We start from the raw sequence: 57,671 nt of genomic DNA, 5'->3' as shown, positions 1-57,671 counted from the left end.
CTAAAACTCATCATATAAAAATACCAAAAAACCCTTTTGTGACAAGGGTTTTACCTTTTTACCTATTTTTCAGAAAAAATAAAAAGCACTTTTGACTCCAACTGACGGAGGAGGGAAAAAGTGCTTTTTTATTCAATTTATTTCCTTATTTAAGATAACTTACTTGTGAGCATTCCTCACATTCATTACCGTAACACTCGTGCTGTTCCATTAAATCATTTCCACATTTTGTGCATTTCTTTGAGGGCAAATTTCTAAAAAACTCTGTGATTTTTCCTAGCATTTGTCATCCTCCAATACGTTTTGTTGCTATCATTGTATTATAACAGATTAATATTTGTCAATCTGTTTTGTAACAATAGGCAAGAAGAATGCTTTTTCCATGAAAAATGGGTATATTGTAAGAAGGGGATTTTTAGAAAAGGAGGGAAAATGACGATGAAATTAACCGTAATTGGATGCTATGGAGGGTTTCCGGCAGCAGGTGAAGCGACATCAGGCTACCTTTTTGAATCAAATGGCTTTCGTCTTCTTGTAGACTGCGGAAGCGGTGTTCTTTCAAAGCTTCAGCAATACATTGATATAGAAGAACTAGATGCTGTTCTCCTTTCTCATTATCACCACGATCATATTGCAGATATCGGACCACTCCAATATGCGAAGCTAGTGGGATATCATTTAGGAAAAAGCAGCGGCCCGCTTCCGATCTATGGACATACTGGTGATCAAGAAGCGTTTAGACGGCTTTCTGATGATGTACATACAAAGGCAAAGCCTTATCAGCCAGAAGAAGGGATTCAGCTTGGACCATTTCAAATTGATTTTTTGAAAACGGTTCATCCGGCAGAATGCTATGCTATGAGAATTCAGGCAGAGGATGCTGTGGTCGTGTATACAGCAGACTCAAGCTATCAGGAGGCATTTATTCCTTTTAGCAAGGGAGCAGATCTGCTCATAGCCGAAAGCAATTTTTACGCTGGACAGGATGGATCAGGTGCTGGACATATGAACAGTACAGAGGTAGGGAAGATTGCAAAGGAAGCAAATGTTGGGGAACTCATCATCACCCATCTGCCCCATTTTGGTCGTCATAAAGACCTAGTCAATGAAGCACAGGCGTTATATACTGGCAATATACAGCTTGCCCATTCAGGGCTTAGATGGAACAAGGAAGGAAGATAGAGATGCTGTTTATCGATAACGAACAACATTATGATCCAATGATTAATTTGGCAATTGAAGAATATTGCTTAAAATATTTAGATCCAGAAGAAACGTATTTGCTGTTTTACATCAATCAGCCGTCAATCATTATTGGAAAGAACCAAAATACAATAGAAGAAATCAACACGAAGTATGTGGAAGACAACGGAATCAAAGTCGTGCGCCGCTTATCTGGCGGTGGTGCAGTTTACCATGACAAAGGAAACTTAAACTTCAGCTTTATCACAAAAGATGATGGGGACAGCTTCCATAACTTTAAAAAGTTCACAGAGCCGGTCATCAAAGCGCTTGAAAAGCTAGGTGTTAAAGCTGAATTGAGCGGCAGAAATGACATCATGGCAGATGGACGTAAAATTTCTGGAAATGCCCAGTTTGCAACAAGAGGACGTATTTTCAGCCATGGCACGCTGCTATTTGATTCAGAAATTGAACATGTCGTTTCGGCTCTAAATGTGAAAAAAGAAAAGATAGAATCAAAAGGCATCAAATCGATTAGAAGCAGGGTTGCCAATATCAGTGAATTAATGGATCAAAAAATGACAACAGAAGAGTTTAGAAAAATTCTTTTAAGCTACATTTTTGATACAAATGGGGACGTGCCTCAATATCGCCTGACCGAAAAGGATTGGGAAAAGATTCACGAGATTTCCAGAGATCGCTATCAAAAATGGGAATGGAACTATGGCCGTTCACCGAAATTTAATTTACAGCATTCTAAGAGATTCTCTGCAGGCTCCATTGATTTGCGATTAGAAGTGAAAAAAGGGATGATCCAGGATTGCAAAATCTTTGGTGATTTCTTTGGCGTAGGGGATATTGCCGATATTGAGAAGCGGCTCATTGGACAGCAATATGATCGTAAAACGATCAGTGACGTCTTAGAAGATATGGATATGCGCCACTATTTCGGCAACGTATCAAAAGAGGATTTTCTTGATTTGATTTATTAATCGCGTGAAAGCACGGCTAGAGATAGCGGTGCTTTTTTGATTGAAGGAAATGAAAGCGATTTACATTTGATCTTGTGGATTTTTTCGATTGTCTATTATAATAGAAAGGAGGAATGTTCGGCCATAAAATGAATGGTCATTCATTCATTCATTGATGACATGTAAGGGGTGGGAGAATGGATTTGATCAAAAATCTTCAGCAGACGGCGATGACGAAGGGAGAAAATATCGCACTGATCTTTGAAGGAAAGAAGTGGACCTATCGAGAGCTGATGACAAGTATCGAGCGTTTTGCAGATGGATTAGTCAACGAAGGGTTTCAAGCTGGGGATCATATCGCGCTTATTTTAGGAAATTCACCGCATTTTGTCATTTCTTTTTTTGGCGCATTAAAGGCAGGGCTTGTCGTAGTACCTATTAACCCAACATATACACCTAGTGAAATTGGGTATATGCTCATCACAGGCGATGTAAAAGGTATTGTGGCGCCTGAACAGCTTCTGCCAGTGTACGAGCAGGTGTATGAGCAGCTTCCGTCCATTGAAAGAGTCATCATTTGTGCAGAAAATGAATCGGCGTGCAGATCAAGCTTCAAGGAAGTATCTGATCGACTTGTTTTCTTTGGAAAGCTTGTGTCAGGTGTTGCGAATGAGAATGTACATCCTTCCATTCAGCCAGATGATACCGCTGTTATTTTATTTACATCTGGCACGACAGGAAAACCAAAAGGTGCAATGCTGACTCATTTCAACCTTTATTCAAATGCTAGAGATGTCGCTGAGTATTTATCGATTGATAAAAAGGACAAGGTCATTGCCGCTTTGCCAATGTTCCATGTTTTTTGTTTAACAGTCTGCATGAATGCACCGTTGATTCATGGTGCGACGATTTATGTCTTGCCGCATTTCAGCCCTTCAGAGCTTTTGCGCATGATGGAAAAAGAGAAGCCAACGCTATTTGTTGGTGTGCCCACCATGTATAACTATTTGTACCGCCAGGAGGGGCATGATAAAGCGATGGCATCTGTGAGGATCTGTATATCAGGCGGTGCCTCCATGCCTGTTGCCTTACTCCATGGCTTTGAGAAAAAGTTCGGTGTTACGGTGCTTGAGGGTTATGGATTATCAGAGGCATCACCAGTGACTGCATTTAATCCTCTTGACGGAAAAAGAAAACCAGGTTCTGTCGGGACTGACATTATGAATGTGAAGAATAAAATAGTGAATGAACTAGGAGAAGAAGTCGGTCCAAATGAAGTCGGAGAGCTGATAGCAAAAGGGCCGAACATCATGAAAGGCTATTACCAAATGCCAGAAGATACGGAAGCTGCACTAAGAGACGGCTGGCTGTATACTGGCGATTTGGCGAGAAGAGACGAAGAAGGATATATTTATATTGTCGACCGGAAAAAGGATATGATTCTTGTTGGCGGTTATAATGTGTATCCAAGAGAAGTAGAAGAGGTACTTTATCAACATGAAGCTGTAGCAGAAGCCGTTGTCATCGGTGTGCCAGACCCAAACACAGGAGAGGCAGTCGTCTGTTATATTTCCCCTAAGAAACATGCTCACATCAATCAAGAAGACATCATTACACATTGTTCACGCTATTTAGCGAAATATAAGCAGCCCCAAACGATCCATTTCATAGATGATATTCCTAAAAACACAACAGGTAAAATTTTAAGAAGAGCGCTAAAGGAAAAGTATCAAGCAGAAGAAAGTAAATAAAAAAAGGGAGTCTCTGATGAGGAGGCTCCCTTAGCATGTAGACAAATCCTCCCATCTCACGCCGAAAGAAGACAAAGGGCTAAAAAGATCATTTTAGCTCTTTTGAATGGCTTCTTTTAACTGTTTCTGAAAAGATTTCGACTGTTTTTGATTCAGTTCATAAAATGTTCCATCAACTAAAAAAACGACTTGTGATCGGTCGGTCCAAAGCTGAAAGGTGGTGCCGTTTGTTCGTCCGAACATCACTTTGGCGATATAATCGGGCTTTTTTAAATTTTTCTTGAGATGATTGCTTGTTTGTCTGCCTTTATTTAATTCTTCAATTAGATCTTCTGCTGTGTCCTTATCATCTATTTCATACGAGATGGATTCATTCGCTGGCGAGAGCAGCAATTTTTCTGCTCGATTTTCATCAAAGATTTCGCTCGTCCGGCTGAACACATAAAAGAAGGTGATGAATAAAAGTCCCAAAATCACAACTCCTGCAAGGATTTTCTTCATTTTGATCCTCCAACTCACTGTTATACATGTAGCTTCTCCGATTTTTAAGTCGCATAATCATTTTTTTCGCGAAAGCTTTTTCAGATGGGGCATGCTATGATGGAGCCACATGAGACAGGTTCTAAACGAAAAAAAGAGTGATTAGAATAGAGAGAGGAATGGAAAGGAGGCTGACCTGTGCGAGTACGTAAATGGATAGCTCTTGCAACGGTAGCATACATATTGTACGGTCTTTTTATTTATTCATATTTGTTTCTAATGGGGGATTCATCGGTACCTGAAAGTGTAAAAGGGACAAGTGCAGATCCACATACTTTTATGACAAGTCATGAGCTTGCGATCAGCGAGAATTTCTCGAACATACGGAACCTGCTGTATTTCATAACCATCCCATTAGATTGGTATGTCTTTTTCCTTTTGCTCATTTCAGGGTTTTCACGGAAAATAGCAGACTGGAGCCTGTCAGCAGCTCGTTTCACGTTTTTAAGCAAACTTGTGTACGTGTTTGTGCTGTCGCTTCTAACAATGCTCATTTCATTCCCAATGAAGTGGATTGGCTATCAGCTGTCTTTGCACTACGGAGTATCTGCACAAAGTACGGCAAGTTGGTTGAAAGATCAAACACTGGATTTTTGGATTCAATATCCGCTCCTTGCCCTTTGTGCAATTGTGTTTTTTTGGCTGATTCAAAAGAGAAGAAAACGCTGGTGGCTGTATGCGTGGTGTTTGACAGTCCCAGTTACGCTGTTTCTCTTCTTTATACAGCCGGTCGTCATTGATCCGTTATATAACAATTTTTATCCACTAAAGGATCAAGCGCTTGAGAAGAAGATATTAACGCTTGCAGACAAAGCGCATATTCCGGCAGATCATGTGTATGAGGTCAATATGTCTGAGAAAACGAACACGATGAACGCTTATGTCACAGGAATTGGTGAAAATAAGCGTATTGTCTTATGGGACACAACACTGCAAAAGCTGAAAGACCGCGAAATTTTATTTATCATGGCGCATGAAATGGGACATTACGTCATGAAACATGTTTATATTGGATTAGCAGGATATTTAGTGCTGTCATTGGCCGGATTATTTGCGATCGATCGTCTTTATTTTTATCTTTATCAAAAAGGGGCAGCCACATTTCGTCTGAAGGTGTCACACGACATTGCTGCTCTTCCGCTTCTTTTAATCATCGTATCGATGCTGTCATTTGCAGCTTCACCTTTTACAAATGCAGTGTCAAGGCATCAAGAACGGGCAGCCGATGAATATGCGGTGAACATGACAAAAGACGGGGAGGCGGGCGTAACGTCTTTTCAAAAACTTGCAAAATCAGGATTGTCCCAGGTGAATCCACCGTTTCTAGTGAAGATTTTCCGTTATGGACACCCAACCATGATGGAGAGAATCATGGATATGGAAAAAGCGGCGGAAAAAGAGAAGCCGCCTAAAAAGCAGTAATAAATAAAATCCGGCTGGATCAGCCGGATTTTTTTTATCACACTTGGTTAGTTAGAAGCCGCTTGAACGTTGATTAACCCTTTTCCATAATAGAATGAGTCACCAAGCGGTGTCGCTGTATTTTCTAAGCGCTGGCGAACCTGTGAATTTGTTAGGTTCGGGTTTTTAGAAAGAATAAGCGCTGCTGCTCCTGCTACATGAGGAGACGCCATAGATGTTCCAGTATAAGAAGTGTATCCACTGCTTGGCACTGTACTTAAAATAGAAGTACCAGGTGCAGAAACATCTAATTCAGGACCTGCGCTAGAAGATGAGTTTCTGACATTGTTACTGTTTACATTGGCAACAGCAATTGTAGAATCGTATTTTGCTGGATAGCCAACTGTACTGCTAGAGCCGCTAGAGCCAGAATTACCTGCGGCTGCCACAACAACGACTCCACGGTTATTCGCTGTATCGACGGCATTTTTAAGCGCAGTTGAACCGCTTGGTCCGCCTAAGCTCATATTGATGACATCCATATTATTGGCTACAGCCCATTCAATACCGCTAATAATCCAGCTGTATTGTCCGTCGCCATAACGGTCTAATACTTTTACAGCATATAGGGAAGCGCTTGGAGCGACCCCGAGTACACCAATTGTGTTATCAAGGGCAGCAATGGTTCCAGCTACGTGAGTTCCATGTGATTGAAAGTCTTGGGTGGCATTTGGCTCTGAAGGGACGAAGCTCGCACCGCCTGCAACATTTAAATCAGGGTGTGCAGCGTGGATTCCAGTATCAAGGACAGCTACTTTGACATTAGCACCTTTATAACCTTGAGCGTGTACAGCTGGAGCTTTGATTTGAGGGATTCCATAAGGGACGGTTTGTGCATATGCTTCTGCTTTATGGTCTTCTTCTACGTAAGCAATGCTAGGGTCATGTTCAAGTTTTTTGGCGGCTTGTTCGGACATTTTCACTTGTGCAGCATTAATGAGGCGGTATTGTTTTTCTAGTTTTCCACCATTTTGAATGACAGCTTGTTTTTTAGAGCTGTTTGTGGTGGCAGAGGCTTTAAAACCAACAATATAGCTTTTTTCACTATCTGTTTTGGAGACCGTCTCGGCATTTGCCATGGAGCCTCCAAACCCTGCTGAAAACAGAAGAGGGACAGCCAATAAAACACTTGTCATCACATTTTTCTTTTTCACGCACATTCCACATCCCTTTTTTCTTATTTCAGAATAATCATCCGTAGTCTAATAGAATGATCCGTTTGACTATTCTGTATATTCAGTTTAAGGGAAGTAGGCAAATAAGAGTAGACCTGAATTTTTGTGAAAGTCCTAGCGAAAATTGGGGAATTAAGTCACTTGGAACTGGTGGTAAAATATGTTTATTCTATCATTTCAGCGATGATCTATTAAAAAGGGAGTGTGCTTTTTTTCTCATGATCCATTTCCGGTTAAATATTCGATACCCGAAAAGCCATAAAATAGGTAGAATCGTCTAGCATCTATTTCGAATTTCGATATAAAAAAATATTATTTTATCATTGTTTTTGTCATAAAAAAGAACCTGCTAAGATAACAGGCTCTTTAAGAAGGGGTGGATTGAGTTAAATGGCTGACCACATTGTAATCACGAACCTTCCATTTACCATCTGACCATTCCACATAATTTAAGCAAGCATTGACAAGTCTCGTGTTCTGTAGACCCATATGTTCATCAGCCAAAGTGGTGAGTAAAGCATGGATAGCAGCGCCGTGAGCTACGATCAAGACATGTTGATCTGGATAGGCGGCTCTGACTTTCTCAATACCTTCTAACATTCGGTTTTGAATCGTCTCAAGTGGTTCCATATTTGGATACTGTTTATCTGGAAACAGCTTTTGACGTTCCTCAAACGACATGCCTTCAGCGTCACCGTAATCTCGTTCAATGAAATCATCCATGATGACAAGTGGGGCATGGACATGATTTAAAATCAAGTGTGCCGTTTCTTTTGCCCTTGTTAGTGGACTGGAAATGACAACATCCCAATGGACATCCTTTAAGTAAAGTCCAGTTTGTTCAGCCTGCCATTTACCTTTGTCGTTTAAAGGGATATCTGTTCGTCCTTGAATTCGTTTCGCTGCATTCCAATCTGTTTCCCCGTGTCTGACTAGGCAAATTGTTGTCAATCAAATCCCGCCTTTTCTATCTTTTCTTCTATTATACTAAAGCAGAAGAAAAAAGGCTGTATTAGCGATTTGTCAGGCTAGTTAAGGATTCGACGGAGCTTGCGACTTGAGACACCGTTTGTTTGACTTCCTTCAATTCGTTAAGGAAGGTCTGAAGGTCAATTTCAATTTTTCCGTTTTGGTTTTTGCTTAAGTTCATGCTGCTGACGATATCATCAAAGAGTGAATTGATTTGAGTCATTTTTTCTTTACTGTCTGTCACAAGTAAGTTCACGTCCGCAATATGCTGGGACACAATGGCGATTTGTGAATTGGTATTGTTAACGAGTTCAGATACAGTTGAAACCGTTTTCTTTGTGTCCTCTGATAATTTGCGCACCTCGTTTGCAACGACAGCAAAGCCTTTTCCGTGTTCACCTGCTCGTGCAGATTCGATTGAGGCATTTAAAGATAACAAGTTCGTCTGCTCTGCAATACCTGTAACGATCCCAAAGATTTGTTCAATTTGTTTAGCGATTTCTTCAAGGCGCTTAATTTCTGTTTCAATTTTTGTCATGCTGCCGTCAATTTGATTCATTTGTGTTTGCTGAATTTCTAATTCTTTTTTACCGCCGATTGATTTTTCTTCAACCTGTGCTGAAATTTGTGTTCCAGCTTGTGACATGTCCGCCATCTCATCCGATTTTGAGACAAGCTTGTCAACTGCACTTGTTGTGTTTGAGAAGAGAGAAGCAAGCGAATTTGAAGTTTCCGTGATTTTTGTATGAAGCTCCTGCTGCTGCTCTTCTGCTTCATCACGAATTTTAGAATATTCATTTTGGAATGTATCTAGGACAAGCTGCTGCTCTAAATTTAAAATTTTCGTTGTCGCTTTGACTGCTGTCTGATATTCTTTGAAATCTTGGATATGGTTTGCAAATAAATCCATAATTGATAGCAGAAGGTCTTGGAATGCGGCCATGTACCATTTAGGCTGGAGGCCAATCCGTAAATGAACTTGAGCAATTTTAATGCGTTTTGCCACATAGTTTTCGTCAATCACACCTGCAAACATTTCGCTAATATGAATGCGGAGTGTTTTTTTCAAACGATCGACAGAACTATTGTCTTGAATGATATGCATCAAGGAAGACTCGACTTCTAAATTTTTATAAAATTTATCAACGATATGTGCAATATCATCCTGAACAATTGAATTGAGCTGCTTTAATATCAATAGGTCATGCTGCGTCAGGTCGATCATTTTGATTTGTTTAGCGATGTCCGTATTGTTCGAGAAATTGATTCGTTTTATCCCATCATCCTGCTCTGTGAAAAAAGCAGTGTTTTTTCTTTTCGGTTCTTTTTTAAATAACAATGTGTTTGTCCCCCCATAATCATCACAAATATCAGACTTTATGTTTTTTATCGGATAATATTGGATTTTTTAAAGGGGAAGAGTGAAATTTTACTGTTCTTTATACGACCTTTTTAGTGGTTTTTTAGCAGGGCCTTCTACTACTTCTCCAGTAATAGAAAAACGTGAACCGTGACACGGGCAATCCCAAGTGCGGTCACTATTATTCCAAGCGACTTCGCAGCCTAGGTGAGTACACGTGGTATCGACAAGAAAAACATTCCCATCCTCTGATTTATAGGCGCCGCACTTTTTATGTTCATACGAGATAATGCCGCCCTCGCCTGGTTGTAAATCATCGATTGTTTGATCAGTTCGTTTGAATTTACCACTGATCAGCTTGGCAGCGACATTGGTATTTTCTTTTACGAAATCTTTGACGAAAGAGTCAGTAACAGGTCTTGATGGCGTAAAAATTGATTCGTATTTATTCGATTTTCCTTCAATTAAATCACCGATAAGAGTAGCAGCTACGTGGCTTGTGGTCATGCCCCATTTTCTAAAGCCGGTCGCTACAAAGATATTCTGGTGGTTTTTGGTCAGGCGGCCAATGTAAGGGATTTGATCCATTGTGACCATATCGTGTGTCGACCAGCGATACAGTACTTCTTCAATTCCAAGGGTGGCTTCTCCAAACGTTTCTAGTCCTTCATAGTGAGCGGATTCATCTCCGCCTTGTCCTGTTTTATGACCTTCTCCTCCGATGAGAACGACTTCCTCGCCGTGCCATTCTGCCGTTCTTAATGAGTGAGCAGACTGATCAATCCCGAGGTACATCCCGTCTGGGAGAGGTTTTGTCGTTTTGGCTGCTACGACATAGGATTGTTCTGGATGAATTCGGGTGAAGTAAAGTCCTTTCCCATCATAAAAAGGAAAGTGTGAGCATGAAATGATGTAGCGCCCTGTCAGATGATGTCCGTTTTTTGTGACGACAGCAGGCCGGTTCCCTTCTTTTACATCAACAGCGGTTGTTTGTTCAAAGATACGTACACCTCGCTCGAGGAGCTTGTCAATTAGCGCATTGAGATAATGAAGGGGATGAAACTGTGCCTGATTCGTCATCGCAAGGGCTGCTTTGATGTCAGCGTCAAAAGGAAGCTCTGTTTTCCATTCCCGGTCAATACCAAGCTGTTTGTAGGCATCTAATTCCTTCTTTAACTTTTTTACACCGCTTTCTTCCTTTGTATAAAGGTACGCATCTTTTATCTCTAGCTGACAATCGATGTCGTGCTCTTTGATACGAGCTTGAATGAGGTCTTTTGCTTTTTCGTTTGCTTCTACATACAAACGTGCTTTTGGCATGCCAATTTGTTGAATCAGCTCATAATAGTACACATCATGCTGTGAGGTGATTTTAGCCGTTGTGTGTCCGGTCGTGCCTTGCAGCAATTGTTCGGCATCAATGATGATCACATCTAATCCTCGCTCTGTCATTTCAAACGCCGCAGCGATACCGGTAATACCGCCGCCGACAATGATCACATCTGCTGTGAGATCTTCATTGACAGAAGGAAAAGAATGCTTCCGGCTGTCCGACAGCCATAACGATTTTGCCTCTTCCATTCCTTTATGTTCTTGTTCCATGTTGTCGCCTCCACTTAACTTGTTGTGTATAATTTTTCCACAATGATGAAAATCATACATCTGTAAGGAAACAAGGGCGTCATACATAAAAAAGGAGTCACCACATAAAAATAAACAAGATAAAAGGAAGGAGTGGACTAACGTGTCAACAAAGCAGCCGAAGAAAACATTGCCGCCTCAGCACCAAAATGAACGTCCTGGTCTTGAATATAAAATGAACCCTAGACCTGTCTTTGATCGTGAGGTGCAGGACAAAAAGTTAGCAGGAAAAACAGCCATTGTGACAGGTGGAGACAGCGGGATTGGAAGAGCAGTCTCTGTCTTATTTGCGAAGGAAGGTGCCAATGTCGCCATTGTGTACTTAAGTGAACATCGCGATGCCGAAGAGACGAAGGACTATATTGAGAAAGCGGGAGGCCGTGTCATCTTAATTGCAGGTGATTTAGGGGATGAGGCTTTTTCAAATGAGGTCGTCAAAAAAACAAAAGATGCGTTTGGTTCCATTGATATTTTGGTGAATAACGCCGGGGAACAGCATCCGCAAAAAAGCATTGAGCAAATTACCTCGCATCAGCTTCTTCGGACGTTTCAAACGAATATTTTTGCCATGTTTTATTTAACAAAGGCTGTTCTTCCTCATTTAAAAAAAGGAAGCAGTATTATTAATACAGCATCTGTCACCGCCTATAAAGGGCATGAAACATTGATCGATTATTCATCTACAAAAGGGGCGGTCGTCACATTTACGAGATCATTATCCTTATCGCTCATTAAACAAGGGATTAGAGTGAATGGGGTAGCACCGGGTCCCATTTGGACACCGCTGATTCCATCAACCTTTACGGAAAAAGAAGTCTCTGAATTTGGCGGAGATGTCCCAATGGAGCGTCCTGGTGAGCCAGTAGAGCTTGCACCGAGTTATTTATTTTTAGCAAGTGAAGACTCATCTTATATGAATGGACAAATGCTCCATGTGAATGGTGGAACCATTTTAAATGGATAAACAAAAAACTTGCGGTAAAGAGACAAGTTGCTGTCTCTCTGCCGCAAGTAAAATCATCATGATTGATGTAAGCAGTGTTCTGCATATTGAGCTGACAAGTCATTGAATCGCTTTTCATCACGCTGATCCAGAGCCTTATCAATCTCTTCTCTTAGGAAGGTTAAGCGCTGTTTATAAAGCGCCTCATCTAAAACCATTTGAATATAGATGTCTAAAATGGTGACGCCGTTTTCTTCGGTTTTTTGGGTGTTGCGGGACTTCATGAGCTCAGCATACGTTTTTTTCTCTTTCATAAAGAATCCCCCCGATGCCTTTTTTATAGTATATGGATTGGCGGAGAAAAAATCAACAAGAATTTATAATTTTTAGACAATTTATTTTTGAGCAGAATCGACATCACTTGTCCAATCGACAGAATGTGATATATCTTTAAAAAAAGCTTTTCGATAGATCGAATGGACTAAAAAATATGATAAAAAGATGAATTTTAATAAATTTTGAAAAAATCCTGTCGTTTCTTATATGTTGGTGATAGATTAATAGTATCTTAAATAACCAAATATTAACACAGGAGGAAATGAAGTGTCAGGAATTAGTGAAACACCTTTAGATTCATACGTCATTAATCAAACAACAATGGCGGTCCTTTCAGTTGAAGAAGGAAAAAGAGTATATTCAAAAGTCATCGAAAGAGAGACAAGCTTTTATGTTGAATTAAAGCCCCTGCAAATTATTGAACGCAGCTGCAGATTCTTCGGCTCAAGCTATGCAGGCAGAAAGGCGGGAACATACGAAGTAACAGGAATTTCTCACAAACCCCCAATTGTGATTGACTCATCCAACCATCTGTATTTCTTCCCAACCTATTCATCCAACCGTCCTCAGTGCGGCTGGATCTCCCACAAATACATTCATACCTTCCAGGAATCATCCCTCGGAGACACGGTGGTCACCTTTACAAATGAGCAAACCATCAAACTTGATGTCTCATATAAATCATTTGAGAGTCAGGTGCACCGAACAGCATATCTCCGAACGAAATTTCAAGATCGTCTTGATGGAGGTCTTCCTAAGAAACAAGAATTTATGCTGTATCCAAAGGAACAGCAGCTCAATCTCGTATACGATTTTATATTAAGGGAGCTTCGTAACAGATATTAATCAAAAGCCAGCGGCAGAGCAGCCGCTGGACCTCTTATCTCATATGGACTTCATGCAATGTAAAAAGGGGGACATACATCATAAAGATGAATTCATTGAAACCAAATACGTATGTCTCGTCGTCTATTGGTTGTATTGGGAAATGACAGGGAAATGTGAATCCTTAGACGTATTTTCATCTATTTATTCATAAATCACAGAAGTGACACGAGCTTGTCTGTTACAATAAAAGAAATCAATTCTTGCGAAGTATTTTTATGTAGTAAAGGATGCTTATATTTGACCGATATGAACGAGTGGGATGAAGAAATGGAGGCTCTGTATGAAAAAACAATCACATTTGGTGCTGCTATTTATCCTAACAGTGACATTACTAGCAGCCTGTCAGCAAGCAGGTCAATCGCCTTCAAAACAAGACGCAAAAGAAGCTGCTTATGAACAATGGGTTCAATCTTATATGGATGAGTTAAATGAATCATATGAAAAGATGACCGATCAGTTTATCTCAGATGGACATGGAAAAATTCAAACAAATAAAAAATTGACAGAAGCGACGAAAGCATTTGATCGTGTGATTCAAAAAGGGCTTGATCATCAAGAAGTTCCAGCCGCTTATCAAAAGGCCGATCAACAATTAAAGACAGGCCTGGCTTCATTTGAAAAAGGGGTTAGTAAGGTGGAGAAGCTCTTGAAGCATCCCGATCAAGAAAAGCTGTTTATATCCGCTACCCATCATTTTCAGGATGGCTTGCAGCAGACAGCCGCATTTATTGAAGAAGTAGGTCAGATTCAGCAATCATCCTAAAAAAGCTTGGAAGGTTTACTTCCAGGCTTTTTTAGATGTGCAGTATTTTCTTTAAACGGCGAACGCCCTCTTGAATCATGCTATCGTCCGTACAGGCGAATCCTAGCAGTAATCCCTTTCGATTGCTTTCAAAACAATAAGGACTTAAGGGATAAATGCCAACGCCAGCTGCCTTTGCTGCTTCAATGCTTCCTTTTTCATCAAAGTCTGGTGTTCCTTCTAAAAAGACATGAAGGCCCGTATCGGTTCCATAGATACGGAAGTGTTTGTCAAATTGATGTGCCAAAAGGGCTTCCATCATGGCCGCCTGTCTTTTTTTATACAGCTGTCTCATTCGCCTGACATATCGGGTGAATTCTCCTTCTTTGAAAAAAGAAGCAAGTGTGATTTGTTCCATAATGGGCAGCTGTCTTTGAACGAGTGATTGCAGTGCGGCAATTTCTTTCATGACTGCTTTGGTGCCGATAATGGCAGCAAGGCGGATCCCAGGCGCCAGCACCTTTGAGAAGCTTAAGATGTAAATCACATGCTCGGGTGCTTCTGAAAATAGGGAAGGGAGCGGCCCGCCATGGTAACGATAATCTCCATCAAAATCATCCTCTAATATATAAGACTGATGGCTGACAGCAAACTTTAGCAGCTGCTGCCTTCTGTTTACACTCATACATACTCCAGTTGGACGCTGATGGGAGGGCGTCACAGCAATCAGTTTTGTTCGCTGGGGCAATGTATTCACCATCATTCCTTCTTCATCAACTGGTGCGGGGTGAATGTTCATTTCGCGATGCATAAACGACAGCCTTGCCCCAGGAAAACCTGGATCTTCAACAGCTACTGTATCCCCTTTTTTAAGCAATACCTGTGAAATCAAATCAATGGCTTGCTGGGTGCCACCTGTTAACACCATCTGATCTTCTTCTACTTCAATCCCGCGCTCAACAGATAAATATTGGCGTATTTCTGAACGCACTTCCCATAATCCATGCGGGGAGGAATAGCCCCAATTCTTCATATCTAATCGCTGTAATGCTTTCATGAGCGAGCGTTTCCATATGTTTTGAAAGTGTTCATCGATCGCCGGTTCCTGATGACGAAAATCAATATCGAGCTTCTCATGAAAATGATTGGCTGACAGCCAATGGTCCATTTGTTTTTCGGCTTCTTCAAAGTGAGGTCTTATCGGAGGTGGGAAAGGCGGTTCACTTTGATGGAGAGGGGAAGCTGTATATTGATCACTTGAAATGACCTTTGTACCGCCTCTTCTAGATGTGCTGACGTAGCCTCTTGCCAGCAGCTCATCGTAGGCAAGCTGAACGGTTGATCTTGATACATTAAGCTCCTGTGCGAGCACTCTTGTCGGTGTTAACTGATCGTCGGGATGCAGTTTTTGTGAATGAATTTTTTGAATGATCTCATTTACGATTTGCTGCCAGAGCGGGGTAGCGCTTGAACGGTCTAAATGAATATACATCGTGCACCTTCTCTCGTTTTCACATCATAAGATGATGATGGCACGGAATTATGGACTGGTCAATAGTGCCGTTTTTGGATGTAGGAAGTAAGCCAAATGGTGTGTACACTGTTCTCATATGTAATGATATAGAGGAGAGAGTCAAATGATCCCAGCATCCAAAGAAGAAACGGCACACTTATCCATCATCCCGTTTATTTTCGTTTTACTTGGTCTTTTTATGATTACGATTGCTGTGAATCTGCAAGTGCCCCTTTATACGGCGTATGCAGAACAAGCAGGGTACGGTAAGGCGGCAACAGCACTTGTATTTGCCGCGTATGTCTTCGGTCTCATTCCAGTTTTGCTTTTTCTTGGCGGTATTTCTGACCGGGCTGGACGCAAACCGATTTTATTGGTTGCGCTTAGCTTTTCGTTATGTGCCACTTTGTTGATGATTGTACATCCTTCCATACAGATGCTTTTTGCTGCACGGCTGCTGCAAGGTGTCGGTCTTGGTCTTAGTGTTGGAACATGCACCGCATATTTGATTGCTTTATATCCTGAGAAATCAAGCTGGATTCCAACTTTTATTGCATTATGCAGTTCGGTTGGATTTGGGGGCGGTGCTCTTTTTACGGCACTTCTTTCTTTTCAGCGTGTGTCTCTCACGCCGCTTAGCTATTGGATTGTGCTGGCCTTTTTGTTCTTAACTATTGTGGGTGTCTTCTTTTTCGTGCCGCCTGTCCAAGGAGATTCAGGTAAACCGATGATGAACATGCCAAGATTTCCAAAAGGAACAATGCCGGCGAATGCAGCCATTGCTATCGCGTGGTCGGTGTGCGGCCTTGTCATTTCAATTTTGCCAGCACAGCTTAAATTAAATGGTTATGAATTGTGGGTAGGACCGGCGCTCTTTTTGATTAATATGGCAGGTGTCCTGATGCAGCCCTTTGTGCGCAAGATGAATAGCAGCACAGCGCTTCTTTTGGGGTTTATCTGTCTTCCATGCGGATATGGCCTCTTGCTATACGGTGCAAACAGCGGATCTATCTTCCTTGTGCTTGCCGGAACGATGCTGGCGGGTACTGCCTGCTATGGATTTACTTATTTAGGTGGACTTCAGCTCATTGTTGAGCGGGGGAAAAAAGAGGCGGCTAGAGCCGTTGCAGGGTATTACTTGTTTGCTTATTTAGGTCTTGGTATTCCAAGTGTGTTTGTTGGCCTCTTCGCTGATATTTACGGTACTCAGCTCGTATTAATCCTCTTTTTCTTGCTCGTTTTGGCTGCCTGCCTCATTCTATTCATCTCAGGTGTCAGACAGAAACAAAAGTAAGATGTCCATCTTTCTCTTTCTCCTCCAATTCGTTTAAAATATAGAGAGGAGAGGGGAAGATGAACATGAAAAAAGTGCAGCTGGACGGCGCAGTGTGCAGGTCGCAAGAAGAGCTTCATGATCAGCTAAAAACCGTTTTACACCTTCCTGATTATTACGGGAAAAACCTTGATGCTCTTTGGGACTGTTTAACAGGAGAGGTGAATCTTCCAGTAGAACTGACATGGGTGAATTTTCAAACGAGCAAAGACGCTCTTGGCGATTATGCTGAGAGCTTGCGTCAGTTATTTCAAGAAGCAGAAGAAGAACTGAAGGGACAATTTCAATTTGATATTCAATCATGATGGAAAAAGCAGCCGCTGCCGCAGGCTGTTTTTTGATTTAAATTTGTAAATAGGTGAGCTGTCTGAGGTTTAAGATTGTGGATTCATAAAAATATGTTGTATGAAGGAAACTTTCATCAAAATATGTTATAGTGGGACCTACATTGATAGACTAAGATAGAGTGAGGGTTCGGAAAGGATGAAGGAAAAAACAAGATCAAAAAGAAGACTAAGGCCTTGGGTAAAAGCCGTGCTGTTTATCATGGCATTTGTCATGGTGATGGCAGTGTCCGTGACTGGATACGCATATTATAAAATTTCAAAAGCGTCGAATAAGGCGCAAGTATCATTAGAAAGAGGAGACACCTCGCAAAAGCGTGTGAAAGCTTTTGATCCAGGAAAAGACAGCTTTTCGGTGCTGCTGCTTGGAATTGACAGCCGTCCAGGTGAAACGGTAGACGAAGCAAGAAGTGATGCGGTCTTACTGGCGGCGGTGAACCGAACAGACAAAACCATTAAGCTTCTCAGTATTCCTCGTGATTCTTATGTGGATATACCGGGAAGAGGATATGATAAAATTGCTCACGCCCATGCGTTTGGGAGTGCAGATTTGTCAGTCAAAACGGTCGAAAACTTGTTGAACATTCCTGTAGACTATGTGATTTCAGGGAACTTTAAAGCATTTCAAGACATTGTGGATGAGCTAAACGGAATTGATGTAACGATTGAAGATGAAAGCATCGTAAAACAGATGGAAAAGGATTCAAAAGGAAAAGTTCAAGTGCAGACAGGCACTCATAGACTGAATGGCGAAGAAGCTTTAGCCTTTGTGAGAACGAGAAAAGCAGACAGTGATCTCATGCGCGGAAAGCGCCAAATGGAAGCACTTCAAGCCATCTTTGAAAAATCTAAATCGATTTCTTCGATCCCGTCATACGACAACATCATTGATACGCTTGGTGATAATGTCTCAACCAATCTTTCCATGAAACAGTTCATCGGTCTTTTTCCATTACTGAGCTCATTGAAATCAGTAGATACCATTCAGCTAAAGGGTCATGATTATCAGCCTGGGAATGTGTATTATTTTGAGTTAGATGGACCAGGATTAAACGAAGTGAGAACAGAGCTGAGAAAACAGCTTGAATTATCATAAATAATTAGGAGCCTGCCGCCGCGGCAGGCTTTTTTTGCATGTGTAACGCGCAACATTTCAGCCTATAGTTCATTTGTTTGTTGGAGAAAATATCGAGTCAGCAGTTCCTCTACCCGGTGACGTATACGCGGATTAAAGTATTTATGCTTTTCTTCATAGCCATTTATGATAAATAGATACGTTGTAAATCCCTCATCGTGTTCAATTTGCTGTACTTTCATACTTTCTTTACGTAAATGCTGCTTCAGTTCATAAAGTGCTTTCTGTGCTTCCTTTAACACAGAGGTCACAAGCTGAATGTATGGTTCATTTAATTTAAATGTTTGATGTTGTTTTAAGTGTGTCAGATCACGATTGAGGATGGAGATGACCATAGGAAGAAAGATGGCCTGTTCCATCATTTGAAGCTGTACTCTTGATAGTCTCGTCATGTCTAAGCCTGCTTTCTTTATAAATAGAACAAGTGTTCTTGTTTATTATATCGAATGAGTCAAACAATCTCAAGGGGGGGCGAGTGGGATTTATTTGTATATTTTTATGTTTTCCATGTAAAATGAAATGTAGACAAACCTTGAAGGAGTCAAACAAGTTGACATCATTTCTTTCTCTATTTACTCATGAAAATATCACATCATTTTTTGAAAGCTACAAGGCCTTTGGACCAATTGTCGCTATATTGCTTCCTCTGATTGAAGCATTTCTTCCTTTTTTACCACTCGTGGCATTTGCGGTGGCAAATGCAAATGCATTCGGCCTTTGGGAAGGCTTTTTATTAACCTGGATCGGTGCAAGTGCAGGTTCTATTCTTGTCTTTTTACTGATCAGAAAATTTGGACAGATGAGAATGCTGAACTTTATTAGCAGACACCCTTCCATTAAGAAATTAATGCTTTGGGTAGAGAAACGGGGATTTGGTCCGTTATTTATTTTACTCTGCTTTCCTTTTACACCTTCTGCTGCCGTCAATGTGGTCGCGGGCTTATCAAGAATTAGCATGTGGCAATTTTCATTAGCTGCTTTAGCTGGTAAGTGTGTTATGCTCTTTATCATTAGTTTTATTGGTTATGACCTTTCTGCCTTAGTAAAGAATCCGTTAAGAAGTGTTTTTGCGGTTCTAGTTATCGTTTTATTATGGTATGTTGGAAAGAGAGTAGAAAATAGGTTGAACATTCGAATGAGCAAGCGTGAGGACAAAGGAGGCTCTTAATGAAAAAGAAGCCATTGTTATGGTTGATGATTATTACATGCATCGTCTTATTGTTCCAGGTAAAGAATTTCATGTTTGTGAAGTATAAAGTAGAAGGGGTTAGTATGGACCCCACATTTACAGATGGAACAGAATTATTAATCAACAAGTTCTCGCCAAAACTCACGAAAATTAGCCGGTTTGATTATGTGTTATTTCACGGACCAAAAAATCAAATTTTGATCAAACGGGTCATTGGGCTCCCGGGAGAATCGATCAAGTATGTCGATGATCAGTTATTTGTGGATGGGGCAAAATGGAAAGAACCCTATTTAAAAGAGCAGAAAAAACATAAAATGGGGAATGTCCTGACAGGGGATTTTCAGCTGAAAGCCATCACAGGACATGATAAAATCAAAAAAAACCATTACTTCGTGATCGGAGATAACCGAATACATAGCTTTGACAGCCGGCATTTTGGAACGATTTCAAAAGATCAAGTAGTTGGTGTCAAAAGAAATCAGGATAAATAAAAAAGAGGCGCTCTGCACATGCAAAGCGTCTCTCTTTTTTATTTAGCGGCTTTATAATCAGGATGTCTTTTTGCCCAGACATGATGTAAGAATCGAAAAAACGGTGGCAGCATAGCTATGACAAGAATGATTCTAACGACTTGTACAGCTACTACAAAGGTTGAGTCCTCATGGAGTGTAACTGCTGTTGTTGCCATTTCTGCAATACCGCCAGGCGAAAAGGCAAGAATGGCTGTAATGACAGAAATGCCAGTGACCTCAGCAATGGCAATTGAACTGAGAACCGTTGCAGCAATCAATCCAGCTGAGCTGACGACGGCTACAATTAACGTGTTTTTTAGTCCGACAAACATCTGTTTATTCATTTTTGAACCGATGGTTGCACCTAGAAATACCTGTGATGCGATATTCGCTTGTGCTGGCCAATAAGGAATCAAATCATGACCTATGAGCGCACCTGCACCTACTTGAAGAGCAGCAACTCCTAACATGCTGCCAATCAACCAAGGGGCAGGGAAATGAAAACGAACCGCCAGGCGTGACATAAGCCAGGCACCTAAAATAAGTGCAGCAGTCCACGAGATATTTGACAGGGTGAAAACACCGGATGAAAAGGCGCTCCCTTGAACGCCTGCAGCTGCATCCGCTGGATTTTTTGTATTTAAATAGAACACCGTAAATGGGATGGTGAGTACCACCATTAATACACGTGTTGTTTGTACGAGACTGACAACGGCTGTATTTGCTCCAACCTCTTGGGCAATCCCTGGCATAGCAGATAAACCGCCTGGTGCTGTGCCGACAAAGCTGGTCAGCATATCTGTTTTACTCAGCTTCCATAAAGCAAAGCCAGAGAGCATCGCCAGTAGAATAGAAAAAACGAGCATGAAACTCACAGGGAGCCAATGTTCAGCGAAAATATGAAGAACTTTCATGTTCATTTTTTGTCCGAGTTCGATTCCGAGAATAAATTGACCAAGGAGTAGCCATCTGCTGTGAATACGCAAGGTGTTGTTTCCTTTACGCTGAAACAGGGTTGGACGTCGCATGGCAATAAATGCAGCTGTGATTAATGTACCGATCATCCAGCCAATAGACATTCCTGTTAAAGACAAAAGAAAACCACCTAAACCGCTTATTGCGATCAAAATGAGATCGGTTCGAAGGCTGTTTCCTTGTTTCATCACATGTAAACCTTCTTCCTATAATTTTGTTCAGTAAGTGAAATGTTGTTATCTTCACTATAATACAAAAGTCTCTATAAATAAAATACGAATTTTTTTACCATTTTCATAAGATTATCTTATCAAGAACCCGACAGCTTCTTAATAAAAGTGAAGATATAATTTTTACCAAAAACAAAAACAAATATACAACGATTTTCCCCTATTTTTGTTATCAGTTGACTATCATTTTCAATTACACTACAATCCTTAGTGTGAGGTGATAACATGAAAATTCCTTCTTTTAAATATAATGAAAAGGGATTGAATCGTTTTTTCGGTCCTTTAGAGGGAAGAATTATGGAGATCCTTTATCAAGGTGAGGATATGCCGATTAAAGAAGTGCAGCAGAAGCTGTCAGATGAAAAGCCGATTAATTTCAACACGGTGATGACTGTGCTGAACCGCTTAACCGAAAAGGGAATTGTGGAGAAGAAAACAAAAGGGCGTTCATCTATTTATAATCCGATTTTAACAAAAGAAGAATTTCTAAATGAGCAGACAAAATGGATTACGCAAGGACTGATGGACGATTTTGGTCCACTGGCAGTGAATCATATGGTGGATGCAATTGAAAGTGCTGACCCTGAATTACTCAAAGTGCTTGAAGCAAGGCTGGCATCCAAAAAAGAGGAGCAGCAAAATGAATAAAATGAAATCGAGCCTGCTATTTTTAGGCGGTATATTGATTGGTTTAACGATTTTTTATCAGATGGGGTATTACGTGCTTTCAAGCTTTTTTGGCTGGAATCAAGCATATAATCTCATTCATGTATGCCAATCTGTTCTCGAATTCTATGGATTCACTCCTTTGAAATATTTTCTAGATGCTTTAGTGCTCTATACACTGGGATTTGCGATTTTCTATATGACGAAGCAAATCAAAACGTACATTCAATTCAAGCAAAATCTCATGCTTGCAGTCAATCACGAGTCGACCGAATCTTTATCTGAGAAATATGCAAACGACATCGTTGTGTTTCATTGTCATGAACCGCTTGCTTTTGCCATGGGGATGCTTCACCCAAAGGTTTACTTATCAACGTCTCTCATGGACATGCTGGATGAAGAGGAGATTGACGCTGTTGTTCATCATGAATTGCACCACAAATACAGCTATGATCCTTTAAAGGCCTTCACATTCTCAATGCTCACAAAAGTTATTTGGTACATTCCAGTGTTAAAGCATATGAGACAAAGCTATTCCGTTTTTCGTGAAGTGATCGCAGATGACTATGCGATTCGGCAGACAGGCACTGAGCTTGGAGTAGGGCAAGCCCTTTTGAAACTCATTAAAAAGAGAACTCAGTTTCAAAAACAAACGAAGTTTGCGGTATCCTTTGGAGATCGGGCATTGAATTTAAGAATACAAAAGATCTTAAATCCAACATACAATATTCCTTTCAATGTACCCATCATTCCCATTGTCACATCAACCATTCTCATGGTGGTCTTAATGATTATGCTTAATCTAAATTACTAATTTTTTTTACTTATTAACATTACATTATGTAGTGTAAAAACAGGAGGAAATCACTATATGAAAACGAATCAAGAAATAGGAACACTTTTCGTGCGTGTTATTTTAGGTTTGATCTTCTTTCTACACGGACTTCAGGCATATCAAGGAGGTCTGGGAGGAACAGCGGCATTTTTTGGACAAATCGGTATACCGGAATTTATGGCTTATATTGTGAAGACAATTGAACTGGTCGGTGGTATCGCCTTGATTTTAGGTCTAGGAACACGTATTTTCGCAGCGCTATTTGTACCAATTATGGCTGTGGCGATTATGACGGTTGGTTTTTCTAAAGGATTTGTTGGCGGTTATGAATTTGAACTATCACTGCTTGTCATGGCGCTTTATTTAACACTTAGCGGCAGTAAGATGCTGTCCATTGATGGGCTGCTAAAACATCAGCAGCAAAGCAATGAAGCAAAATTTCATTAAACAATCATGAAAAAAACTCCTTCTGCTATGTGTGGCAGAGGAGTTTTTTTATTTATCAAATTGTCGTTTTCACGTTTGAAAAAGTGAAAGAGATGAGAGGTTTGCTGAAAATAGTCCTTTATTTTATAGATTGAATGAACAAAAAGACGATTTCATTTTTTGACGGAACATACGATCTCCTATTAAAATAGGACTATCTAAGACACATGGTGCGTTAAAAGATATAAAAACCATACAGCATGCTGCTGTTCATCTTGAGCAATACGTTTCATCAGCTCTTTTGTTCCTTGATCCCGGACATAATCTGATACCGTTAAGTAAAAATCGACCGTTCTTTGTTCATCTTTAAATGCGAAAAGAAGCCCTTCTCTAAATTGATCTGGACAAGGTTCTGTTACGCTTGGTTTGTGGTTTTTACCTGTTAAAGAATAATATAGCTTTGTAAATAGTTGATAGTGTCTGACTTCATCCTGGCGTATTTCTTGAATGATTTTTTTTGCCTCAGGAGTTTTTGCTCTTTGGGCAAGTTTTTCGTAGCATTGGATTGCAGAATATTCACCATTGATCGCTTTTTCAAGGTCAGAAATGATCCTTGTGTTTTGGCGCATGTCATATGGCGAGTAGTCATAATAACCGTAATACATGATATTGCCAGCCTCCTTTAAGTTCATGATGGTTTATGATATGAGAAGAGTTAGGAAAGGTGCCTATATCTTTTTAGGAAGGAGAAGGGGAAAATAGCTATTTAATTCTATTTTCGCTAGAATATGAGTACATAAGAAAGGTGTTGTGGAGCGTGGAGATTCAGTTTTTAGCAGGCAGATCGGGGAGTGGAAAAACGACTGCAATCTTAGAGGAAATCAAAGAACAGCTTCGGCTAGATCCGCTGGGTCCGCCAATCATTTTTTTAGTCCCGGATCAAATGACATTCTTAATGGAGTACGAGCTTGCAAAAACGTCTGAAGCTGGCGGGATGATCAGGGCCAAAGTATTTAGTTTCACGCGTCTTGCTTGGTCTATTTTACAGCAGACTGGCGGAGCGAACCGGCAATTTGTGACAAGCACAGGAATTCAAATGCTTTTAAGAAAAGTAATTGAAGAAGAGAAAGAAAAGTTTAAGGTATTCAAAAAAGCGAGTGATAAGCCAGGGTTTGTCGAGCAAATCGAAAAGACGATGGCTGAGTTCAAAAGATACTGCATGTTGCCGGAGGATATTGAAAAAATTTCATTATCGAGCATGCATTCAGAGTATACAGAAGAAAGACGGGCAGGCGAAAAATTGCATGATCTGCATGTTCTTTATCAGCAGATGGAGCAGCATTTACAAGATGAATATGTGCACTCAGAAGACTATTTGACGCTTCTCACGCAGCAAATTCCTCTATCTGAAGAAATAAAAGGAGCACATATTTATATAGATGGCTTTTATCAATTTACACCGCAGCAGCTTCTCGTCATTGAACAGCTTCTGCTTCATGCTGAGAAAATAACGGCTGCGTTCACAGTGGATCGTTCCTACCATGATAAGCAGCCAAATGAACTTGATTTATTTCGTATGACTGGTAAAACGTATTTCCAGCTCTATCAGCTTGCTAAAGAGTGCGGAGCGGCCATTTCTGAGCACATTTTGGAGAGAAATAACCGGCATCTTCATACGCCAGATCTTGCTTATTTAGAACGCCAATATGAGCAGAGACCGGTGCAGCCATATCAGGAAGTAACCCCTCATCTCACAGTGTCTAAAAGTGCGAGTAAACGAGCTGAAATTGAGGGAGTAGCGAGAGAAATTCTTCATTTAGTGAGAGAAGAAGGACTTAGAGTGCGAGATATTTCAGTTGTCGCGCGGCATGTAGATGACTATAAAGATACGTTAAAAGAGGTTTTTCGAGATTACGATATTCCTTTTTTTATTGATGGAAATGAATCAATGCAGTATCATCCGCTCATTGAATTGATTCGTTCGAGCTTGGATGTCATAAAAGGAAACTGGCGGTATGAGGCCGTGTTTCGCTGCGTGAAAACAGAGTTCTTATTTCCGCTCGAACTTGCCAAAAACAAAGCGAGAGAACAGGCAGATCAGCTTGAAAACTACTGTATTGCTTATGGTGTAAAAGGAGAACGCTGGACAAACGGCTCCCGTTTCCACTACAGACGATTCCAATCTTTAGATGAGGATTTTGGACAAACAGATCAAGAAATTGAAATGGAACAGATGCTGAATGATGTAAAGGAATGGATTGCACCTCCGCTTTTCAAATTGCAAAAAAGGCTGAAAAAAGCGCAAAAGGTAAAAGACATGGTGGAGGCAGTCTATGTCTTTTTAGAGGAAATACAAGTGCCAGATAAACTTGAAAAAGCTAGGCTGGAAGCAGAAGAAGCAGGTAGATTAGCTGAAGCCATGCAGCATGGACAAGTATGGGATGCTGTTATTCAATTAATGGATGAATTTGTTGAAATGCTCGGTGATGAGGAGCTCTCATTTCCTTTATTCCAGCAAATGATGGATACAGGATTGGCCTCTTTAAAATTCGCTTTAATTCCGCCTTCACTCGACCAAGTATTTATCGGAAGTATGGATTTATCAAGAATGTATCAAGTGAAGTGTATGTTTATCATTGGGGTAAATGATGGCGTTATTCCCGCACGCCCTTCTGACGAAAGTGTTTTGTCTGAAGATGACAGGGAATGGTTAAAGCGAGCAGGAGCAGAGCTGGCAGAGACAGGAAAGGAACGGCTGCTAGATGAGCAATTTTTAATTTACCAGGCACTGTCGAGTCCATCTCATCATTTGTATTTGTCTTATTCAGTGTCAGATGAAGAGGGGCGCTCTTTATTGCCTTCGACTCTTATCAAGTATTGTCAGGAGCTTATGCCAAATCATCAGCATGCTTTGTATGTGTTAGACCCGGAACAGCTGGATGACGTGGAGCAATTAAAATTTGTAGCGAATGAGCATGTCTCGTTATCGTATACTGTCTCGCAGCTGCAGCAATGGCTCAACCAATATCCCATCAGTGGTGTATGGTGGAGTGTTTATAATTATTTGATAACGTCAACTCATCGGGATGTATCAAAAAACATCTTGTCGAGTTTGTTTTTTACAAATCGAGCAAAGCGCTTAAAACCAAACGTCACAAAAGAACTTTACGGTGATCACATTCAAGGCAGTGTTTCAAGAATGGAGAAATTCAATGCGTGTGCATTTTCTCACTTTGCTTCCCACGGGTTAAAACTAAAGGACCGGCAATTTTATAAATTGGAAGCACCCGATATCGGCCAGCTGTTTCACTCGGCTTTAAAGCATATTTCAGATACGCTTGTTGAACAAAAAAAGGATTGGAAAAACTTAACGAAGGATGACTGTGTCAACTATTCAAGACATGCAATCGAACAGCTTGCTCCGCGTCTTCAAAAGGAAATCCTCTTAAGCTCTAATCGGCATGCTTATATTAAAGAAAAACTCCAAAAAATCTTGATTCGGGTCTCTTCTATCTTAAGTGAGCATGCAAGAGTGAGTGGATTTTCTCCCGTTGGACTTGAGTTAGGGTTTGGCGGCCAAGGACCTCTTCCGCCGTTTACTTTTCAATTGAAAAATGGCTGCACGATGGAGCTTGTCGGAAGAATTGACCGCGTAGATAAAGCAGAAGGTTCAAAAGGGCTGCTGTTGAGAATCGTCGACTACAAATCGAGTGAGAAAGGTCTTGATCTAGCAGAGGTATACTATGGGCTTGCCTTGCAAATGCTCACTTACTTAGACTTAACCATTACGTATTCGAAGGAATGGCTCGGTGTAGAAGCAACGCCAGCTGGCATTTTATATTTCCATATCCATGATCCGCTCATTCAAGCACCGATTCCGCTCGCAGAGGATGAAATTGAGCAGGAAATATTCAAGAAATTTAAAATGAAAGGTCTATTGCTTGAAGATGTAGAAGCGGTAAAGCTAATGGATCAAACGCTTGAATCAGGAAGATCACAAGTCATTCAAGCCGGTTTGAAAAAGGACGGATCTTTCCGTTCTGACTCTGCTGTTTTAAGTGAAGATCATTTCCATATACTCACACAGCACGTTCGGCGTACATTTGAAGAAGCAGGCGAAAGAATTACAAATGGTGAAGTTGCCATTAATCCATATAAATTGAAGGATCAAACACCATGCCGCTTTTGTTCATTTAAGTCTATTTGCCAATTTGATGAATCGATAGAGGATAATGAATTTAGAGTGCTTTCATCTGAAAAGGATGATGTTGTGATAGACCGGATCAAAAAAGAAGGGGATCAGTATGCAAATACCAAAACCGAATAACAGTACTTGGACGGATGACCAGTGGGAAGCCATCGTTTCAGAAGGACAAGATATTCTTGTTGCGGCGGCAGCAGGGTCAGGTAAAACAGCTGTTTTGGTTGAACGGCTGATTCGAAAAATGACCCGTCCAGAAGATCCAGTTGATGTGGATCGTCTGCTCGTTGTGACTTTCACAAATGCATCTGCGGCAGAGATGAAGCATCGGATCACAGAAGCACTTGAAAAGGAATTAGCGAAAAACCCCGGGTCCCTTCATATGAGAAGACAGCTGTCGCTCATGAATCGTGCCAATATTTCTACCTTGCACTCCTTTTGTTTGCAGGTTCTGCGCACCTTTTATTATGAAATTGACCTTGATCCAGGCTTCCGTTTGGCTGATCAAACAGAAGGAGAATTATTAGGAGATGAAGTGTTAGATGAACTGTTTGAGGATGAATATAAGGCTGGAAAGCCATCGTTCTTTGAACTGGTTGATCGCTATACTTCTGACCGCCATGATTTAGACTTGCAATGGCTTGTGAAGAGAATTTATGAGTTTTCCAGATCTCACCCTTCACCTGAGCAATGGATGAGGGCATTTCTTTCTCTTTATGATGTAGATGCTCAAACAAAAGTAGAACAATTACCGTTTTACCCATATATCAAAGAGGATCTTTCTCTCGTTTTTCGAAGCTGTCTCGAACTACTCGAACGAGCTCTCGCCCTATCAAAAGAACCGGGCGGCCCGGCACCGAGAGCAGAAAATTTTATAGATGATTTAGAGCAAGTCAATGAATTAATCAGGCACCAAAATGATTTTGAAAAGCTTTACGAGCTTTTGCCAAACATCAATTTTAAAAGGCTCAAAACATGTAAAGGGGACGAATATGACCCTGTGCTGTTAGAAAAAGCCACAGATGCACGCAATCAAGCAAAAAAACAATTAGAAAAACTTAAAGATGAATACTTTATGCGCAGTCCAGCCCAGCATTTGAAAAGCTTAGCTGAAATGAAGCCGGTGGTCGAAACACTTGTGGAGCTTGTCATCCAATTTGGACAGCGTTTCGAAAAAGCGAAGCAAGAAAAATCAATCGTGGACTTTTCGGATTTAGAGCATTATTGCTTACGCATTTTAGCAGAGCAGGATGCGGAAGGAAATTTGATCGAAACAGAAGCGGCCAAGTACTATCAACAGCAGTTTGAAGAAGTGCTCGTTGATGAATACCAAGATACAAACCTTGTACAAGAAACGATTTTAAAGCTTGTATCTAAAGGGGAACATGCCGCAGACGGCAACCTGTTTATGGTTGGTGATGTAAAGCAGTCCATTTATCGCTTTAGACTGGCTGAGCCCATGCTCTTTTTAAACAAATATAAACAATTTACACCAGACGGCAAAGAAACAGGGAAGAGAATCGATTTAAATAAAAACTTCCGCAGCCGTTCAGATGTGTTAGACAGTACGAACTTTTTGTTCAAACAGCTGATGGGGGAAACAGTTGGAGAAATTGAATATGATGAACAAGCTGAATTAAAGCTTGGAGCGAGTTATCCAGAAAGCGAAGATACAACGACAGAAATGCTTCTTGTCCATTTAGATCAACAGGAAGCAGAAACTGACGAAGAGCGAGAAGAATTAGAGACCGTACAGCTTGAAGCGAGAGTCATTGCTAAAAAAATAAGAGAATTGGTGGAGCAGCCATTTCAAGTGTACGATGCAAAACAGCAAATGACCCGTAACTTGCAGTATCGGGACATTGTGATTTTGCTTCGTTCTATGCCATGGGCCCCGCAAATGATGGAGGAATTGAAGAAGCAGGGAATCCCTGTGTATGCGAATCTTTCCTCCGGTTATTTTGAAGCAACAGAGGTGTCTGTCATTCTTTCTCTGTTAAAAGTCATCGATAATCCATATCAGGATATCCCGCTTGCAGCTGTATTAAGATCACCACTTGTCCATTTAGACGAAAATGAAATGGCACTGATCCGCACGAGCGATAAAAAGGGCACTTATTATGATGCTGTGAAGGCATTTATGAGTGTGACTCATTCAGATCACCCTACATGCAAAAAACTAGAACGGTTTTTCAGGTTGCTGCGTAAATGGCGTGATTTCTCGATGAATCATTCAGTAGCGGAATTGATTTGGGAAGTATACCGCGATACGCAGTATCTAGATTACGTTGGTGGGATGCCTGGAGGCAAGCAGAGACAGGCGAATCTCCGCGCTCTTTATGATCGATCAAAGCAGTATGAAAAAGCTGCCTTTAGAGGACTGTTCCGTTTTCTTCGTTTTATCGAAAGAATGCAGGAGCGTGGAGATGATCTTGGTGCGGCAAAAACGTTCAGTGAAACAGAGGATGTTGTTCGCATGATGACGATTCACAGCAGTAAAGGGTTAGAATTTCCAATCGTCTTTACCGCAGGACTCGGCAGGAACTTTAATATGATGGACTTAAACCAGTCCTATTTACTTGATAAAGAGCTAGGTTTTGGAAGCAAGTATATCCATCCTGAGCTGAGAATTAGTTATGCAACATTACCGCTTGTAGCGATGAAAAAAAAGATGAGGAAAGAGCTGTTATCTGAAGAGCTGAGAGTTCTATATGTGGCGCTCACAAGAGCTAAGGAAAAATTATTTCTGGTCGGCTCTGTCAAAAATCAGGTGAAAGCATTAAGCAAATGGCAAAATGCTGCAACCGGAGAAGATTGGCTGCTCCCTGATTTTGAACGTTATCAATCGAAAACATACTTAGATTTTATTGGTCCTGCTCTCATCCGTCACCAAGCAATGTCATCTATTTTAGAAGAAACAGGTGATGTTGTTCTTTCGCATCCATCAGCATTCACAATCTCATTTACTCAAGCTTCCGATCTTCTAAAAGAAGATATGTCACTTGAAAAGGAGCAGCAAGACGAGGTGGTACAAGCTTTGATGGAGGGGCTGCCTGTTGAAGAATATGGTGATGCTGATGAGAAAGTAGCAAAGAGACTTTCATGGAGATACCCATATCTAGCGGCCTCACAAGTCGGCACAAAGCAGTCTGTTTCCGAGATAAAGAGAATGAAAGAAATACAGGATGAGTACAGTGTTCCTTCTTCTCTTCGAAAAGCTCGTGCCACGTTGTATGACCGGCCGGCTTTCATGAAGAAAAAAGCACTCACTGCCGCAGAGCAAGGCACCGCAATGCACACAGTCATGCAGCATATTGCGCTTCCTTCTGACGAGCCCTACGATGATTCACATATACAGCAGCTGCTCGATTCCTTACAGCAGCGAGACTTGCTAACAAATGAGCAAGTCCAGTCAATTGATCAAGAAGGAATTGCAGCTTTCTTCTCTACTTCTATTGGTCAAAAGCTGCGAAAAGCGGATTGGGTGAAACGAGAAGTGTCATTTAGTATGGTGTTACCTGTTAAAGAGGTATACAGCCATATTGATGCAGAGGGGGAGCCTGTCCTTATTCAAGGGATGATTGACTGTTTATTTGAAACGGACGGAAAGCTATATTTACTAGATTATAAAACCGATAGAGTGCAAGGCAGATTTACAGGCGGCCTTGAAGCAGCTGTGCCTAAATTGAAAAAACGCTATGAAACTCAAATAGCGTTATATGCAAAAGCAGTAGAACGTTTAACAAACAGAACATTAGAGGAGAAAATTCTTTATTTCTTTGATGGGAATATAGAAATTTCATTATAAATGTTTCGGAATGAGAGGTGAATCACATGAGGATTCTGCATACGGCGGATTGGCATTTAGGAAAAACCCTTGAAGGCCGAAGCCGGCTTGATGAGCAAGCACAGTTTTTAGATGAGCTGTATCAAATCGTAAAAGACGAACACATTGATGTCATTGTCATGGCTGGAGACGCCTTTGATACAGTGAATCCGCCTGCTAGAGCAGAGCAGCTTTTTTATGAAAGTCTATCCGCCTTATCTGATAAAGGAAAACGTCAGGTCGTGGTCATCTCAGGCAACCATGATAATCCGGATCGACTATCCGCCGCATCTCCTTTAACAAATGATCAGGGGATTCATTTAATTGGATATCCGACAAATGATATCATCCGCGTCGATGTTCCTTCTTCGAGTGAACGTTTATCCATTGCAGCACTCGCTTATCCGTCTGAAGCGAGACTAAACGAGGTACTGGCTGAAACATTTGAAGAGAAAGTGCTTCGTGATCATTACAATTTAAAAATACAACAAGCATTCCAGCATTTAAGCACTCAATTTCAAGCCGATACGGTCAATATCGCGACGAGCCATATTTATGTGGCAGGAGGAAGTCAAACAGATTCAGAAAGACCGATTGAAGTAGGCGGTGCATATACCGTTGCGGCTGAAAGTCTGCCAGAAGCAGCCTGCTATGTGGCCCTTGGTCATTTGCACCGGCCGCAAACCATCAAGCGTGCCAAAACGATCGCCCGCTATTCCGGGTCACCTCTTGCTTACAGCTTTTCTGAATCAGGATATGCCAAATCAGTCACGATTGTTGAAGCAAAACCTAATGAAAAAGCAAGCTGGAAAGAAGTGTTGTTATCAAGCGGAAAACCACTTGTGAAATGGAAGGCTACTGAGGGACTGAGTCAAGTACACGAGTGGCTGGATGAAAAACGGGATCTTCAGGCATGGATTGATTTAGAGATTCATTTAACAGATCAGCTCTCTATAGAAGAGATCCATCAGCTCCGAAAGCAGCATAGCGGGTTTGTCCATATTAGACCAAAATTTAAAGAACTGCAGCAATTGGAAGAACAAAAGCAAATCGAAAAGCTCTCGATCGAAGAGCGGTTCGTGAAATTTTATGAGCGCCAGACAGGCGGCGGACTTCCTGATGAAAAAACAGTCAAGCTGTTTTTAGAGCTCGCCAATGAAATGCAAGAGGAGGAAGCGACTTGAAGCCGATTACGCTAACCATTAAAGGACTTCATAGCTTCAGAGAAGAACAAACAATTGACTTTAGCTCATTATGTGATGCAGGTGTGTTTGGCATTTTTGGACCGACAGGAAGCGGAAAATCGTCCATATTAGACGCAATGACCCTGGCACTCTATGGCAAAGTGGAACGTGCGTTAAATAATACACATGGTATTTTGAACCAAGCGGAAGAGAAACTGTCAGTTTCCTTTACGTTCGCTTTGCAGAAGGAACACCATATTTCTTATAAAGTCGAACGTGCTTTTAAGCGGGCGGATGAAATGAAAGTCAGAACGACACTATGCCGTCTGATTGAAATTGGTGATACGCAGACAGTCCTTGCAGATAAAGCGAGTGAGGTCAATCGTAAAATAGAGGAATTACTCGGGTTAACCATTGATGATTTTACGCGTGCGGTCGTCTTGCCCCAAGGGAAGTTTGCAGAATTCCTTTCCTTAAAAGGAGCCGATAGACGACAAATGCTTCAGCGTTTGTTTAACCTGGAAAAGTATGGGGATCAGCTCGTCAAACGTTTGCGCGCAAAGGCGCAGAATCAGTATGGACAAAAAAATGAACTGCTTGCTGAGCTGAATGGTTTAGGTGAAGCTGGTCCAGAGGCGCTCGCAAAGGCAAAGGAAGCGGCAGAGCAGGCAAAGGCTATTTTTCATGAGAAAAAACAAGCGCGGGATGAAGCGTTCACTGCTTTTACAAAGGCGCAAACAATTTGGCAGTATCAAAAAGAACAAGAAGCTTATGAGACGGAACTAAACCATCTGAATCAACTGGCACCATCAATGGAAGAAAAAAAGGCCAAGCTTCATATTGCTGAGCAGGCAGAGGCATTAAAGCCCTATGCGGATGCATTAACAAAGGCTGAAAATCAGCTTTCTCAAGCATTAAAAGAGAAGCAGGAAGCAGAAAATCAGCTTCTGCACCAACGATCGATCTATGATCAAATGACGCAGAACTATGAGCAAGCCAGACAAAAGAAAATAGAAACTGAGCCGGAACTTCTCCAAAAGAAAGAGCAGCTGATTCAGCTAAAGGAAATTGAACGAAAAAAAGAGGCGGCTCTTCAGGAAAAGACGGCAATCGAACAGAGAAAAAATAATACAGCGCAGCAATTATTACAAAAAAAAGAAGAAGCAGACAATCTCCAATCATTGTTAGAACGTGCCCTGGCAAAACAAACACAGCTGAAGCGTGAGCTGGAGTCATTACAAGTCTCTGTAAAAGAACGGAAAAGTGTACAGGATGCTTTGCGTTTAAGCGAAAATGTTCAAAGAATACATCAAAGCATACACAAGGAAGAACAAAAGATGGAGGAGCTCAAAAAGCGATCATCACAGACCGCAGCAGCATTTGAAAAGCTTCAAAAACAGCAAAAAGACCATCATGAAAAAATAGATCAATCGTTTCAAGCGATTGAACAGCTCTATTTCTATGTATGTGAATTCGAACGGGCTTTTACAGAATGGAGTAAAAGAGAACAAAGTCAGAAGCTCGAAAAATTAAAACAGCGTGATGCTGTTAGGGCGGCGGAATTAAGAAAAGAATTAGCGGCAGAGCTTGTAGATGGTGAGCCATGTCCTGTTTGTGGATCGGTTCATCATGACCCAAAGGCATTGGAAAACAATGACCATGAAGAAACAGTGGCACAAATCGATGAAGTGATTCAACGGATGGACACAGAGCTCAAGCAGGCAGAGGAATACACAAGAGACATGTATGCCGCCAAGCAGCTATTGGAAACGCACGCTAATCAATTAGTAAAACAGTTTGCCTTTTTATCTCAGAAAGCTCCAGGTGCGGAAGTTGCGGCAGCAGTAGAAGCAGTGCAAAATCCGGAGTCCTTGCAGTATCTCATGCAAGAATGGAAAGGCTTGAAACAAGATATTCAAGAAGTTGATCGTAAACGAGCTCGTTTAATGGATGAAACACATGATCAAACAGCAGAGATAAACAAGATAAAAGATCAGATGACATTTGAACAGCAGCGTATCGAAGAATTAGACGGGCTGATCAAGGAGCTTCAATCTGAGCTTTCAGAGCAAACATCTCAATTTGAACAGGCCTTCCCGCACTTTACATTGCATCAAGTACAAGAAATGCAAAAGCAGATAGATGAAAAGGACCAGCAAGCGGAAGGCTATAAAGAGCGGATTGAGAAAAGTATTTCATTTTTGGAAGAAAAACAGCAGGCAAAAGAACAGCTGCAAACAGCCATATACGATGTGGAGAAGGAACTTGATAAACTAGCGCACCAGCTAGAAAGTCAGCAAAAGCTCATTCATCAATATGAAACAGATTTAGGGCGATATCCATTAAAAGCTGTCTCCATTTCTGAAGAACTGATCGAGGTTGAACACACGCTTGTTCGTCTCAATGAAATGGAACAGCAATCGTTCAAGCAATTACAGCACGCGCAGGAGCTCTTTAGTCAAGCACAAAGCCATTTTTCAAGCAGTGAGCGTCAGCTTCAAGAGGCTGAACGAAGAAAACAAGAAGCACGAGCAGCATGGGATAAAGAATCGGGGTCTTCTCCTTTTGATAAGCCTCAAGAGATTGAATTTGCTTTCCTGAATCAGGCAGTACGTCAATCAGTTAAACAAGAAATTGATGAATTTGAGGATAAAAGAAAGCAATGTGCTGCAAACTTAAAGCGAATTTCTGAACTGCTGAAAGATGAGTCACTAGATGAAGAGCAGTGGACTGATATTCAACTGAGGAAAGAAGCGGCAGAAAAGGCATTAGAAGAAGCAACAGTGATGAGCGGCTCTGCTTATGAACATCTGCGTGTGATGGAAGAAAATCACCAGCGATTTGCAAGTATTCATGAACGCTTAGCGGAGCTGCAACAAGAAATTGATCGGCTCGATAAGCTGCAAACCGTGTTTAAAGGAAATACATTTGTTGAGTTCTTAGCAGAAGAACAGCTGGAAAGTGTCAGTCGTGATGCATCTGCCCGTCTTGGTATTTTGACAAGACAAAGATATGCGATTGAGGTGGATTCAGAAGGCGGCTTTGTCATGCGCGATGATGCAAATGGCGGTGTCAGACGTCCAGTGTCCAGCTTGTCCGGCGGGGAAACCTTCCTGACGTCGCTTGCGCTTGCACTAGCTCTTTCAGCGCAGATTCAGCTGAGAGGTGAGTTTCCGCTGCAATTCTTTTTCCTTGATGAAGGCTTTGGTACCCTTGATCAAGACTTGCTTGATACGGTCATTACCGCATTAGAGAAATTACAATCCCAAAACTTAGCTGTTGGTGTCATCAGCCATGTGGAAGAATTGAAAATGCGGCTGCCGAAGAAACTGATTGTCCATCCAGCAGATCCAAGCGGGAAAGGGACAACAGTCTCAATGGAATTAATGTAAATATTGAGGTGATGACACGGTGGCAAAGCAAACAATTGGATTATGTGAGCTGTGCGGAAGACAAGATGTCCTGCTCACAGAACATCACTTAACGCCAAGAGAAGAGGGTGGTGCTTTTTTACCGACTGCCTTCTTGTGCATCCCTTGTCATAAACAAGTACATGCCCTTTTTACAAACCAGGAGCTTGCCGCACGTTTGAACACAATTGATGCACTGAGGCAGGATGAAAAGCTTGCTTCGTACATCAAATGGATTCGGAAACAGCCGGCAAGCAAGCTGGTTAAAACAAAAAAATCGAGACAGCGCAGAAAGAAATAAGCATAAAAAAGCGCTCCTCTATTTGAAATAGGTGTAGAGGAGCTGCTTCATGCATTACCTACCATATTCTGATCATTTAAGTCAGGATCCACATAGTTGGTGGCGCTAATGCCATTATTTAATATCAAGAAATCTCCGGTATTCCCCGCTCCAGAGCCTAAAGCAGATTTTGACGAACTTTTAGGCGACAGGTAGAATGAGTCACCGACGTTTACGACGCCTCCAGAAATAGAGTTAATGTAAATGGGTCCGACAATTGCTGGCATAATCGACATCCTTTATTCGAAGTCATATCACCATCATATGCGCAGGTAGGTCCATTTGTGAGTTTTGCGGACTTTCATCATTGCTAAATAGCTCCCTAATATGCTTCACTCGCGCAACGCCATTCATTCGACAAGTAGAGCCGATTTGATAGACAGAGGACGATGATACCCCTTCTACATGGATGGAAGACACTTTAATCACAGGCTTTTCATGGTAAAAGGCTGTTCTCACTGATCGTTCTGGGAGCATCAATGGAATAGGCTCATAATACACTTCAAATTCTTTCGCATCTAAATTTTCTGCTTCATAGCCATAAAACAAACTAATGGTTCGTTGAACAGCTAACACTTTGACTTTCGGACATAGCTCCTGAGTATCACCGATTTGAACCACACTCGAAATCCCGACAGAATTCACCTTTGAGAACTTCACTTGAGATGTGCGTTTGATCATTATCGAGGTGCTAGAGGAACAAACGGGCCAATAATCAGAGATTCTGGCGGTGTATCGAAAATTGAGGATAATTGTACATGATCTGTGTCCCCGATGATAAATAAGGAAGAAGACGATACCCCGACTACTTTAATGCTTCCGGTCTCAATGTTGCGGTTGACAACTGTGAAATTCATCCGTTTTCCTCTCCTTTCGTTTCACTTGGAATATGGGCTAAAAAGTGCTCAATCGCCCGCTTTACATCATGCTTCACATATTCAGCAATTTGCTCTGAACGCTGCAACGGTGTCATATCTTCCCGGTGTGGTAACTGTCCCGCATAGTATTTGATCCTGCTGTCAATTTGCTTGCGAATGTCCTCAATGATATGGTGTTTGTTGCTTTCATCGAGGGATCCTTCATATCGCTGTTCTAGTTCTTCAAGAAGTTCTGGAGCTTCTTCATTTAAAAATGCATCGACAAGCTGCCGTGTTTGATTGAAAAATTGATCAGCCATTTCTTGCTGCATCATTCCAATTCCCGGGGTTGTTGTTTGGCCCACTTCAAAGTTTTGAACACTGTTTGGATCAGATGGGTTGAGGCCGATATTCAGCGTCCCTTCTAGCCGTTCGATTTTCAGTTGATCAAATTGATAATCAATCCGTTCTATATTCGTTGTCGGTTTATCTTTGATCATTTGTATTTCCTGCTGAAGCTCGTTAAGCCTTTTTTCAAGCATCATGATTTGTTGCGATTGTTTTTGAATGATGCCATATACTTGTGAAGCGTTGCTCTGATAATCATACATTTACCTACACCTCCGGGGATTGCAGATGACTTAAGTTGTTGGTGACTGAAGCGGTACAAAAGGTGCTGTGCTTGCGCCTTGAGATTCTTCAATTCCTTGTGTACCTGCTGCGGCAGGCGCTGCTTCTACGTAGCTTCCCGTGTTATACAGGTTGGAAAGGGCTTTGATGGATCCAGCACTCCCGATTTGCAGAACAGAGGAGTTACTCACAGACTCCACACGTAAATAATTAATTTGTATCGCTTGATTAATATAGAAGTTCAACGGATCCTCACTCCTTACAAGTTACCAACAAGCGGTTGATCTATGACATCACTGTCGTACGTATTTGTCACACTTTTGTAGTTGCTAATTTGCAATTGATCACCTGTATTAAAACTGCCTGCGCCAGCAAACGTTTTAACCTGACTATTTGGAGAAATGGTGATACAGTCTCCAACATGAACGACTCCGCTCGTTCCGACGGCATTTACTTTAAAGGCTCCCACAATAGCCGGCATAGCGGTGCACATCCTTTATAAAATTAGGGCACTTTGTTTTTGGGCGTTTCACCATAGCTTATGATGGGGCTTTTAATGTGTGATTGTCTTTTTGAAAGCTTTTCATGAGAGGAATTAGATGTATGGCTTACCCTTTTTTTGAGCAATCTTTAGAGGTGGATTTGATGCCTTTATTTAAGAGCATGTCAAGCTCTTGACTGCATCTGATGGTTTCTTCCGCATTCATCCCGAATTTTTTTGCAGTCTCAATTAAATGTAATCTTTTTTGTTCAATTTCATAATTGATCATAACGGACGCCAACTCTCACATTTTTTATCAAATAGAAGGATATGGTTAGTATACCCTATTTTTCTATAAAAAAAGCTGTTTCGTCAATATGAGTAATAAAGTGACAAAATTCGAAAGTGTTCTTACGTACCAAATTTCTCTTTTCTGATCTCAGCCTGTAAATAACGTCGTCTTTTGTTGATATACTGCCGGATTAAGTCTCGTTCAGATGGTAGGATGTCTTTTCGATCTTTCGTATATGGATCATCTCCAATTCGGTCCACAATCGATTCATGCCATTTCTCGATGATTGGACAGAGCCGGTCTTCTACAAAATGTGTATCGAGTACATGCTGGAAAAGTGTGTAATAGGCTTCTTTAAACGAAGGGATATCTAGTAGTCTAGCAGTTAATGTATTAAAGCCGTTTACTGGGATATAATCAAACGCCATTTCTTCTCCATGAATGTCACGACCCCATGTTGCATCATAATCCCAAGGAAGTACTTGAAACCGCCCTTGTTCATTCACATAAAGAGCGTAATTATGAACAAAACCATCAAAGTTTTGTGTGCATACCACACCGATGAGCCAGCGGAAATATTGTGTTACATCTAGGTATTGTTCAATTTTTTCTGCAAAAGTGTCATCTCTTGCTGTGTTGAGAAAGTAAATAAATTCGCTCAACTGCTGATCATGTTGAGACGTCCCCGTTTTTTTCTCGTATCCGAGAAGAAGGTGCTTTTTTGGCTTTTTATCAAAAGAACTCAAAAGGGAGAAGTTCGCGTCGTCATCAACCGCATAATAAATGCCGCCTCCTGAAAGCTGCCGTTTTTGAAGAAAGAACTCATCGACGGATTCTATTTTCAAATAAATGCCTTCTTTTCTTCCGTTTATGGTGAGAAACACATGAGAAGCGGCTGGACTAAGCACCCCCATCTGCTCAAAGAAATAAAAGGATAGTCTGTTTCGGATAAACGAAGGGTCATTGTACTCTGCATTTAAATGAAAGATGGATTCGCCTTGTCTTTGTTTTGGCTTTCGGTATTCAATTTGATAGGATTTTTTCTTAAGCTTTCTAATGTGTGAACCGCGGTATGAAGCATAAATATGTGATTTGGTTTGGCCTGTTTTCAGAATAGCTTCAACAGGTTCATCGTTCCAAATGTCTTTTTTTAGTTCAATCAGGTCCTTTGGATGAATCCACATATCAAGTTGTTTTAAAGGTTCCGTGTTCATACGTTCATCAGCCTCCTATATGCTCTTCTTTACAATATGAAAGTGAAGGAATGTCCTGTACCGGCTGGTAGGTATTCATGGAGTTTTAAAGGAAAGAGGCATTCGTCACGAACACTTGTCTACCGAGTCTCGTAACATAAAGCAGAGAAGATAAACAGCTTTGTCTGTTTGTTTTGTCGAAGCATAGACTGGAGGGGAATTGTTCGTGAGTACATTTGATCATTCGCACATTGAACATGCAGTGGCTTCACTTCGAAGTGAGGGACGTGATCATCACTTAGATCGTGAACCAGAATCGAAACGTTCGCATAAGTCAGCTCGTTCTCGTCATTCAAATCGCGGTCATTGGTTCTTTGGCGGTGGTGGACGCCGTAAATCACGCCGCAGTAAAAAAAGCTACAGAAGCTATCGTTCAAAGAAAAGTTATCGCTCTAAGAAAAGCATGAAGAGTAAAAAATCATGTAAAAGCAAAAAATCCCACAGAAGCAAAAAGAGCGAACCTAAGAAGTCACATCGCAGCAAGTGCAGATCGCATCATAAGAAGAGCTGCCGCAAGTCACACCGCAGCAAGCACAGATCGCATCATAAGAAGAGCTGCCGCAAGTCACATCGCAGTAAGCACAGATCGCATCATAAGAAAAGCTGCCGCAAGTCACATCGCAGCAAGCACAGATCCCATCATAAGAAGAGCCGCAAGTCACGCCGTAGCCATCGATCTAAACGTTCTCATCACCATAAACGCAGCCGATCTTGCCATAGATGTGGAAAGAAGAAGCATCGTTCTCAAAGAACAGGAAATGTTGAGCGTAAATGGGATCAAGGAAATATGTGGGAATATCGCCGTTTCCGCTAGGCATTCAATCATCATTTTTGAAACCCTTTTTAAAAGAGAGTATGATAAAAAAGGGTTTTTTTTATTTCATAGAGAAATAAAATGAGACATCATAACTTAGCGAAATGAAGATTGTGAGGGGAAGACATGAAGTTTTTTACAGGTGAGATACATAGCAGCATGTTTATTGGGGTAGTCATTGATGATGAATGGGTGATGGACGTCAAAAAGGCAGAAGCCAAATTATTTGAGCTTGAGACACTGCCAAACTCTTTATCTGAGTGCATCAAAATGGGGGACAAGTTTGTAGAACATGTGGGGCAGCTTCTTGATTGGGCTGAGAAAAAAGAAGAAGACCGCGGCTCTTATGTATATCCGCTTTCGGACGTGAAACTCCATGCCCCGATTCCAAAGCCGTCTAAAAACATCATGTGTGTCGGAAAGAATTATCAAGATCATGTTATGGAAATGGGAAGTGCGGCGGATATTCCTAAAGACGTGATGATTTTTACAAAGGCACCTACTTCTGTCATTGGACACGAAGATGAGATTCTTCTTCATGAAGATGTGACAAGTGAATTGGATTATGAAGGAGAGCTTGCTATCGTGATGGGCAAATCAGGGAAAAACATTGCTCCTGAAGAGGTACAAGATTATATATTCGGTTACACCATTTTAAATGATGTGACGGCAAGAGATTTGCAGAAAAAACACAAACAATTTTTCATTGGCAAAAGCTTAGATACAACCTGCCCGATAGGACCTTATATCGTTCATAAATCAATGATCGAGGATCATGGTGCGCTCCATGTGGAAACAAAGGTAAACGGAGAGGTTCGTCAGTCTGCCAGTACGGAATTAATGATCTTCACAATTGAGAACATCGTCTCCACTCTTTCAAAAGGGATGACGCTAGAAGCAGGTGACATCATTGCAACAGGTACACCTTCTGGGGTAGGGAAGGGCTTTGAACCGCCTAAGTTTTTAGCTTCTGGAGATCGAATTGACATCACGATTGAACCGATTGGGACGCTGACAAATCATGTCAAATAAAGCACGTGATGACACAGGATTGTCGCTTTGTGTTCGACTTATTTCGTGGTACGATGAGAAGGTACTTGTTCTGATAAAGGGGGAAATCACAAATGGGAACACATTTACATATCACAGCATGGGTGCTGGGGATTATTTTATTCTTCGTAGCCTTTGCTCTAGCAGGTAAAAACGACAAAGGCGCTAAAATTGTGCACATGATCGTTCGCTTATTCTACTTGATCATTATCGCAACAGGCGTAGAGCTGTATGTTCGCACAGGAATGAAAATTCCAGGTTTCGGGGGCGAGTATATCGGAAAAATGATTCTCGGTATCCTAGTGATCGGTTTCATGGAAATGGTCCTAGTGCGCAAGAAAAAAGGAAAATCGGTGACTGGTGTGTTGATTGGTTTTATCGTATTTGCGATTGTGACCATTCTTCTCGGTTTACGTCTGCCGATCGGTTTCCATATCTTTTAATATAAAAAGGACATTGCTTATACGAAGCAGTGTCCTTTTTATGTGGCATCAAATTGTGAAACGATCCGTTGTCCATCTGAAGTGGTCCATTCAAAACGAATGTGACTGGAGGCAGGGTCATGGTGACATTGAAGTGCAAGTGATTGCGTATCTGCCGAAAACTGAAAGAAAGAGACGCGCTGCAATGAATGAAAGGAAGAGAAGACACAATCATAGACGGAAAAACCAAGCTGCTCTACCTGCTCAAGGATGTGATCAAAGACGTTCTCCGGTACGAACATGAGAAGATCGAGCCAGCCTTTGGCAAGGGACGCCGTATATTGAATTTTTTCTCCTCCTTGTACTTCTATTAGCTGCCCGTTTTCATGAAGAACCATGGAACCAAGCAATTCTCCTTTTGTCCATCGGTCATTTTCCTTCAAACAGATCATTGTGCTTTGAAGACTTTCTGGCAGCATGATCTCTCCTTCTTCATCTTCAATCAGACAATGTCCGTTTTCAATGAGCAAATACCCGTTACACCATCTTCTGCTGCAGCGTTCAAGCTGCTTCATTCGATTCTCCATTTGCAAAAGCTCCTTTCCTCTTTCTTTTCTTACCAAATCAAGCCTGTCCTATACGCCGGGAAAAAAGGACAAATCAACTATCAAGGAGACGATGCATAAACTAAGAAAGGCTGAATGAGAACACTTGAGGAAAAACGGATGGGAGCTGATGATGATGTGTGGAATTACAGGCTGGGCAGACTTTAAAAAGCAGCTCATCCAACAGGATCATGTAATCAATCAAATGACAGATACATTATCTAAAAGAGGGCCAGATGATACAAATACGTGGAAAAGTGAGCATGTTCTTTTCGGGCATAAAAGGTTAGCGGTGGTAGATGTAGAAGGCGGAAAGCAGCCGATGACATATACACATCAAAACCATGCTTATACGATTGTATACAATGGAGAGCTCTATAACACGGAGGATATAAGAAAAGAATTGTTAAAAAGGGGGCACCGCTTTCTTGGGCATTCTGATACAGAAGTTCTTCTTCATGCCTATACAGAATGGAAGGAAGAGTGTGTCTCCCATTTTAATGGCATTTTTGCATTTGTGATCTGGGATAGTGAGCGTGAATTGTTATTTGCAGGGAGAGATCGGCTCGGCGTCAAGCCATTTTTCTATACAGAACGTCATCATTCCTTCTTATTTGGTTCAGAGATCAAAGCACTTCTTGCTCACCCTGATATCAAAGCAAAAGTCGATCATGAAGGGCTGTCGGAGATCTTTGGCTTAGGGCCGTCAAGAACACCAGGCCAAGGAGTGTTTAAAGGGGTAAAAGAGCTGAGACCTGCACATGCCTTGACCTTTTCAAAAGACGGCCTGCGCGTGTGGAGATACTGGAATGTCAAAAGCAAGGAGCATACTGACTCACTTGATGACACCGCACAGCACATTAAGCATCTCTTTACAGATGCCGTGACAAGACAGCTTGTCTCTGATGTGCCTGTATGTACATTTTTATCTGGCGGCGTCGATTCTAGTGCCATTACTGCCATTGCCGCTAAGCACTTTGAGAATATAGGGAAAGCACCGCTTCATACGTATTCCATTGACTACGAAGAAAATGATCAATTCTTTGAAGCAAGTCAATTCCAGCCGAATGCTGATGGCCCATGGATTGATCAAATGACCAAAGCGTTTCAAACAAATCATCACAACTGTATCATCGGTCAAAAAGAGCTGGCTGCTTATTTGAAGGAAGCGGTTGAGGTTCGAGATTTACCTGGGATGGCAGATATCGATTCTTCTTTACTTATATTCTGCCGAGAAATTAAAAAGGATTTCGTTGTTGGTTTATCAGGTGAGTGTGCTGATGAGATTTTTGGCGGCTATCCTTGGTTTCACATGGCAAATGAAACAAATAGTTTCCCTTGGATGAGATCGACAGAAGCAAGAACGCAGCTCCTGCAAGACTTTTGGCAAAAAAAGCTGTCACTTAAGGAATACGCACAAAGCAAATATGAAGAAACGGTGGCAGAAACGCCTCTTTTAGATGGAGAAACGGGAGTCGATAAAGCCCGGAGAGAACTTTTTTACTTAAATATGATCTGGTTTATGACAACACTGCTTGATCGAAAAGATCGAATGAGTATGGGTGCTAGTCTTGAGGTACGTGTGCCATTTGCAGATCATCGCCTTGTCGAATATGTGTGGAATATTCCTTGGGAAATGAAAATGCATGGAAATCGTGAAAAAGGGGTTTTGCGAAAAGCATTAGAGGGAATTTTACCGAATGAAGTGCTTTATCGAAAGAAGAGTCCTTACCCGAAAACACATCATCCAGCCTATACTCAGGCTGTGAAAGAGATGCTGACAAACTGTCTCGCACAAAAAGATTCTGTACTTCACGAATTTTTAGATCCACATCAATTAAAGCAGCTGATTGAAACGGAAGGAGCTTCCTTTCATGTGCCTTGGTATGGCCAGCTCATGAAGGGCCCACAGTTGATTGCCCATCTAGCACAGATTCATCATTGGTTTGAAACGTATCGAATTGATATAGAAGCGTAATAGAGGGTCGGCTTTCTTGCATTTGTTGAAAGGAAGCCGGCTTTTTTGATACATAACATGAGACTTTTTGAGCACATCAAAAGTTGATCTAATCTTTCTAATTTGTATAATTAACTTAAAGTGAATTAATTTGGAGGAAAAAGGATAATGAAAATCATTGTGATCGGAGCGGGACCAGGGGGACTTGCGGCAGCTATGATGCTTCAAAGCAAAGGACATGAAGTTCATGTATACGAAAAACAGTCCTTTGTCGGCGGACGTAATGCTAAGTTTCAGCTTGGTGATTTCACGTTTGATACAGGTCCTACCTTTCTCAGCATGATTCATATTGCAGAGGAGCTGTTCACCTTTGCTGGTAAAAATCTTTATGACTATATCGATGTGATTGAATTAAAAGAGATGTATAGATTAATTTTTCAAGACAATCAGCTGGATATGATTCGAGATCGCGATGAAATGTACAAACGATTAGAAGCCTTTGCGCCGGGTGAGGGCGAAGGATATCTAAGATTTATGAAGGATACAAAGCGCAAAATGGATCGGCTCACACCAATTTTACAAAGTAAAATGGACCGCTTTCATCATTACCTTCGCCCGAAGGTGATCAAAGCACTTCCACAGCTTTCGCTAAATAAAAGTTTGTATGATGTACTGTCAGACTATTTCTCGAATGAATCAGTGAAATATGCCTTTACATTTCAATCAAAGTACTTAGGAATGTCGCCGTGGGAATGCCCTGGTGCGTTCTCAATCCTTTCGTTTATGGAGCATGATACAGGTGTATTCCATCCGAAGGGCGGAGTCAATCAGCTGTCAGAAGCGATGGCAAAGGCGGCGGTTGAAGCTGGAGCAGAGATTCATCTGTCAGCTGGCGTCGAAAAGCTGCTCACCGAGGGAAGGAAAGTAAAAGGCATTCGTTTAGAATCTGGGGAAGAAATACAAGCAGATGAGGTTGTCGTCAATGGAGACTTTGCACATGTGATGACAAGGCTTGTCGAGCCAGGTCTTTTAAAGAAATACAGTGAGAAAAAACTAAAAAAGAAAAAATTCTCATGCTCTACCTTTATGCTCTATTTAGGATTGGATACCATGTATGATGAGCCGCATCATACCATTGTTTTTTCCGATGATTATGCTAGATTCGTCAAAGGCATTACGAAAACATATGAGCTGCCAGATGATCCGTCTATTTATATACAAAATGCAAGCGTAACTGATGGCTCACTTGCTCCAAAAGGAAAATCAGCTCTTTATGTGCTTGCTCCAGTTGCCAATAACCAAAGCGGTATTGACTGGGAAGCGCATCAAGATGAATTTAGAGAGCTTGTGCTGGATACATTGGAGCGGAAAACCGGCTTTCAGAATGTCAGGCAGCATATAGAAGTTGAGCGGATGATCACACCGAAGCAATGGGAGGAAGACCTTTACGTATATGAAGGAGCTACATTTAACCTTGGCCACCAGCTGACGCAGATGATGGTCCTAAGGCCGCACAATGAATTTGATGAATTAAAGCACTGCTGGCTCGTTGGAGGAGGAACACATCCAGGAAGCGGACTGCCAACCATTTTAGAATCAGCGCGTATCACGACAAATGCCATTCTTTCAAAAGAGAAACATTCACACAAAACAATGCGGCATCAAGAAAAGGGGAGCGCCTCATGAAACAACATATATTGATTGCAGGTGGCGGTATTGGCGGAATGATCTCAGCGCTTTATTTGAAAAAAGCGGGACATGATGTCACCCTTGTCGAAAAAAATGAACGGCTTGGTGGGAGACTTGCTTTTGTACGTGAGAAAGGATATAAAGTAGATGAAGGTCCGACCATTGTCCTACTTCCTGACATGTTAAAAGGCATTTTACATGAGGTAGGAATTGACGAATCATCTCTTGATCTGCTGCAGCTTGATCCGCTGTACACAATTCAATATCAAGATGGAACCTCTTATACGAAATACTCTGATGCACGGCGTCAGCTAGATGAAATCAGACGTGTATTTCCAAAAGAAGATCAAGGGTTCCAGAAGTTTATGGAAGAAATGACGGACCGGTTTCAAGAAGGGCAGAAAGCTTTTCTAGAAAAATCATTTCACGAAAAACGTACATTTTTTACAAAAGCCAATATGAAAATTTTAATGAAATTAAAGGCATATCGAACGGTACAAAGCGCTCTGAAAAAATATTTCTCAGACGAACGCCTGCGAGATGCATACGCACTTCAAACCCTCTATGTTGGGGGAAACCCGTATGAAGCATCGGCTATTTATTCGCTTGTTTCATATAGTGAGCACGCACATGGAATTTACTATTTAAAAGGCGGTTATGCAAGTTTAGTAGATATATTGGAAGGGCAGCTCATCAAAATGGGTGTGCATGTAAGAAAAAATGAAGAAGTTACGCAATTGGTGTTTGAGGGAAAACGGGCAGTCAAAGCAAAGGTGAATGATGAACATGTAGCCGCTGATGCATTTGTGATCAATGGAGATTATCCAGCTGCGTTAAAACAGTTTGGTTTAGACGAACAAGATCGCCGAAAATACGTGCCGTCCTCTGGCTGTGTGATGGTGTATCTTGGTTTAAACAAGATGTATCATGAAGCACCTGTTCATCAATTTTTTATGGGAGAACACTTTGATCAGCATATGAAAGAGGTTTTTCAAACGAAAACGATTCCTCAAGACCCGTCATTTTATACATTTAATCCATCGATCATTGATCCATCTCTTGCCCCAGATGGCTGCAGTGTTCTATACATGCTCGTTCCCGTTCCTTCAGGAGATCATATCAACTGGGAAGAGGAGACAGATTTTGTCGAGAACATGGTGGGTGTCCTTGAGAAAAGAGGTTTTCCGGGATTACGAGAGTCGATTGTCTGGAAAAAGGTCAGGACACCAAATGATTCCTTGCGAGAAGGATTGTTTGAAGGCGGCAGCTTTGGACTTGCGCCTAATTTGTTCCAATCAGGTGTCTTCCGCCCGCAAGTGAAGGTCAGTGAGACAGACAATCTTTATGCGGCAGGTGCTTCCATCCATCCGGGCGGCGGGGTGCCGATCGTGATGCAAAGTGCGAAGCTCATGGCTTCTGTACTACTAAAAGATTTGAATGATAGAAAGGAAGTGAAGATAAGTGGTTGATGTACAAACAGCATTAAAAGTGTGTGAGGAAACCATTCAAACCCATTCCAAAACGTTTTACCGGGCCTTTTCCATGCTGCCTAAAAAGAAAAGACAGGCCGTCTGGGCCGTGTATTCCTTTTGCCGGAGAGCAGATGACATTGTGGATGAGTCGCCTTCGCCACAAGAGGACCTTGCATCCTTTCGGGAGACGTTTGATCGATTTTTACAAGGTGAGGTAGACCGGAATGATCCGATATGGGTGGCGCTAGAGCATACATTTCAAGAGTTTCGGATGGATGAAGCCCCGTTTCGTGACCTGCTCCAAGGACAGGAGATGGATTTAGAGCAGCAGCGATACGAAACGTTAGATGAACTGCTCATCTATTCCTACCATGTTGCTAGTACCGTTGGACTCATGCTCCTTCCCATTATTGCACCGCGTAAAAAAGAGCAGCTAAAAGAAGCAGCCATTTCGTTAGGGATCGCTATGCAGCTAACCAACATTCTTCGAGATATCGGCGAAGATCAGGCTGAAAGAGACCGCATTTATTTGCCAAAGCAAGTGATGGATCAATTCGGGTACACAGAGCAAGAATTGAAGGAAGGAATTGTCAATCAAGCTTTTCAGCACGTCTGGGAGTACATTGCTTTTGAGGCAGAGGCATACTACGAGGAGTTTTTTGACCATCTTCATGAATTCCCGCTATATTCACGTATACCGGTGAAAGCAGCAGCCCACTTTTATAAAGCCATCTTAGATAAAACAAGAGAAAACGAATACCGCGTCTTTACAGAGCGAGCATTTATTTCAAAACAGGAAAAAGCACTTATTTTAGAAGATATTACGTAAAAAAGGACTGCACCCCGCAGTCCTTTCAGCGTGTAGACAAACCCTCGCATTCGGTGTCAGGTCTGCGCTCCGGTGCTCACGAATGTCAAATTCGCTCTGCTCTGGTGCTCGCCCTTCCTAGACTGCAAAGGTTTTCTATCACGCTGAAAAGAAGACAAAGGGCTAAAATAAAAACCATTTTAGCCCTTTGTCAACAATCTAAAAAGGACTGCACCCCGCAGTCCTTTTTATGTGGAAGAAAAACGATACTCCGTCCATACTCTGGAACGCCAGCGCCTATACATAAAGATGCCTCTGACCCATTCATCCACGATAAAAGAAATCCAAACCCCGATGAGCCCCATTTCAAGCTGAATGCCTAACAAGTAAGCGATCGGAAGCCCAATTCCCCACATTGAAATCATCGCCATATACACTGGAAACTTCGCGTCACCAGCAGCCCGCAATGAATTAATAATGACCATATTAAAAGAGCGTCCCGGCTCTAAAATGATCGTTAATAGGAGAAGTGTGGCGGCGATTTGAATGATTTCATGATTGCTAGTGAAAAACGTAAGCAAATGCGTCGATGATAAAGATAAAGCAGTGGAAGAAAGAAGAGAGATCGCAATGGCCCAGTATAAGCTTTTCATACATCTGCGGTAGGCCGCATCGAATTCTTTCGCCCCAATATGGCGCCCAATTAAAATCTGTGTCCCTTGGCTAATCGCTGCACCAAATAACATAATGAACATCATCAAATTTTGAGTGTAGACCTTTGCTGCTAAAGCCTGCGTCCCCATAAATGTAATAAACAATGTAATGATCATTTGAGAGCCGTTATAAGAAAGCTGCTCTCCAGCAGATGGAATGCCAATTTTCAGCAGCTTTTTTAAATGCGTCCGCTGGATGTGAAACATGCTCTTCAGCGAAAAGCGCAATCCAATTCGGCGTCGGACAATGAGAATCATCGCCATCAATCCGATCAATCGAGCAAGCGAGGTTGAAAAGGCAACACCCATGACACCTAATACCGGAAAACCAAACGGACCAAAAATGACCAAATAATTGCCGGCAACGTTGAGCAAATTCATTCCGATGGTGACATACATCGTGTCTCTTGTATATCCGTAGCTTTTTAAAATAGCACTATACGTCATAATAAGTGCTTGAATAAAAGAAAGCAGCCCGACAATTTGTAAAAAGACCGCCGCATCCGGCATGAGTTCACTTGATAAGCCCATCATGTGCAGAATTGGAACAGCTAACATAAACATGAGGAGACTAATGACAAAGCTGATCAAGAAGTTGGTCCCTAGTGAGACATAGGCGACTTGAGTCGCTTCCTGCTTGCGGTCAGCTCCTAGAAGCTGCGCAATCACAATGGTCGTTCCTGTTGTAATGAAGCTGAACATGACAATTAATAAATTCAGGAGCTGGTTGCTTACACCTACTGCGGCCACACTGTTATCAGAGTATTGGCTGAGCATAAGTGTATCAGCGCTTCCCATGAGCATATATAAAGAGATTTCGATAAAAATAGGCCAAGTTAATGCAAATAATGAAGGGTGCGTTTTCTCATCTTTGGCTTGAACCTTTTCATATGACAGGGTTTGAGATTTCATCACATAGCCCCCTTTCGTATAAATCCGATTTATAGTGTACCTTGCATCGACTATAATAAGAAGAGATGAAACCGAAACTTATTGGAGAAATACGACTTCATAAGGGGATGAATATGAATCGATTTATTACATTTACTGTACCGCCGTTTCCTATTTATATAGCTTCAGGTAAAGGGATATTTCATCAAGGAGAAAGACATATCTCAAGAACCTTCACTGTATTTGATCTTCTCTATGTCACAAAAGGTGAGCTATGGATGACAGAGGACGAGGAGGCTTTTCACGTAAAAGAAGGTGAATATATGATTCTCTCACCGGGCCTGTCTCATGGCGGACATCTGCCATGTGAAGAGGATACCTACTATGAGTGGCTGCATTTCTCAATTGATCGGTTTGAGCTGACGAACCGGCCAAGAGAACATTGGATTGATATGAAACAAAACCAAGCCACCTTCGAAAAGCCGGCAACATATGAATTTAGCCTGCCTCGTTTAGGAAAAGTGAAGGGACGAAGTGTGTTAGAAAAACACCTTTCAGCGATGAGCGCACTAAATCATGATGCATCTGAACTTCCGCTGAAAAAACAGCTTCTATTTGAGGAACTGCTCATTCACCTGCAAAAGGAAGCATTTCATATACCAAGTGCAAAGGAGACTGTCGCATCAGAAGTGGTTCACTATCTTGAGCATCACTTTATGGAGAAATTGCATATGGAGCAGCTTGCAGAGAAGCTGCACTATCATCCTGACTACATGACAAGGTGTATGCAGACGGTGTACGGATTGACGCCAAACCAGTACAGCCATCGTCTCAAGATCGAAAAAGCTAAAAGCATGCTTGCCTCAACGAATGAAAAAATTGCAGCCATTGCAGAGCATGTAGGCATTGACGACCCTACTTATTTTTCTAAGCTGTTTCGGCAAAATGAAGGCATGACGCCGATTGAGTACCGTCATCTAGCAAAAAGAACGACAAAGTAAAGGAACGTGAACAGATGAAAAGAGAAAAGGAAGAGCTTGTGAACATACGTCCATTAACCGAAACGGATTTAGAGGCAGTGTGGCATTTAAAATTTAAAGCACCAGACCAGTCCTATCGAAATTGGAATGCCCCTTATTTTTATGAACACGAAATCCCGCTTTCTGCATTTAAGAAACGTTACTTACAGGATGAATCTATTCCCCAAAAGCTATATGGCATTGAAATAGACGGTGATATCAAAGGTACCGTATCATATTATTGGGAGAATGAACGTACACGGTGGCTTGAATGCGGCATTGTCATTTATGACTCACGCTTTTGGAGCGGTGGCATTGGGACAAAGGCATTAAATCTATGGATTGATGTATTATTTACGCATATTGATATCCCTCGAATTGGTCTAACCACTTGGTCAGGGAATGAACGGATGATGCGGTGCGCAGAGAAATGCGGATTTGTCCTTGAGGGGAGACTGAGAAAGGTCCGTTATTATCAAGGAGGGTATTATGATTCGATGCGCTACGGAATGCTGAGAGAAGAATGGCGAAGCCTCCCGCGCAATATTCTCTGAATCATTATTTTTTTAGGAAAAAAGCATCATATAATGGAATGAACTGAAGAAGAAGGGTGGCAGATGAATGTGGGCTGGATAACTGGATGGTTTGTTTCTATTTTAGTCGCAATCTATCTATTGATAGATGCACCAAAACATGGGAAAAATAAATGGTTATGGTCTATTTTAGGTCTTTTATTCGGGCTCTTTGCATTTGGGATATACCTCATCAAAACAGGAAGAAAAGGATTGGGCTGGACAGTTCTGATCGTGTCCATCATCATCTATTCTATTGTTATGCTAGTCTATGTCTTTTACTTCCTGTTGCTGATCATCGGATACTCAAACGCATCATAGAGAGCGCGTATACATAATAAGGGGGAGTTTAATCTTGAGAATAACGGGTCTATTCGTTTCACTTGCTGTTGCTATCTATTTATGGTTTGATGCGCCAAAGCATCACAAAGACAAATGGCTGTGGGCCATTTTAGGCGTGCTTTTTAGTACCATCGTACTCGGTATTTATTTGATCAAGACAGAGAGGAAGGGGCTGGGCTGGACGATCTTGATTTTAACCATCTTGTTTTATCTCATGCTGCTCATCTCTGTTTTAATCGGTGTAATTCTTTTTTATCAGGCGCCTTCATGAAGAAGGGCCTTTTTCTTTTACCTTTTGAGCCGGCACACCAGCAATAACGATCTGCTCTTCATGAAAGGAATGATTCACCACGGCATTTGCTCCAATTGAGATATGATTTGCGATATAAATGTCTCCAAACAGCTTAGCACCGGGCCCAATCCATACGTGATCTCCAATGGTTGGTACATCCTTTTCGGAATGGTTTTGACCAATATTCACCCCTTGATGAATATCACAAAATGCCCCAATTTTTGCGTGCTTATTCACAATTAAGAGGCCAGTATGATTGATTCTAAGGCCGGGGCCAAAGACGCCAATCGGGATATCAAAGCCAAGCTGCATCCCTTTCTTTTTATGTAAATAGCGGTAAAACCATTTGCGCAATGTAGCGCCGCTATTAGAATAGTATTCATATTTTCGTAAATACCTTTGATATTTCCATATATCGTCCCCAAACCATTTTGGCCTTCTGCGCGTGATAGCTAATGCTTTTTTATCCTGCTTTAAGTAATGGTGAAGATCTTGCTTTGTTAAAATCATCAAAATTCCCCTCTCCATCCCTTATGATTCAGAGAAATTATACCATCCAAACCATTTATATCAAGAAAAAACAGTGTGATTTCTTCAATTTTCTACCTTCATTTCATCCAAATTTCTGCATAAAATGAGCGCTTTGAATTGAATAGAACAAATGAACCAGGAAAAATGATTTGTAATTTTTTTCAATGTCAATCCGTCTCATGCGTTCCATCTCCTTATGGCAGTAAGGTTTGTAAAAATTACTCGAAAATACTCATTAAAAAGAGAATATTGTATTCATATGCTTTTCGAATCATCTTTTTGAATACAATTGACTTTCCTATCTCACATCCTCTAGGCTAGTAAATGAAAATGATAATGATAATCTTTATCAATTGGAGGAGTGTTTTATTATGTCCATCAAAACCGTTTCTAAAAATCAGCAATTTTTAGAGCAGCAAAGTCAAAGAGAATCTAATGCAAGGTCTTACCCGAGACGGTTCCCATTAGCCATGCAAAAAGCCGAGGGCATGATCGTGACAGATGCGGATGGCAGAGAGTTTTATGACTGTCTAGCAGGCGCAGGAACACTTGCACTTGGCCACAATCATCCGGTTGTGATAGAAGCTATTGAACGTATGCTTCATGAAAAAAGGCCATTGCATACGTTGGACATAACCTCAGAAATTAAAGAAGAGTTTGTGAATGAAATTTTTTCTCACCTGCCAGAAGAGTTTGCAAAGAGAGCAAAAATTCAATTTTGTGGACCAACTGGCGGTGATGCCATAGAAGCTGCGATTAAATTAGTCAAGACAGCGACAGGAAATCGTTCCATTCTTTCTTTCCACGGTGCTTATCACGGTGCGACACATGGCACGATGTCATTAAGTGGGAATTTGTCTCCAAAGGAAAGAGTGCAAGGGTTAATCCCAGATGTGCATTTCATGCCTTATCCATATGAATATCGCTGCCCATTCGGAATTGGCGGGAAAGATTCACACCGCATTTCCAGCTCTTATATTGAGCGTGTATTAAATGATCCTGAAAGTGGTATTCTTCCGCCAGCAGGTATGATCTTTGAAGCAGTACAAGGTGAGGGAGGCTCAATTCCAGCATCTATTGAATGGATGCAAGAAATGAGAAGAATCACAAATGAAAAAGGTATTCCGCTCATCATCGATGAGGTTCAATCAGGCATTGGCCGAACAGGTAAGATGTTTGCTTTTGAACATGCAGGAATTGTGCCGGACGTCATTGTATTATCTAAAGCCATTGGTGGCAGCCTGCCGCTTTCAGTTGTGATTTATGATAAAGATTTGGATCAATGGAATCCAGGTGCACACATTGGCACATTTAGAGGAAATCAAATGGCAATGGCTGCAGGAACCGCTACGCTTAAATTTATAAAAGAAACGAATCTGCTTGATCATGTTGACCAGTTAGGGAATCGCATGCAGGCTCATCTAAAAGACATTCAAAAAAATGTACCTGCTATCGGTGATGTTCGAGGAAGAGGATTAATGATTGGTGCTGAAATAGTTAATCCAAATGAAAAGCAGGACGTGGATGGAAGTTATCCAGCAAATCCTGAGCTAGCCAGTCTCATTCAAAAGAATTGCTTCGATAAAGGCTTAATTGTAGAGACAGGAGGCCGTTTCGGCAGCGTCATTCGATTCTTACCGCCATTGATCATGACTGAAGAACAGCTTGAACAAGTTATCGCTATTTTCAAAGAGGCCGTTTACGATGCAATCAACTAAAGCTTCTGTGGATTCATTATTTATCAATCAAAGTCAGCTTGGAAGAGAGTCCTTCCAAGCGGCTCTTCATACATCTATCGACAGCTTACTGGAACAGTGGCAAAAAGACCAAGGACCATACAGTGGAATATTGCCTGGGAAATTAGCGACTAGTGTCGAATCATTATTTCAGTTTCAACCGTCTGGCGAATCAATTGAATCTGTCTTTCAAGATATAAAGCAGCACCTTTTGCCACATCTGGTTGATGTATCGCATCCAAAATGCTTGGCACATTTGCATTGCCCGCCGCTTATACCTGCGCTTGCCGCAGAGGTGATAGTAAGTTCATTTAACCAATCAATGGATTCCTTCGATCAAAGCGGTATTGCATCTTTGGTTGAGGAGGAAATTCTAAAGTGGCTATGTGCGAAGTTTTCTTATGGAAATTTAGCAGATGGGACATTTACGAGCGGTGGAACCCAATCTAACTACATGGGGCTGCTTCTTGCAAGAGATGCTTTTTGTGAAAACACATGGCAATGGAATGTTCAGCAGAAAGGCTTGCCGAGTGAGGCTCACCGCATGAGAATTCTTTGCTCTAAGAATGCTCACTTCACTGTTAAAAAATCTGCATCCCAGCTAGGCTTAGGGGAGCAGGCGGTTGTTCTGATAGAGACAGATGAGCATCACCGCATGGACCTCAACGATTTGAAGAAGAAACTTGTTGAGTTAAAGGAACAGGATCTCCTGCCTTTTGCGCTAGTGGCGACTTGCGGGACAACTGATTTTGGCAGTATTGACCCGGTTCGAGGTGTGTATGACATCGTCAAACCATACGGTCTGTGGATACACGCAGATGCTGCCTATGGTGGAGCGCTTGTATTAAGTGAAAACTACCGAGATAAATTAGATGGTGTTGAGCTGGCTGATTCCATCACGATCGACTTTCATAAACAATTTTATCAGTCGATCTCCTGCGGGGCATTTCTGCTGAAGGATAAAAGGCATTTCGGCTTGATCAATTATCATGCAGATTATCTTAATCCAAAAGAAGATGAACTGGATGGAATACTACATCTCGTCAATAAATCTGTCCAAACGACGCGCCGGTTTGATGCACTGAAATTGCTTCTTTCTCTTCGTCTGATTGGGGAGAAAGGGTTTGGTGACATGATTGACCATACCATTGATTTTGCGAAGGATGTGGCTGCGCTTATCGAGAGCAATGATCACCTTGAAGTGATCAATCCTGAGCCAGAAATCAATGCAGTAGTGTTTCGATTTAAGGGTGCGGATGACATCAATAAAATCATCCATCGAACGCTATTCACATCAGGAACTGCTGTCATTGCAAAAACAGTGGTGGATGGTCAAACATGCTTGAAATTCACTTTATTAAATCCGAGAACGACAATCACACATATTGAGGAAATCCTTTCTGACATCGTTGATATCGGGATCGCTCATATTCAATCCGGGAGGGTACTACGTTGAGTCAATATAAACAAATGGCTGAAAATGCAACTATGCAAAGCTTTTTAAACTGTTTTTTACGTGAAACAGGAATCGATCGATCTGCAAAAAAAGAGACGAAAGCAGATGGTTCGCTTGTATTCGTGGCAAAACTAGCAAAGCAAGACCTTGAGCTTGTGATTCCGATCCGATATTTTTCAACTATAGGCCGCCATCTCTTTGATTTTCCGATTCGCTTTCGTCCGAGTGGCAGCGAGCAAGAGGGGACGATCGTCGATTACACGACACTTGTTGCTTTATGTTCAAAGGAGCTTCTCATTGCATATGGCCGCACAGATGCAGAGGATGAATTCATGTTTCGCATCATTTTAAGCTGCAGAAATATTGAACGATTCTTAAGGGAGAGAGAAAGTGATCAAGCTGCTTTATCTCAAGCTGATTTTGAGTACATCGAGGCTGAACAGTCACTTCTCCTTGGACATTTAACACATCCAACACCAAAAAGCAGACAAGGGATGACAGAAGAGGAGGAAGACGTCTATTCTCCTGAGCTGAAAGGGGCTTTCCAGCTTCATTACTTTAAAGCGCACCATTCGATTGTGCTTCAGGATTCATCTATTTCACAACCTGCGGCAAGTCTCATGTTAGAAGAGCTTTCGCGTCAAGTGCCAGAAGAAACAGAGAGACTGAATAGGATAACAGAAAACGGAGAATATGTGCTCATTCCAATTCATCCGCTGCAAGTCAAAGTGGTCATGGAGAAGGCATTCGTGAAGCGTTATATAGAGGAGGGGAAACTGACTTATTTAGGACCGCTGGGGTCTGAATACACAGCGACCTCATCCTTTAGAACGGTCTATCAAAAGGATTCTGCTTACATGCTCAAATTCTCTGTTCCTGTGAAAATTACGAACTCGTTACGCATCAATAAACAAAAGGAACTGGATCGAGGAGTAGAGATGTCCCGCATCTTAAAAACAGAATTAGGCGTTTCTTTATATGAAAAATTCTCTGGATTCCGGGTCATTGAAGATCCTGCATATCTATCTATTCGAGGAGATGAAGCGGAATCTGGCTTTGAAGTGGTCATTCGTCAAAATCCATTCTTGCATCGTGAAAAAGGCGCAAGCTTAATTGCTGGGCTATGTCAGGATCATGCGTACGGAGGAAAATCAAGATTAGCAGGAATTATTCATAAACTTGCAGATGCAGAAGGCCGGTCAACAGAAGCGGTCAGCCAAGATTGGTTTAAACAATACTTAACCATTTCGTTAAAGCCGATGCTCTGGCTATTTGAAACGTATGGTCTTGCACTCGAGGCCCATCAGCAAAATGCTGTTGTGCAAATGAAGGATGGTTATCCAGACACCTTCTATTATCGTGACAATCAAGGCTACTATTATAGTGAATCAAAAAAAGATAAGCTCGCAAATCTAGTTCAAAACTTGAGCGTAAGAAGTGAAACCATTTGTGCGGATGATGTAGCCGTTGAGAGACTCCGTTATTATTTCTTCTTTAATCATTTATTTGGTCTCATTAATGGCTTTGGCACAGAAGGTCTAGCAAAGGAAGAAGACTTGCTGGCACTCGTGAGAGATACATTGCTTGCTCATGAGGAGATGTACGGAGCTTCTGATCTGACAAACAGCCTTCTCCGTTCAAAAGAACTTCCTTCAAAAGCGAATTTGCTGACACGATTTGAAGATATGGATGAGCTGACAGGGTCTCTGGA

The 57,671-nt window shown here is 41.5% G+C and carries 56 protein-coding genes and 1 pseudogene (1 of these 57 only partly in view); 34 read left to right on the top strand and 23 right to left on the bottom strand.

Annotation, left to right across the window (positions count from 1 at the left end; genetic code table 11):
• Positions 1-145 precede the first annotated feature (145 nt).
• Complete coding sequence (yhfH, locus tag OIT90_RS16295) at positions 146-283, bottom strand: protein YhfH (RefSeq protein WP_008359029.1); 138 nt, start codon at positions 281-283, stop codon at positions 146-148.
• Positions 284-438: 155 nt separating this feature from the next.
• On the opposite strand from yhfH, the gene OIT90_RS16290 reads away from it, so the two are divergent.
• The 3 genes from OIT90_RS16290 (at position 439) to OIT90_RS16280 (ending at position 3,904) form a co-directional block, all read left to right on the top strand.
• Positions 439-1,182, top strand: coding sequence for an MBL fold metallo-hydrolase (locus tag OIT90_RS16290; protein ID WP_186321650.1), 744 nt, complete (start codon positions 439-441; stop codon positions 1,180-1,182).
• 2 nt (positions 1,183-1,184) lie between these two features.
• Positions 1,185-2,174 (top strand): lipoate--protein ligase, encoded by a 990-nt coding sequence (locus OIT90_RS16285; RefSeq protein WP_144490884.1) that lies wholly within the window; start codon positions 1,185-1,187, stop codon positions 2,172-2,174.
• A 176-nt stretch (positions 2,175-2,350) separates the two neighbouring features.
• A complete protein-coding gene (locus tag OIT90_RS16280; protein ID WP_106025309.1) occupies positions 2,351-3,904 on the top strand; it encodes a fatty acid--CoA ligase family protein in 1,554 nt (517 codons plus the stop codon).
• Between the two features lie 93 nt (positions 3,905-3,997).
• On the opposite strand, the gene OIT90_RS16275 is transcribed toward OIT90_RS16280, so the two are convergent.
• Complete coding sequence (locus tag OIT90_RS16275) at positions 3,998-4,405, bottom strand: YhfM domain-containing protein (protein WP_047202362.1); 408 nt, start codon at positions 4,403-4,405, stop codon at positions 3,998-4,000.
• Between the two features lie 177 nt (positions 4,406-4,582).
• Between OIT90_RS16275 and OIT90_RS16270 the strand changes: the two genes are divergently transcribed.
• The gene (locus OIT90_RS16270; protein WP_144490886.1) at positions 4,583-5,866 is read left to right on the top strand and encodes a M48 family metallopeptidase; all 1,284 of its coding nucleotides are present in this window, start codon (positions 4,583-4,585) and stop codon (positions 5,864-5,866) included.
• A gap of 47 nt (positions 5,867-5,913) precedes the next feature.
• On the opposite strand, the gene OIT90_RS16265 is transcribed toward OIT90_RS16270, so the two are convergent.
• The 5 genes and pseudogenes from OIT90_RS16265 to OIT90_RS16245 form a co-directional block, all read right to left on the bottom strand.
• Complete coding sequence (locus OIT90_RS16265) at positions 5,914-7,059, bottom strand: serine alkaline protease SapB (RefSeq protein ID WP_047202379.1); 1,146 nt, start codon at positions 7,057-7,059, stop codon at positions 5,914-5,916.
• A 387-nt stretch (positions 7,060-7,446) separates the two neighbouring features.
• A complete protein-coding gene (locus OIT90_RS16260; RefSeq protein ID WP_039177618.1) occupies positions 7,447-8,031 on the bottom strand; it encodes a histidine phosphatase family protein in 585 nt (194 codons plus the stop codon).
• 61 nt (positions 8,032-8,092) lie between these two features.
• The gene (locus OIT90_RS16255) at positions 8,093-8,608 is read right to left on the bottom strand and encodes a methyl-accepting chemotaxis protein (RefSeq protein WP_394336034.1); all 516 of its coding nucleotides are present in this window, start codon (positions 8,606-8,608) and stop codon (positions 8,093-8,095) included.
• 240 nt (positions 8,609-8,848) lie between these two features.
• Positions 8,849-9,388: pseudogene (locus OIT90_RS16250) on the bottom strand (protoglobin family protein); the annotation flags it as partial.
• A 90-nt stretch (positions 9,389-9,478) separates the two neighbouring features.
• Positions 9,479-11,011 carry an FAD-dependent oxidoreductase gene (locus OIT90_RS16245; protein WP_268465397.1) on the bottom strand — a complete coding sequence of 511 codons (1,533 nt, stop codon included), beginning with the start codon at positions 11,009-11,011 and terminating at the stop codon, positions 9,479-9,481.
• A 142-nt stretch (positions 11,012-11,153) separates the two neighbouring features.
• On the opposite strand from OIT90_RS16245, the gene OIT90_RS16240 reads away from it, so the two are divergent.
• Positions 11,154-12,014, top strand: a complete 861-nt coding sequence (locus OIT90_RS16240; RefSeq protein WP_024425480.1) for an SDR family oxidoreductase — start codon at positions 11,154-11,156, stop codon at positions 12,012-12,014.
• A gap of 56 nt (positions 12,015-12,070) precedes the next feature.
• On the opposite strand, the gene OIT90_RS16235 is transcribed toward OIT90_RS16240, so the two are convergent.
• Entirely contained in the window at positions 12,071-12,307 is a 237-nt protein-coding gene (locus OIT90_RS16235; protein WP_008348804.1) for an IDEAL domain-containing protein, read from the bottom strand.
• A gap of 289 nt (positions 12,308-12,596) precedes the next feature.
• On the opposite strand from OIT90_RS16235, the gene OIT90_RS16230 reads away from it, so the two are divergent.
• On the top strand, positions 12,597-13,175 hold the full coding sequence (locus OIT90_RS16230) for a competence protein ComK (RefSeq protein WP_039177625.1): 579 nt from the start codon (positions 12,597-12,599) through the stop codon (positions 13,173-13,175).
• Positions 13,176-13,497: 322 nt separating this feature from the next.
• Positions 13,498-13,980, top strand: coding sequence for a hypothetical protein (locus tag OIT90_RS16225; RefSeq protein ID WP_039177626.1), 483 nt, complete (start codon positions 13,498-13,500; stop codon positions 13,978-13,980).
• A 31-nt stretch (positions 13,981-14,011) separates the two neighbouring features.
• Here the strand turns inward: OIT90_RS16225 and pdxR are convergent, their stop codons facing one another.
• On the bottom strand, positions 14,012-15,451 hold the full coding sequence (gene pdxR / locus OIT90_RS16220) for a MocR-like pyridoxine biosynthesis transcription factor PdxR (RefSeq protein ID WP_474892739.1): 1,440 nt from the start codon (positions 15,449-15,451) through the stop codon (positions 14,012-14,014).
• A 145-nt stretch (positions 15,452-15,596) separates the two neighbouring features.
• Here pdxR and OIT90_RS16215 point away from each other — a divergent pair, with 145 nt between their 5' ends.
• The 3 genes from OIT90_RS16215 to OIT90_RS16205 all read left to right on the top strand — a co-directional run bounded on the left by OIT90_RS16215 (position 15,597) and on the right by OIT90_RS16205 (position 18,245).
• A complete protein-coding gene (locus OIT90_RS16215) occupies positions 15,597-16,766 on the top strand; it encodes an MFS transporter (protein ID WP_144464938.1) in 1,170 nt (389 codons plus the stop codon).
• A gap of 65 nt (positions 16,767-16,831) precedes the next feature.
• Positions 16,832-17,110, top strand: a complete 279-nt coding sequence (locus OIT90_RS16210) for a barstar family protein (RefSeq protein WP_064498569.1) — start codon at positions 16,832-16,834, stop codon at positions 17,108-17,110.
• A gap of 178 nt (positions 17,111-17,288) precedes the next feature.
• Complete coding sequence (locus OIT90_RS16205; protein WP_039177632.1) at positions 17,289-18,245, top strand: LCP family protein; 957 nt, start codon at positions 17,289-17,291, stop codon at positions 18,243-18,245.
• Between the two features lie 62 nt (positions 18,246-18,307).
• Here OIT90_RS16205 and OIT90_RS16200 read toward each other — a convergent pair whose 3' ends face one another.
• Positions 18,308-18,676 carry a YhjD family protein gene (locus OIT90_RS16200; protein ID WP_059374641.1) on the bottom strand — a complete coding sequence of 123 codons (369 nt, stop codon included), beginning with the start codon at positions 18,674-18,676 and terminating at the stop codon, positions 18,308-18,310.
• A 158-nt stretch (positions 18,677-18,834) separates the two neighbouring features.
• On the opposite strand from OIT90_RS16200, the gene OIT90_RS16195 reads away from it, so the two are divergent.
• The gene (locus OIT90_RS16195) at positions 18,835-19,452 is read left to right on the top strand and encodes a TVP38/TMEM64 family protein (protein WP_024425492.1); all 618 of its coding nucleotides are present in this window, start codon (positions 18,835-18,837) and stop codon (positions 19,450-19,452) included.
• Positions 19,452-19,964, top strand: a complete 513-nt coding sequence (lepB, locus tag OIT90_RS16190; protein WP_106025301.1) for a signal peptidase I — start codon at positions 19,452-19,454, stop codon at positions 19,962-19,964. The genes OIT90_RS16195 and lepB overlap by 1 nt, the downstream gene beginning before the upstream one ends.
• Before the next feature lie 38 nt (positions 19,965-20,002).
• Here the strand turns inward: lepB and OIT90_RS16185 are convergent, their stop codons facing one another.
• Positions 20,003-21,148: an AbrB family transcriptional regulator gene (locus tag OIT90_RS16185; protein WP_106025300.1), complete on the bottom strand. Its 1,146-nt coding sequence runs from the start codon at positions 21,146-21,148 to the stop codon at positions 20,003-20,005.
• A gap of 267 nt (positions 21,149-21,415) precedes the next feature.
• Here OIT90_RS16185 and OIT90_RS16180 point away from each other — a divergent pair, with 267 nt between their 5' ends.
• The 3 genes from OIT90_RS16180 to OIT90_RS16170 are packed head-to-tail and all read left to right on the top strand — an operon-like array spanning position 21,416 to position 23,138.
• A complete protein-coding gene (locus OIT90_RS16180) occupies positions 21,416-21,838 on the top strand; it encodes a BlaI/MecI/CopY family transcriptional regulator (protein WP_024425495.1) in 423 nt (140 codons plus the stop codon).
• Positions 21,831-22,670 carry a M56 family metallopeptidase gene (locus OIT90_RS16175; RefSeq protein WP_039177640.1) on the top strand — a complete coding sequence of 280 codons (840 nt, stop codon included), beginning with the start codon at positions 21,831-21,833 and terminating at the stop codon, positions 22,668-22,670. Before OIT90_RS16180 ends, OIT90_RS16175 begins: the two co-directional genes overlap by 8 nt.
• A gap of 57 nt (positions 22,671-22,727) precedes the next feature.
• Positions 22,728-23,138: a DoxX family protein gene (locus OIT90_RS16170; RefSeq protein WP_039177642.1), complete on the top strand. Its 411-nt coding sequence runs from the start codon at positions 22,728-22,730 to the stop codon at positions 23,136-23,138.
• A gap of 197 nt (positions 23,139-23,335) precedes the next feature.
• Here the strand turns inward: OIT90_RS16170 and OIT90_RS16165 are convergent, their stop codons facing one another.
• On the bottom strand, positions 23,336-23,782 hold the full coding sequence (locus OIT90_RS16165) for a ferritin-like domain-containing protein (protein WP_039177646.1): 447 nt from the start codon (positions 23,780-23,782) through the stop codon (positions 23,336-23,338).
• A 152-nt stretch (positions 23,783-23,934) separates the two neighbouring features.
• Between OIT90_RS16165 and addB the strand changes: the two genes are divergently transcribed.
• The 5 genes from addB to OIT90_RS16140 are packed head-to-tail and all read left to right on the top strand — an operon-like array spanning position 23,935 to position 36,039.
• Complete coding sequence (gene addB / locus OIT90_RS16160) at positions 23,935-27,444, top strand: helicase-exonuclease AddAB subunit AddB (protein WP_474892738.1); 3,510 nt, start codon at positions 23,935-23,937, stop codon at positions 27,442-27,444.
• On the top strand, positions 27,422-31,126 hold the full coding sequence (gene addA / locus OIT90_RS16155; RefSeq protein WP_474892737.1) for a helicase-exonuclease AddAB subunit AddA: 3,705 nt from the start codon (positions 27,422-27,424) through the stop codon (positions 31,124-31,126). The genes addB and addA overlap by 23 nt, the downstream gene beginning before the upstream one ends.
• 26 nt (positions 31,127-31,152) lie before the next feature.
• Positions 31,153-32,328, top strand: a complete 1,176-nt coding sequence (gene sbcD / locus OIT90_RS16150) for an exonuclease subunit SbcD (protein WP_198456830.1) — start codon at positions 31,153-31,155, stop codon at positions 32,326-32,328.
• Complete coding sequence (locus OIT90_RS16145) at positions 32,325-35,720, top strand: AAA family ATPase (RefSeq protein WP_474892736.1); 3,396 nt, start codon at positions 32,325-32,327, stop codon at positions 35,718-35,720. The genes sbcD and OIT90_RS16145 overlap by 4 nt, the downstream gene beginning before the upstream one ends.
• Before the next feature lie 19 nt (positions 35,721-35,739).
• Positions 35,740-36,039: an HNH endonuclease family protein gene (locus OIT90_RS16140; RefSeq protein ID WP_039177660.1), complete on the top strand. Its 300-nt coding sequence runs from the start codon at positions 35,740-35,742 to the stop codon at positions 36,037-36,039.
• Positions 36,040-36,086: 47 nt separating this feature from the next.
• On the opposite strand, the gene OIT90_RS16135 is transcribed toward OIT90_RS16140, so the two are convergent.
• From OIT90_RS16135 to OIT90_RS16100, 8 genes are all read right to left on the bottom strand, one after another.
• Positions 36,087-36,305: a spore germination protein gene (locus tag OIT90_RS16135; protein ID WP_003211468.1), complete on the bottom strand. Its 219-nt coding sequence runs from the start codon at positions 36,303-36,305 to the stop codon at positions 36,087-36,089.
• A gap of 22 nt (positions 36,306-36,327) precedes the next feature.
• On the bottom strand, positions 36,328-36,759 hold the full coding sequence (locus OIT90_RS16130; RefSeq protein ID WP_024425504.1) for a spore germination protein GerPE: 432 nt from the start codon (positions 36,757-36,759) through the stop codon (positions 36,328-36,330).
• Positions 36,759-36,935 (bottom strand): germination protein GerPD, encoded by a 177-nt coding sequence (locus tag OIT90_RS16125; RefSeq protein ID WP_003210893.1) that lies wholly within the window; start codon positions 36,933-36,935, stop codon positions 36,759-36,761. Before OIT90_RS16125 ends, OIT90_RS16130 begins: the two co-directional genes overlap by 1 nt.
• Positions 36,932-37,546, bottom strand: coding sequence for a spore germination protein GerPC (locus tag OIT90_RS16120; RefSeq protein WP_039177664.1), 615 nt, complete (start codon positions 37,544-37,546; stop codon positions 36,932-36,934). The genes OIT90_RS16125 and OIT90_RS16120 overlap by 4 nt, the downstream gene beginning before the upstream one ends.
• Positions 37,547-37,576: 30 nt before the next feature.
• Positions 37,577-37,810 (bottom strand): spore germination protein GerPB, encoded by a 234-nt coding sequence (locus OIT90_RS16115; protein WP_003210877.1) that lies wholly within the window; start codon positions 37,808-37,810, stop codon positions 37,577-37,579.
• Between the two features lie 14 nt (positions 37,811-37,824).
• On the bottom strand, positions 37,825-38,046 hold the full coding sequence (locus OIT90_RS16110) for a spore germination protein (RefSeq protein ID WP_024425506.1): 222 nt from the start codon (positions 38,044-38,046) through the stop codon (positions 37,825-37,827).
• A gap of 127 nt (positions 38,047-38,173) precedes the next feature.
• Positions 38,174-38,335: an aspartyl-phosphate phosphatase Spo0E family protein gene (locus OIT90_RS16105; protein WP_039177669.1), complete on the bottom strand. Its 162-nt coding sequence runs from the start codon at positions 38,333-38,335 to the stop codon at positions 38,174-38,176.
• Between the two features lie 122 nt (positions 38,336-38,457).
• Entirely contained in the window at positions 38,458-39,552 is a 1,095-nt protein-coding gene (locus OIT90_RS16100) for a CotH kinase family protein (protein WP_126682042.1), read from the bottom strand.
• Between the two features lie 205 nt (positions 39,553-39,757).
• Between OIT90_RS16100 and OIT90_RS16095 the strand changes: the two genes are divergently transcribed.
• The 3 genes from OIT90_RS16095 (at position 39,758) to OIT90_RS16085 (ending at position 41,898) form a co-directional block, all read left to right on the top strand.
• On the top strand, positions 39,758-40,405 hold the full coding sequence (locus OIT90_RS16095; protein ID WP_474892735.1) for a CotG/ExsB N-terminal domain-containing protein: 648 nt from the start codon (positions 39,758-39,760) through the stop codon (positions 40,403-40,405).
• A 126-nt stretch (positions 40,406-40,531) separates the two neighbouring features.
• Positions 40,532-41,437, top strand: coding sequence for a fumarylacetoacetate hydrolase family protein (locus OIT90_RS16090; protein ID WP_064498271.1), 906 nt, complete (start codon positions 40,532-40,534; stop codon positions 41,435-41,437).
• Positions 41,438-41,529: 92 nt separating this feature from the next.
• Positions 41,530-41,898 carry a YisL family protein gene (locus OIT90_RS16085; RefSeq protein WP_034282135.1) on the top strand — a complete coding sequence of 123 codons (369 nt, stop codon included), beginning with the start codon at positions 41,530-41,532 and terminating at the stop codon, positions 41,896-41,898.
• Positions 41,899-41,936: 38 nt separating this feature from the next.
• Here OIT90_RS16085 and OIT90_RS16080 read toward each other — a convergent pair whose 3' ends face one another.
• Positions 41,937-42,464, bottom strand: coding sequence for a DUF2777 family protein (locus tag OIT90_RS16080; RefSeq protein ID WP_126682040.1), 528 nt, complete (start codon positions 42,462-42,464; stop codon positions 41,937-41,939).
• Between the two features lie 154 nt (positions 42,465-42,618).
• On the opposite strand from OIT90_RS16080, the gene asnB reads away from it, so the two are divergent.
• The 4 genes from asnB to OIT90_RS16060 all read left to right on the top strand — a co-directional run bounded on the left by asnB (position 42,619) and on the right by OIT90_RS16060 (position 48,429).
• Entirely contained in the window at positions 42,619-44,460 is a 1,842-nt protein-coding gene (gene asnB / locus OIT90_RS16075; RefSeq protein WP_474892734.1) for an asparagine synthase (glutamine-hydrolyzing), read from the top strand.
• A 147-nt stretch (positions 44,461-44,607) separates the two neighbouring features.
• Positions 44,608-46,125: a phytoene desaturase family protein gene (locus OIT90_RS16070; RefSeq protein ID WP_144491061.1), complete on the top strand. Its 1,518-nt coding sequence runs from the start codon at positions 44,608-44,610 to the stop codon at positions 46,123-46,125.
• Positions 46,122-47,597: a phytoene desaturase family protein gene (locus OIT90_RS16065; RefSeq protein ID WP_144516479.1), complete on the top strand. Its 1,476-nt coding sequence runs from the start codon at positions 46,122-46,124 to the stop codon at positions 47,595-47,597. Before OIT90_RS16070 ends, OIT90_RS16065 begins: the two co-directional genes overlap by 4 nt.
• The gene (locus OIT90_RS16060) at positions 47,590-48,429 is read left to right on the top strand and encodes a phytoene/squalene synthase family protein (protein WP_039177688.1); all 840 of its coding nucleotides are present in this window, start codon (positions 47,590-47,592) and stop codon (positions 48,427-48,429) included. The genes OIT90_RS16065 and OIT90_RS16060 overlap by 8 nt, the downstream gene beginning before the upstream one ends.
• A 227-nt stretch (positions 48,430-48,656) precedes the next feature.
• On the opposite strand, the gene OIT90_RS16055 is transcribed toward OIT90_RS16060, so the two are convergent.
• On the bottom strand, positions 48,657-50,033 hold the full coding sequence (locus OIT90_RS16055) for an MATE family efflux transporter (protein WP_126682036.1): 1,377 nt from the start codon (positions 50,031-50,033) through the stop codon (positions 48,657-48,659).
• A gap of 113 nt (positions 50,034-50,146) precedes the next feature.
• Here OIT90_RS16055 and OIT90_RS16050 point away from each other — a divergent pair, with 113 nt between their 5' ends.
• The 4 genes from OIT90_RS16050 to OIT90_RS16035 all read left to right on the top strand — a co-directional run bounded on the left by OIT90_RS16050 (position 50,147) and on the right by OIT90_RS16035 (position 52,216).
• The gene (locus OIT90_RS16050; RefSeq protein WP_330544915.1) at positions 50,147-51,013 is read left to right on the top strand and encodes an AraC family transcriptional regulator; all 867 of its coding nucleotides are present in this window, start codon (positions 50,147-50,149) and stop codon (positions 51,011-51,013) included.
• A gap of 14 nt (positions 51,014-51,027) precedes the next feature.
• Complete coding sequence (locus OIT90_RS16045) at positions 51,028-51,585, top strand: GNAT family N-acetyltransferase (protein WP_474892733.1); 558 nt, start codon at positions 51,028-51,030, stop codon at positions 51,583-51,585.
• A gap of 63 nt (positions 51,586-51,648) precedes the next feature.
• The gene (locus tag OIT90_RS16040) at positions 51,649-51,924 is read left to right on the top strand and encodes a hypothetical protein (protein ID WP_059374898.1); all 276 of its coding nucleotides are present in this window, start codon (positions 51,649-51,651) and stop codon (positions 51,922-51,924) included.
• Between the two features lie 34 nt (positions 51,925-51,958).
• Positions 51,959-52,216: a hypothetical protein gene (locus OIT90_RS16035; protein WP_039177699.1), complete on the top strand. Its 258-nt coding sequence runs from the start codon at positions 51,959-51,961 to the stop codon at positions 52,214-52,216.
• On the opposite strand, the gene OIT90_RS16030 is transcribed toward OIT90_RS16035, so the two are convergent.
• Positions 52,211-52,747, bottom strand: a complete 537-nt coding sequence (locus OIT90_RS16030; protein ID WP_474892732.1) for a serine O-acetyltransferase — start codon at positions 52,745-52,747, stop codon at positions 52,211-52,213. The genes OIT90_RS16035 and OIT90_RS16030 overlap by 6 nt on opposite strands.
• 392 nt (positions 52,748-53,139) lie before the next feature.
• Here OIT90_RS16030 and OIT90_RS16025 point away from each other — a divergent pair, with 392 nt between their 5' ends.
• The 3 genes in view from OIT90_RS16025 to OIT90_RS16015 are tightly spaced (each overlapping or abutting the next) and all read left to right on the top strand, a layout consistent with a single transcriptional unit that may run on beyond the window.
• On the top strand, positions 53,140-54,486 hold the full coding sequence (locus OIT90_RS16025) for an aspartate aminotransferase family protein (RefSeq protein WP_039177704.1): 1,347 nt from the start codon (positions 53,140-53,142) through the stop codon (positions 54,484-54,486).
• Positions 54,473-55,960, top strand: coding sequence for a pyridoxal phosphate-dependent decarboxylase family protein (locus OIT90_RS16020; protein ID WP_474892731.1), 1,488 nt, complete (start codon positions 54,473-54,475; stop codon positions 55,958-55,960). Before OIT90_RS16025 ends, OIT90_RS16020 begins: the two co-directional genes overlap by 14 nt.
• Positions 55,957-57,671, top strand: partial view of an IucA/IucC family protein gene (locus OIT90_RS16015; RefSeq protein ID WP_474892730.1) — the 5' portion only. 67 nt of this gene lie beyond the right edge of the window; the window shows 1,715 of its 1,782 coding nt (coding positions 1-1,715); the start codon lies at positions 55,957-55,959; the stop codon falls past the right edge of the window. The genes OIT90_RS16020 and OIT90_RS16015 overlap by 4 nt, the downstream gene beginning before the upstream one ends.

The organism is Bacillus sp. ABR (assembly GCF_056172715.1).
Note: the sequence above shows the minus strand (reverse complement) of the source record. Positions and strands in the feature narration are given on the sequence as shown.

Excerpts from the sequence above, each read along its gene's own strand:
- yhfH (WP_008359029.1), bottom strand. The coding sequence starts at position 283 with ATGCTAGGAAAAATCACAGAGTTTTTTAGAAATTTGCCCTCAAAGAAA.
- OIT90_RS16290 (WP_186321650.1), top strand. The coding sequence starts at position 439 with ATGAAATTAACCGTAATTGGATGCTATGGAGGGTTTCCGGCAGCAGGT.
- OIT90_RS16285 (WP_144490884.1), top strand. The coding sequence starts at position 1,185 with ATGCTGTTTATCGATAACGAACAACATTATGATCCAATGATTAATTTG.
- OIT90_RS16280 (WP_106025309.1), top strand. The coding sequence starts at position 2,351 with ATGGATTTGATCAAAAATCTTCAGCAGACGGCGATGACGAAGGGAGAA.
- OIT90_RS16275 (WP_047202362.1), bottom strand. The coding sequence starts at position 4,405 with ATGAAGAAAATCCTTGCAGGAGTTGTGATTTTGGGACTTTTATTCATC.
- OIT90_RS16255 (WP_394336034.1), bottom strand. The coding sequence starts at position 8,608 with ATGAATCAAATTGACGGCAGCATGACAAAAATTGAAACAGAAATTAAG.
- OIT90_RS16245 (WP_268465397.1), bottom strand. The coding sequence starts at position 11,011 with ATGGAACAAGAACATAAAGGAATGGAAGAGGCAAAATCGTTATGGCTG.
- OIT90_RS16235 (WP_008348804.1), bottom strand. The coding sequence starts at position 12,307 with ATGAAAGAGAAAAAAACGTATGCTGAGCTCATGAAGTCCCGCAACACC.
- OIT90_RS16225 (WP_039177626.1), top strand. The coding sequence starts at position 13,498 with ATGAAAAAACAATCACATTTGGTGCTGCTATTTATCCTAACAGTGACA.
- pdxR (WP_474892739.1), bottom strand. The coding sequence starts at position 15,451 with ATGTATATTCATTTAGACCGTTCAAGCGCTACCCCGCTCTGGCAGCAA.
- OIT90_RS16215 (WP_144464938.1), top strand. The coding sequence starts at position 15,597 with ATGATCCCAGCATCCAAAGAAGAAACGGCACACTTATCCATCATCCCG.
- OIT90_RS16210 (WP_064498569.1), top strand. The coding sequence starts at position 16,832 with ATGAAAAAAGTGCAGCTGGACGGCGCAGTGTGCAGGTCGCAAGAAGAG.
- OIT90_RS16205 (WP_039177632.1), top strand. The coding sequence starts at position 17,289 with ATGAAGGAAAAAACAAGATCAAAAAGAAGACTAAGGCCTTGGGTAAAA.
- OIT90_RS16200 (WP_059374641.1), bottom strand. The coding sequence starts at position 18,676 with ATGACGAGACTATCAAGAGTACAGCTTCAAATGATGGAACAGGCCATC.
- lepB (WP_106025301.1), top strand. The coding sequence starts at position 19,452 with ATGAAAAAGAAGCCATTGTTATGGTTGATGATTATTACATGCATCGTC.
- OIT90_RS16185 (WP_106025300.1), bottom strand. The coding sequence starts at position 21,148 with ATGAAACAAGGAAACAGCCTTCGAACCGATCTCATTTTGATCGCAATA.
- OIT90_RS16180 (WP_024425495.1), top strand. The coding sequence starts at position 21,416 with ATGAAAATTCCTTCTTTTAAATATAATGAAAAGGGATTGAATCGTTTT.
- OIT90_RS16175 (WP_039177640.1), top strand. The coding sequence starts at position 21,831 with ATGAATAAAATGAAATCGAGCCTGCTATTTTTAGGCGGTATATTGATT.
- OIT90_RS16170 (WP_039177642.1), top strand. The coding sequence starts at position 22,728 with ATGAAAACGAATCAAGAAATAGGAACACTTTTCGTGCGTGTTATTTTA.
- OIT90_RS16165 (WP_039177646.1), bottom strand. The coding sequence starts at position 23,782 with ATGTATTACGGTTATTATGACTACTCGCCATATGACATGCGCCAAAAC.
- addA (WP_474892737.1), top strand. The coding sequence starts at position 27,422 with ATGCAAATACCAAAACCGAATAACAGTACTTGGACGGATGACCAGTGG.
- sbcD (WP_198456830.1), top strand. The coding sequence starts at position 31,153 with ATGAGGATTCTGCATACGGCGGATTGGCATTTAGGAAAAACCCTTGAA.
- OIT90_RS16135 (WP_003211468.1), bottom strand. The coding sequence starts at position 36,305 with ATGCCAGCAATTGTCGGACCCATTTACATTAACTCTATTTCTGGAGGC.
- OIT90_RS16130 (WP_024425504.1), bottom strand. The coding sequence starts at position 36,759 with ATGATCAAACGCACATCTCAAGTGAAGTTCTCAAAGGTGAATTCTGTC.
- OIT90_RS16125 (WP_003210893.1), bottom strand. The coding sequence starts at position 36,935 with ATGAATTTCACAGTTGTCAACCGCAACATTGAGACCGGAAGCATTAAA.
- OIT90_RS16120 (WP_039177664.1), bottom strand. The coding sequence starts at position 37,546 with ATGTATGATTATCAGAGCAACGCTTCACAAGTATATGGCATCATTCAA.
- OIT90_RS16110 (WP_024425506.1), bottom strand. The coding sequence starts at position 38,046 with ATGCCGGCTATTGTGGGAGCCTTTAAAGTAAATGCCGTCGGAACGAGC.
- OIT90_RS16105 (WP_039177669.1), bottom strand. The coding sequence starts at position 38,335 with ATGATCAATTATGAAATTGAACAAAAAAGATTACATTTAATTGAGACT.
- OIT90_RS16100 (WP_126682042.1), bottom strand. The coding sequence starts at position 39,552 with ATGAACACGGAACCTTTAAAACAACTTGATATGTGGATTCATCCAAAG.
- OIT90_RS16090 (WP_064498271.1), top strand. The coding sequence starts at position 40,532 with ATGAAGTTTTTTACAGGTGAGATACATAGCAGCATGTTTATTGGGGTA.
- OIT90_RS16085 (WP_034282135.1), top strand. The coding sequence starts at position 41,530 with ATGGGAACACATTTACATATCACAGCATGGGTGCTGGGGATTATTTTA.
- OIT90_RS16080 (WP_126682040.1), bottom strand. The coding sequence starts at position 42,464 with ATGGAGAATCGAATGAAGCAGCTTGAACGCTGCAGCAGAAGATGGTGT.
- asnB (WP_474892734.1), top strand. The coding sequence starts at position 42,619 with ATGTGTGGAATTACAGGCTGGGCAGACTTTAAAAAGCAGCTCATCCAA.
- OIT90_RS16070 (WP_144491061.1), top strand. The coding sequence starts at position 44,608 with ATGAAAATCATTGTGATCGGAGCGGGACCAGGGGGACTTGCGGCAGCT.
- OIT90_RS16065 (WP_144516479.1), top strand. The coding sequence starts at position 46,122 with ATGAAACAACATATATTGATTGCAGGTGGCGGTATTGGCGGAATGATC.
- OIT90_RS16055 (WP_126682036.1), bottom strand. The coding sequence starts at position 50,033 with ATGAAATCTCAAACCCTGTCATATGAAAAGGTTCAAGCCAAAGATGAG.
- OIT90_RS16050 (WP_330544915.1), top strand. The coding sequence starts at position 50,147 with ATGAATCGATTTATTACATTTACTGTACCGCCGTTTCCTATTTATATA.
- OIT90_RS16045 (WP_474892733.1), top strand. The coding sequence starts at position 51,028 with ATGAAAAGAGAAAAGGAAGAGCTTGTGAACATACGTCCATTAACCGAA.
- OIT90_RS16040 (WP_059374898.1), top strand. The coding sequence starts at position 51,649 with ATGAATGTGGGCTGGATAACTGGATGGTTTGTTTCTATTTTAGTCGCA.
- OIT90_RS16030 (WP_474892732.1), bottom strand. The coding sequence starts at position 52,747 with ATGATTTTAACAAAGCAAGATCTTCACCATTACTTAAAGCAGGATAAA.
- OIT90_RS16025 (WP_039177704.1), top strand. The coding sequence starts at position 53,140 with ATGTCCATCAAAACCGTTTCTAAAAATCAGCAATTTTTAGAGCAGCAA.
- OIT90_RS16020 (WP_474892731.1), top strand. The coding sequence starts at position 54,473 with ATGCAATCAACTAAAGCTTCTGTGGATTCATTATTTATCAATCAAAGT.